Origin of the sequence: Streptomyces sp. L-9-10 (assembly GCF_004151105.1) — a bacterium.
Lineage (GTDB): Bacteria > Actinomycetota > Actinomycetes > Streptomycetales > Streptomycetaceae > Streptomyces.
On record NZ_PHRF01000048.1, the window covers coordinates 1 to 57,671 of the forward strand.

A 57,671-nucleotide genomic window follows, 5' to 3' on the forward strand; every position below is an offset into this window, starting at 1 on the left:
AGCCCTGTTCGACGATCGCGCCGTTCTCCATCACCAGGATCACGTCCGCGTCCCGGATCGTGGAGAGCCGGTGCGCGATCACAAAGCTCGTACGGCCGTGGGCCAGCCGCGCCATCGCCTTCTGGATCAGCACCTCGGTCCGGGTGTCCACCGAACTGGTCGCCTCGTCCAGCACCAGGATCACCGGATCGGACAGGAACGCCCGCGCGATGGTGATCAGTTGCTTCTCACCGGCGCTGACCCCCGACCCCTCGTCGTCGATCACGGTGTCGTACCCGTCGGGGAGCGTACGGACGAACCGGTCGGCGTGGGCCGCCCGCGCCGCCTCCTCGATCTCCTCCCGGGTGATCTCGCGCGACGCGCCGTACGCGATGTTGTCCGCGATCGTGCCGCCGAAGAGCCACGTGTCCTGGAGGACCATGCCTATCCCGGACCGCAGTTCCGCACGGGACATCCGCGCCACGTCCGTGCCGTCCAGCGTGATCCGGCCGCCCGTGACCTCGTAGAACCGCATCAGCAGATTGACCAGCGTGGTCTTGCCCGCGCCCGTCGGCCCGACGATCGCGACCGTCTGCCCCGGCTCCACCGAGAGCGACAGATCGTCGATCAGCGGCTTGTCGGGCTCGTACCGGAACGACACGTGTTCCAGCGCGACCCGGCCCCGCGGCTCGTGCAGCCGCTCCACCGCGGGCGCGTCGGCCTCCTGCTCCTCCGCGTCCAGCAGTTCGAAGATCCGCTCGGCGGAGGCGACACCCGACTGAACCAGGTTGGCCATCGACGCGACCTGCGTCAGCGGCATCGAGAACTGCCGCGAGTACTGGATGAACGCCTGCACATCACCGATCGACAGCGAGCCCGAGGCCACCCGCAGTCCGCCGACGACCGCCACCAGCACATAGTTCAGGTTGGAGACGAAGAGCATCAGCGGCTGCATGATCCCGCTGTTGAACTGCGCCTTGAAACCCGCCTCGTAGAGCTGGTCGTTCTGCTCGCGGAACGCCTCGGCCGACTCGTCCTGCCGCCCGAAGACCTTCACCAGCGCGTGCCCGGTGTACATCTCCTCGATATGCGCGTTCAGCGTGCCGGTGACCTTCCACTGCTGGACGAACTGCGGCTGCGACCGCTTGCCGACCTTCGCCGCCACCAGCACCGACAGCGGCACCGTCACCAGCGCGACCAGCGCCAGCAGCGGCGAGATCCAGAACATCATCACCAGCACACCGATGATCGTCAGCAGCGAGTTGATCAGCTGCCCCATCGTCTGCTGCATGGTCTGCGAGATGTTGTCGATGTCGTTCGTCGCCCGGCTCAGCACCTCACCGCGCGGCTGCTGGTCGAAGTACGACAGCGGCAGCCGCGACAGCTTCGCCTGGATCTCCTCCCGCATCCGGTACACCGTGTGGTTGATGACCCGGATGGAGAGCCGCGTCGACACCAGCATCAGCAGCCCGGCGGCGACATAGACCACCAGCACGATCAGCAGGACCTCGCCCACCGCGCCGAAGTCGATGCCCTGGCCCGGAGTGAAGTCCACTCCGGAGAGGAGATCGGCCGCGCCGTTGTCGCCCCTGGCCCGCAGCCCCTCGACGGTCTCCGCCTTGGAGACACCGCCCTGGGTCTGCCGGCCGATGACCCCCGCGAAGATGAGGTCCGTCGCCTGTCCGAGGATCTTCGGACCCACGACCGACAACGCGACGCTCACCACGCCGGCGGCGAACATCCACCAGAGGGTCGTCCGCTCCACGGCCAGCAGCTTCAGCAGCCGCTTGCCCGAGCCCTTGAAGTCCATGGACCGCTGTGTGGGGCCCGCCATCATCATGCGTCCGCCAGGACCGCTCATCAGGCAGCCTCCGCCTCGGTCAGCTGGGAGAGCACGATCTCCCGGTATGTCTCGTTCTCCGCCATCAGTTCGTGATGGCGGCCCGACCCCACGATCCGCCCCTCGTCGAGCACCACTATGCGGTCGGCGTCACGGATGGTGGAGACGCGCTGGGCGACGATCACGACGGTCGCCTCCGCGGTCTCCCGCGCCAGCGCGCCGCGCAGCGCCGCGTCCGTGGCGTAGTCCAGCGCCGAGAACGAGTCGTCGAACAGATAGATCTCCGGCCGCTGGACCAGCGTCCGCGCGATCGCGAGCCGCTGCCGCTGCCCGCCGGAGACATTCGTACCGCCCTGTGCGATCGGCGCGTTCAGCCCGCCCTCTAGGGCGGCGACGAACTCCCTGGCCTGAGCGACCCCCAGCGCGTGCCACAGCTCCTCGTCGGTCGCGTCCGGATTGCCGTACCGCAGATTCGTCGCCACCGTCCCGGAGAACAGATACGGCTTCTGCGGTACGAGACTCACGGTCTTGGCCAGCAGCACCGGATCCAGCTCGCGCACGTCCTGCCCGTCGACCAGCACCTCCCCGCCGGTCGCGTCGAACAGCCGCGGTACGAGACCGAGCAGCGTCGACTTCCCGCTGCCCGTCGACCCGATGACCGCGGTCGTCTCACCGGGCCGCGCGACCAGCGACACCTCGCGCAGGACGGGCTCCTCGGCACCGGGGAAGCGGAACTCCGCGCCCCGCACCTCCAGATGCCCGTGCCGGCGCAGCTCCCGCACCGGGTTCCGCGGCGGCACGACACTGGAACGGGTGTCGAGCACCTCTTCTATTCGCTCGGCGCACACCTCGGCGCGCGGCACCATCATGAACATGAAGGTGGCCATCATCACGGCCATCACGATCTGCATCAGATACGCGAGGAACGCGGTCAGCGCACCGATCTCCATCCCGCCGCTGTCGATCCGGTGCGCGCCGAACCAGACGACGGCGACCGACGACAGGTTCACGACCGTCATCACGGTCGGGAACATCAGCGCCATCAGCCGGCCGGTCGACAGCGCGACATCGGTCAGCTCGGTGTTGGCGCCCCGGAAGCGCTCCTTCTCGTAGTCGTCCCGTACGAAGGCCCTGATCACGCGGTTGCCGGTGATCTGCTCGCGCAGCACCCGGTTCACCGTGTCCAGCCGGGTCTGCATCGTACGGAACAGCGGCCGCATCTTCCTGACGATGAGGCTCACGGATATCCCGAGCAGCGGCACGACGGCCAGCAGCACCGACGACAGCGGGATGTCCTGGCCGAGCGCCAGCACGATGCCACCGACGCACATGATCGGCGCGGACACCATCAGCGTGAACGACATCAGGACCAGCATCTGGACCTGCTGGACGTCATTGGTGGTGCGGGTGATCAGCGAGGGTGCGCCGAAGTGACCCACCTCACGGGCGGAGAAGCTCTGCACCCGTCCGAAAACGGCGGCCCGCACATCCCGGCCGAGGGCGGAGGCGGTCCGCGCGCCGTAGTACACGGCGCCGATGTTGCAGATCACCTGGACGACACTGACGGCGATCATGATGCCGCCGAACTCCAGGATGTAGCCCGAGTCCCCCTTCACGACACCGTTGTCGATGATGTCGGCGTTGAGGGTGGGCAGGTAGAGGGTGGCGCATGTCTGCAACAGCTGGAGCGCCACCAGCAGGGCTATCGGTCTCTTGTACGGGGCGAGATGGGCTCGCAGAAGTCTCAGCAGCACGCGCAGTCTCTCGGGGTCGGCTCGGGGTGAAGATCGCGAGAACGGGGATCAGCCCCCATTTTGCGGTACCGCCCCCGCTGAGCCCCAAGGGTTTATGGCCAAGGACGGGTCAAGAACGGGAGCGCGCTCAGGCCGTCCCGAAGGCGCGCGGACGTCTCACCGACGGCTCACCCCGGCGCTGCGCCCCCCCGTGCGCTCCGCCGGCGCCGACCCGGCCGCCCGCCCCGCTCAGCCCCCGCTCACCGTCCCACCGGCCCGCCCGCTCAGCTCCCGTGCCCGTGCCCGAACGCCCCGGGGTGGATCTGCTCCCGCGTCGCCGTGTACTGCTGCCGTACCGCCGTGCCCACCGCCGCGTCGTCGCCCGGCTCGAACACCTGGGCCGCCGCGCCCTGCCAGGCCGGCGGCGTGTGCGGGGAGAGCGACCCCTGCGAGACCCCGAGCGCCCAGGCCGCCTGCCGCGCCGCGCCGATCGCGGTGTAGTCGGCGGGCTGCGGTACGACGACCTGCGCCCCGAAGATCGCCGGAGCCAGGGCCTGGACGGCGGGCAGCTCGGCGGCGCCGCCCAGCAGGAACACCCGCCGCACCTCCACCCCCCGTCCGCGCAGCACGTCCATCGCGTCGGCGAGCGAGCAGAGCATCCCCTCGAACGCGGCCCGCGCCAGATGCTCCGGCTTCATCGACTCGCGCCGCAGTCCGGTCAGCGTGCCCGCCGTGTGCGGCAGCTGCGGGGTCCGCTCGCCTTCCAAATACGGCAGGAACACCAGCCCCGAGGAGCCCGGCGTGGACTTGAGCGCCAGCTCCGACAACTCGGTCAGCTCCGCCGTACCCAGCAGCTCCGCCGTACCGCGCAGCGCCCTGACGGCGTTCAGCGTGTGGACGACGGGCAGATGCATCCCGGTCGCGTCCGCGAAGGAAGTGATCATTCCGGACGGGTCGGCCGCCGCCTCGTGATGGACGGCCATCACCGAACCCGACGCCCCCAGCGACACCACGGCGTCCCCGACCGCGACACCGAGCCCGAACGCGGCGGCCATCGTCTCACCGGTCCCCGCCGAGATCAGCAGCCCCTCAGGGGTGGTCCCGGCGGCGTCCGCCGGGCCGAGCACCTCCGGCAGCGCGGCCTGGTGCCCGAGCGCCAGCTCCACCAGATCCGGCCGGTACGCACCGGTACGCGCGGACCAGTAGCCGGTCCCGGAGGCCCCGCCCCGGTCGGTCGTCCTGCGCGCCGGCCGCCCCAGCAGCTGCCAGACCAGCCAGTCGTGCGGCTGGAGCACCAGCGCGGTGCGCTGCGCCGCCTCGGGCTCGGTCCGCGCCAGCCAGCGCAGCTTGGCCACGAGCTGACTCGACTGCGGTACGGACCCGACGGCCTCGGCCCAGGCATGCCGTCCGCCCAGCGCGTCGACCAGATCGGCGGCGGCGACCTGCGCCCGTTTGTCGTTGCCGACCAGCGCGGGCCGTACGGGGTTGCCCTGCCGGTCCAGCGCCACCATGCCGTGCTGCTGCGCCGCGACCCCGATGGCCTGCACGCCCTCGAGCAGCCCGCCGGACGCGGCCTCCCCGAGGGAGAGCAGCCAGGCCTGCGGATCGACCTCGGTGGCTTTGGGCTCGACCGGATGGGCCGCGTACCCCTGCCGCAGCACGGCACCTGTGTCCGCGTCGCAGACGACGACGCGTGTGAACCCGGACGAACTGTCCAACCCGGCGACTATTCCCATGACACCCGATTCTGCCGCACGCGCGGCACGAGGGGCGCTGCCGGGACGCCCGGGTGTCCGGATCCTGGTCAGGTATTGCTCGTACCCCAGTCGTCCTGGCCGTTCTGGCTCCGCTCGCGCAGGGAGCGCACGCGCTGGGCGACGGAGTCCGGCAGCTTGTCGCCGACCACGCTGTTCACCGAGTGGTACGCCTTGCCGGCGACCTCGCGGCCGGTCTGCGCGGCGGACTCGGCCGCGTTGCGCACCGCCGGATTCTGCGACACCTGGCGGGCCGACTTCTTGAGCTGCTCGTAGCGCTCACGGCCGGCGCGGGTCCCCAGGACGTACCCGCAAGCCAGTCCCGCGATGAATGTGAGGCGGTACCGCATGGCTGCCACCCTTCCCTCTCGGCGTCGCAGTCCCCAGCGTCAGCGTCGGACCGTCGTTCTGTGCTCTCCGCCTACCCCGTCGGGGCCCGGGATCACCCGGCGTACCCCGGGTCGATACCGATTGGCAAAGCACCCCCCTGCTTGCGCTAATGTATGTGTCGCAGCGAACGCGCGCCGCCCGGGAGGACCGGGGTGGGTACGTTCGGTGCAGACGCAGCAATCCCCTGTAGCTCAATTGGCAGAGCAGCCGGCTGTTAACCGGCAGGTTACTGGTTCGAGTCCAGTCGGGGGAGCGCGATCCCCTGTAGCTCAATTGGCAGAGCATTCGGCTGTTAACCGGAGGGTTGCTGGTTCGAGTCCAGCCGGGGGAGCGGTCGTACGAAGAGGGCCCCTCGGGGCCCTCTTTCGTGTGTTCATGATCACCCGCCGACGCTCCGCCAACTGGGCCTCGCGCCCCTTTTGGGTACCTCTTACGGATCTGGTCCGCGGTTCCTGGAACCGAGCGGCGCACGGCGAAGTCCTCATGGTCAGAGGATGCCGACCATCCGAGGCAGGAGATCGTATGAGCGGCTATGCTGCGGCAGACGGCGCGCACAAATGTGCGCGACGCGCCGTTAGGGGCGGTAGCTCAGCCGGTTAGAGCAGCGGACTCATAATCCGTCGGCCGTGGGTTCGAGTCCCACCCGCCCCACGCATGCTTCTCCCAGGAGAACCGTTTCTACACTGGGGAAACGGGTGAAGGTAGGTCGCCACTCCCGCGCGGCGACCCCCGTTCATTCGTTCAGACCAAGATCCAGTGGACACGCAGTGGACGCGGGGACGACTCAGTGGACAGAAGCGCCCTTACGCAGCCTTCCGGCGGGTGTTCGGAGACTGCGGGAGGCTGCGGGCGGCAGGCCCGTGGGCAGCGCCCAGCCGTCCACACCCGGGGACTCCGAGCGGGCGACCGTGAAGCGCGTGAGCGAGAAGTCCGGCCGCTGCTCCTCCGGATAGCGGTCGTTGAAGTTCTCCACCCGTACCAGTTCCAGGTCGTTGGTGGTGCAGTGATCCCGTAGCCACTTCACGGCCGCGTTGGCGGCGTCATCCTGGCCCCGCCCGGCCAGGTTGATCATGCCGAGGAGAGCAGAGTCGGGCTGGGCCTGTGCTCCGACGGCCCAGGTGTTACCTGACTGTCGTGCCCCGTGGGCGAAGAAGACGGCGATGTCGTTCCGCCAGGCTGTCTCGGGGATCGACAGCGGGGTGCGCACGATGAAGGGGATGTCGCGGGGAACGACGGCCATAACCGACTCGGCCTCGGCCCGCATCATCTCGGGCAGCACGCTGGTGTAGGTGTCGGAGGTGATCTGGCGCGAGGAGTGCCCCAGCTTCTCCTGGACCACCTTGATGTCGTGGCCCGCGAGCAGGGACAGGGTGGCGGCGAGGTGTCGCAGGTCGTGCAGGCGGACCGGAGGTAGGCCGGACAGCTCCACGAGGCGGGTGAAGCGTCGGGATATCCAGTCGGGGTGCAGCTCCTCGCCGTTCTCGTGCGTCCACACCCGGCCGCTTTCGACGTAGGCCGTGCCCCACTCCTGGCGCTTCTGGTCCTGCTTAGCGCGGAAGCTGACGAGGTTGTCGCCGGACTCCAGGCTGAGAGACAGGGTGCGGACACTGTCGGCCTTTGGCGCTTCGCCGTACAGCTGGTAGGCGACCTCCACGATCTGTTGGGAGATCCGCAGCCAGAGGGCGTCCGTGCTGACCTCGGTCCAGGGCAGCGCGGCCATCTCGCCGCGGCGGGGGCCAAGGAAGATGAAGCTGTGCCACAGCTCGTAAAGCCAGTCCTCCATGACGAAGTCCAGGAACTCGCCGGTGAGCTGCGGTGTCCAGACCATGACCGGGCCGGGCTTCTCGCCGGTGCGCTTCCAGTGCTCGACGCGCTCGGGCGTCCACACCAGCGGCTTCGGCCGTGTGACCGGAGGCAGCTCAACGAGCTGTGCCCAGTTCCTGCTGAAAGCTTGCTCGCGCTTGATCCCCCAGGACAGAGCTGAGCTGAGGGTGTCGTTGATGCGGTGCATGGTGGCGGCGGAGGTGGTCTTCCGCAGCCCCTTTCTGCCCTCGCGGAGTGCAGCGTTCGAGTCGAGGAAGGCTCGACGGGCGGTGCGGCGCTCCTCCTTCTTGGCGTAACCCGCCGTCCTCACCCAGGCTTGGTGTGCCTCGTCGCGGTCCTTCTGGAGCTGATCGACGCGGAGGCGGTGGAGAATCCGCTCGGCGTTCTCCTTCTCGATCGCGTCGTACAGCTTGTCGAGGTGACGCACCTTGAGGTCGCGTCGCTTGATGTGCCCGAGGTGAGGGAGCAGGTAGTTGTTGATGTGCTCCTCGTAGCCGTGGCGGGTTGTGCGGGCCAGCGACTTCTTCGCCTTGATCCACCGGCGGAAGAAGTCTCCGCACTTCTCGTCGGACAGTACGTCGGTGCCGGCCGAGGCGGCGTCGTACAGCTCCTTCGCCTTCTTCTTGGCATCGTCCAGCTTGGTGAAGCCGCCACGGCGCACGCGTGCGCGCTTGCCGCCCTCGCCGGGTTCGGCCTCGAAGTAGAAGGCCCAGGTGCCGTGTCCCTTGCCCAGCTTGGGGCACGTCGTCTCGATAGAGCCGATCTTCGGATTGCCGTCGGCGTCGAGGACCGGCTTGCCCTCCTTGTCCTTCAGCGGCCCCTTGCACTGGCATCGCCGGTAGTAGCTCGGCTCGAACATTTGACCCCCTGGTCTGTCGCTTTGCTCACAGCCAGTCATTGGTGCTGTGCGTATCCGTACGTGTCTGGCGTGATCTCCTTCGATCTTGCTGGGGCTGTCGGACACTGCTGTAAAGTCGTTTCCGAGTTGGCGTGGGGGAGGATGCGACCAACGACATGACTGCTCAGGAAGCGGCTGGGGAAGCTTCGGGTACGGCCGGAGCGATGGGGCTGGAAGAGCTGTTGGCTCTCCCGGCCACTGTGAATGTTGCAACTGCCGCTCGGGCCTTGGGTATCGGCCGGGACAAGGCGTACCAGCTCATCAAGGCAGACGAGTTCCCTGTGGCGACGTTGCCCTTGGGGAGCACGGTGCGAGTGCCGACAGTCGGCCTGTGGAAGGTGCTTGGTGTCGACAAGGCCGATAGGAGTGGAGCGTAGAAGGTGTGTTTGTGCGCCCCTGAGGTGTCTGTGATTGCTTCAGCAATGTGACCTATCTTGGATAGAATTGCTGTTGTCAAGGGGTTGGTTCGAGAAGAGGGAGACAGTCGAGTGCCACGGCTCTTCGGGTTCGAGGACATGGCCCATAGGCGGCTGCGCGAGACGGAGGCGGCTGCCATACGCCAGGCGGCCAGCCGCTTTCTCGTCCGGCAGTCGTATCCCGGCATTACTGAGTGGCTGAACGACGAAGGGCACCGCACCACCCGCGGGGGAAAGTTCCGTCCGGCCACGGTGGCGGGGATCCTGGACAACCCGGCGATTGCCGGTCTGGCTGAGGACGAGCAAGGCAACCTGTACGAGACGGGCGGCCCGCAGATCATCACGCCCGACGAGTTCAAGCAGATCCGCGCCATGCGAAAGGCCAAGCAGGAAGGCCGCAGCAGGCAAGAGCAGCGCGACCACCTCTTCACAGGCACAGACGCGGCGGACTGCGGCCTCTGCGGGATTCTTCTCACGGCGGCTCCGTCGAACAGTGGGAGCCGGGGCTACCGCTGCGCCAAGCACACGGCTCAGCACCCTGGGGGGTGCGGCAAGATCCGGATCAACGCCGATGCGCTTGAGGCATACGTTGGCGAACACGTCCTGGCGGAGTTGGCCAAGCCGGAGGTCAAGGCGCAGCTCCTCGTGGCGCGGGAGCAGATGCTGTCGGAAGCGGCGGAGCTGCGGAAGCAAGCCACGGAGGACCGGAAGAAACAGCAGGAGCTGGGCGAGCAGTACGCCGAGTCCTCGGGTATGTCGTTGGCGGCTTTCAAGAGTGCCGACAAGAACCTGTCGAAGCGCATTCGTGAAACCTCGGCGGAGGCACGGCGCCTGGAACAGGTCCGGCACGCTCCCCTCGGGGGCGTGTCGGACCTGGTGAAGTGGTGGAAGCACGCCCCTCTGGCAGGGCAACGGGGAGTCGTGGTCCTCCTGCTGGAGAAGGTGACGGTGTACCCGGCGGCGTCCCGAGGCTCGCGCACCGTGGACAGCGCCCGGGTCTCCCTCAGCTGGAAGAAGTGGGGATCGTTGCCGACGGCTGAGAAGGCCGTTTGACGCCCTGCCGCGAGGCCGACGGGGCCAGCGTGACAGGCAGTTCCCTGAGCGCGTGAGACCGCCAGGACGAGCGCCAGCGAAGCTGTTCCACGTCGACCGTGAGACCGAGGCGAGGGAAGCGCCGGACCAGGGTCTCGATGGCTATACGGATCTGAAGGCGTGCCAGAGGAGCACCAAGGCAGTAGTGCACCCCCTGTCCGAGGGCGAGATGCGCTGTGTCCTTGCGGTGAATGTCGAACTGGTCCGGATCGGGGTAGCGGTCGGGGTCCCGGTTCGCTGAGGCCAGGCAGAGCATGACCGTATCGCCAGAGGGAATGGCGATACCGCTGAACTCGACAGGTTCGGTGGGAAACCGGCGGATGGCCATCTGGTTGGGATGTACGTAGCGCAACAGCTCCTCGACTGCGGTGGGGAAGAGCGAGGAGTCTTCTCGCACGGCAGTGAGCTGCTTCGGGTGGCAAAGCAGGGTGAGTACCCCACTGGTGATGAGGTGCTGGACGTTCTCGCTGCCCGCCATGAGGATGAGGAACGCCAGCGACACGAGTTCGTTCTCGGTGAGCTTGTCTCCGTCGTCGCGGGCCACGATCAGGGCAGACAGCAGATCTTCACCTGGGGTCGAGCGGCGCGCCGAGATGAGATCAAGAAGGTAGACGTGGATGGCGTCTATCGCTTGAGCGATCTGGCCCGAGTGTCCCGCGGCGAACATGGTGGATGCCCAGCGAGCGAAAGGGGCGCGGTCGGGTTCCGGTACGGCGAAAAGATCGCCGATGACCGTGATCGGAAGACGGCCCGCGAAGTCGGCGGCGAGGTCGGCTTCCCCTTGTTCAGACAGGCTGTCGAGGAGCTGATCGACTGCGGCATGCACTCGGTGCCGCAAGGTTTCTACATGGCGGGCGGTGAACGCTTTGGAGACCAGGCGGCGCAGGCGCAGGTGGTCATCCGCATCGATGTTCAGGAGATTGGCGTCCAGGGCCGGCGGAAGCGAGAAGCCCTTGTATCCCGTGCCGGAGGCCGCCTTGTTCACTGACAGCCGGGGGTCAGCGAGCCCGGCTCGTACATCGGCTTCCCGCAAGACGAGCCATACAGGCGAGCCGTCCGGGAGCGCGATCCGATGGACTGGTGCCTCGTTCCGTAGCCGTGCATACACCGGGTACGGATTGGTGGCCGACTCGGCGTCAAAGGGCTGAGCGAGGAGCTCGGCCGAGGACTGTGCGGTCATGCGATTTCCTTTGAACTGGGCCGGACGAAGCCGCTGGCGGCGAGGACTTCCCTCACGATCGGAGATCGGTAGTAGGCGCGCGCCAGCCTGCGTTGGAAGTCCAGCTCTGCGGTGAGATCTTGCGGCTCTTCGGCAAGGGGCGAGGGAGAGCTCTGAGGTAGCCGTTGCCCTCCGGCCCTGGCGCGGAGAGCGACTTTCAGCTGTGACGCCTCGATGGTGGCGCTTAGGTCGGAGCCTTCCAGCCCGGCTGTTCTGGCGAGCCTCTCCGCGCGCTCAGCGATATGAGGGTGCATGGACTTACGGAGCACCCATTGCGCGTCACGAATCTCAACCATCAGGCGGTACAGGCGGGTACGTACGTCGGCTTCCGGCCCGAGTTCCAAGACCATGCAATCGGTCTGCGCAGTCACCTCCGGGTGCAGCGGCTTCAGCTGCCGGATGGCGATCTCGTGCTGCACGCGTAGCCAGATACGGCTTAGGTGATGGCCCCAGTCGGGCAGGGTCCAGCCGATCGTCTTCGTGATTGCCGCGATGGACACGGAAATTTGAGCTACAGGCTCCCAAGCCTGGCCACTCGTACCCAGACGTCCGGCGACGATGTCGGCGACGCGGCACAGGCTGTAGATCATCGCAAAGGGCATAGTTGCCGCGATCATGACAAGTCCGCGACGGAGCCAGGGTGTGGGCGCGACCTTCGCGTAACGCCAGCCGAGAATCCCGACGTCAATTTGGTTCACGCTATAGCCGAGGAGGTACACGCCGAGATAAGCCGGGTAATACTGGGCATGGTTGACGGCGAAGTCATCGGGGTTCTCGTGATGGCTCGTCGCTGCGGAGAAGAGAATGACCATAGTGGCCAGGATCAGGGCGAGTGCCGCGATGCGCGGCATCGCTTTACGCCAGGCTGCGCGGCGGTCATGTGACAAGTGAAGGAGGATCAACTGCTGAGTGGCGGCGGAAAGGATCACTGTGCTCTGTGAGAGGAGCCCAGAGAGGTTCACGATCCCCGCTTCTGCGCTGACAGCCACCCACACCGTCGGCGTGGAGATGGTGAACGTCACGAACAGAAAGAAGAAGTTGCCGATCAGGGCGATCTGGGTTGGAGACCGGTCGCTGCGTAGAATTCGAATCTTGTAGACCAGGGCGAGCAGGCTTACTAACGCGCACACCGGGTACAGAACGCTATTCATTGGAGCCTCTACGTGTGGGGTGTTCGAGTGCGGACAGGCGTTCCGCAAGGTCCCGGGCCTCTGGCGGTACTGACCAAGTGCGGGGCTCTGTCCACGCGCTGATCCGCTGGCCGATGATCGAGCCCACGTATTCGGCCTCTTGCTCGGCCTGTGACTGGGAGTGATCTCTGCCCAGGACGCGGTGGACAAGGGCCGGATCGAGTCCGGGGAGCAGCATTCTTGAAGCTTCCGGGCTCATGACCGGCGCCGCCTCGTGATCACAGATGAAGTGGCCCACCTCGTGAAGCGCGACTTGCCGCTTGTGCACAGGAGCCAAACGCTGTTCCAGGACGATGAAGTCATGATCCTCCGCCGATACGAGCAGGCCGTCAGGGCTTCGGCTGGCTCGCGGACTCCTTGGACGACGGTGTCGGTACGGTCGCGGCGATGATGCTTGGCACCCGGTTCCTTGCCAGCGTGGGGCGCGAAGGGCTGTGGCACGAGAGGGTGGTGCACTCCTACCGGGAGCAGTGGAAGGCCAAGCACGCGGAGACGGTCGAGCGGCTGTCCGGCTCGGACGTCGAACTGGCCTCGTACCAGGTGGAGGACGTGCGCTCCTGGCTCCAGAAGGTCCCTGGCGATGCTCCGGTGTGCTCCTTCCCTCCCTTCTACGGCGGCGGCTACGAGAAGCTGTACGAGCCGCTGGAGGCACACTTCACCTGGGATGCGCCGCAGTACGAGCCGTTGTCCGACGACGACGTGGTCAGCGTGCTCGGTGCGATCACGGACCGGCCGTACTGGCTGACGGCCTCCAACCACCACGTCCCCGAGCTGAGCCAGTACCTGCGGGGGGTGATCAAGGCGACCCCGCGGGCTGCTCCCTTCTACGTGTACGCCAGCGAGGCCCGGACGAGGATCGTGGCCCCGCGCCAGGCGATCGAGCCGGTGAAGGCTCCCCGTCTGCGCCAGGGTGACGAACTGGTGAGCCCGCTCAGGCTGTCGCTGCTGAAGCCGGGACAGTTCAACGCGCTCAGGAGCCGCTACCTGAACCCGAAGATCGCACCGGGCGCGGCGAATTTGGCGGTGGCGGTGAAGGACGGCGGTGGGCGGGTGCTCGGCGTGTTCGCCATGGCTCCGAGCACGTTCACGCCGGACGAGGTCTACGTGCTCAGTGACTTCGCGGTCGCGCCGACCGATTACCCGAGGTTGTCGAAGCTCATCTTGCTCGCGGCCATGAGCACCGAGGCGCAGTTGCTGTGTCAGCGGTCGTTCTCGCGGCGTATCCGGCGGGTGGCGACGACGGCGTTCAGCAACAACCCGGTGTCGATGAAGTACCGCGGGCTGCTGCGGCTGAACAAGCGCAGTCCGTCGAACGACGAGGGCTGGCGGTACCAGCTCCAGTACCAGGGGGCCATGGGTCAGCACACACTGGCCGAGGCTCTGAAGATGTGGGTGAAGCGGTGGGGCGCCCCGATGACGAAGACGGGAGTCTGACCATGGAGGAGACCACTCGGCTCGCCCCGCCGCAGATGGTGGAGGGCGATCCGCGCACGCTGGCGCTGCTGGATGTGAACGCGCGGTTCCTGCCGCACGAGCAGTTCCGGCAGCTCGTGTCGAACATCGAGCGGGACGGGCATCTGACCTCGACGCCGCTGGTGTGGAACGACCGGGAGTCGGGGCGGCTAGTCGTTCTGTCTGGGAATCACCGCACGCTCGCCGCGATTGAGGCCGGCCTGCCGACGATCTGGTGGATGCAGATAGACGAGCCGCTGCCCCGCCAGCGGCAGATCGCGCTTCAGCTCTCGCACAACGCCATTGCGGGCCACGACGATCCGGCGATCCTGAAGGAGCTGTACGACGAGCTGGAGAACGTGGAATGGCGGCAGTACACGGGTCTGGACGATAAGGCCCTGGATCTGCTGGAGAAGGTGGACGTGGCTTCGCTGGGTGAGGCGAACCTCGACTTCGCGTCTGTGCAGTTCATGTTCCTGCCCGATGAGCTGGAGCGGGCCGAGGCCGCGTTCGACGCGGCGCGTTCGGCGGCAACGGCAGATGAGCGGTGGGTGGCCGGGCTGGAGCAGTACGAGCCCGTACTCGATGCGCTGGAGTCGTCCCGGGCCGCGTACAAGATCGGCAACAGCGCGACGGCGCTCGGCGTGATCCTGACGGTGTTCGAGCGGCATCTGTCCGAGCTGGCCGAGGGCTGGTTCGACGCGGCGTCCGGTGACCCGATCCGGGCGGGGACGGCGCCGCTGGAGACGGTGTTCGGTGTGCGGGACGTGCCGGTGGAGACGGCGGCCGTCGTACGGGCGGCCATCGACCGGATGGTGCAGGACGGCACCGTGCCGGAAGACGCGCCCTGGCGTGCCCTGGATGTTCTCGCTGGCGCAATACCGTAAAGGGGCTCGTCGGCCAAGATGGACGGGTTCGCCGTGTGTCGTCTACCGGCGGGCCCCGGGACCGCCGTGCTGGGTGCGGGCGCCACCAATGTGAGCGGTGCGGGGCTTCCCGCATGGGAGGACGGGGCCTGGCTGCCGGGCAGGTGGCCGGGGAACCACTGGGATCGCGTGGTTGTCTCGTGTCATGCTGGTCGATCTTGTTGACTCGGCTCGATTGTGCGTTATATGGGGGCTGTTGCGTCATGGGTTACACCATTCCTGAGGGCGTCGACACCATGCTTGATGTCGTCGGTGTGGGATGGCCGAACGTTGATGAGGACGCCTACCGGGACATGGCGGACGCGCTGCGGGAGTTCGCGGACGATGCGGACGACGACGGGCACGCCGCTCATCAGCACATTCAGCGACTGCTTTCGAGCGGGCAAAGCGAGTCGCTGACGGCGCTCGACCTCCACTGGGCGAAGGTTCAGGGCAAGCACAAGGACTTGGCGGCGGCGGCCCGGATCGTCGGGGGTGCGCTGGACCGGGTGGCGGACATCATCGTGGCGCGGAAGATCGCCGCGGTAGGTGAGCTCGCGGAACTGTGCGCGACGGTGGGAGTCACGCTGGCGTTCGCCCCGTTGACAGCCGGCCTTTCGACGCTGCTGGCAGGGGCCAAGATCGCCGCCACCCGGATCGCGTTCAAGCGGATCCTGAAGGAGATGGCGGAGGAGGCCGTGGCGGAGATCGTCGCGACGCTCACGCAGCCGGCGGTCGCCGCGTTGGAGAACATCGTGGCGGATCTGGCGATCCAGACCGCGCTGAATGTCACGGGCGTACAGGAGGGCTACCACGCCGACCAGGCCGCGCAGGCAGGCAAGGACGGACTGCGACTCGCTTCCGCCGACGGGGCGGGCGGCCTTGGGCCCGGCGGCGGTCCGGAGATCGACCACGATGCGCACGGCCGGACGGGAACGAAGCTTGCTGGTGTGCAGATCTCCATGCGGGACAAGGCGGGGAGCAAGCTCAGTAAGGCCAAGGGGCACCACGGGCGGGCCAAGGGCAAGGATGCCCTGACTGCCGTCCTCGATTCCACCATCGAGAAGATGACGGAGAAGCTCGGTAAGGGACTAAATGACCTGGGCGAGCACGTCGGCACGACCTTGCCCAAGGCCATCACGAAGAGTTCGGCCACGCACAGGGAGACGGACCAGGACATCCGCGAAAGGATCAAGAAGATCACGTCCGATGACAGCAAGGACGGCAGCGAGGGCGGCGGGCGTCGTGGCGGCGCGGACGGCGGGCAGCGGAGCCGTCCCGCATCGATGCGGGAAGCGCCGGACAGTTCCCGCGCGTTGGCGGTCTCTCTTCGCAAACGCCGCTGCGAGACCGACCCCGTTGATGTCGCGAGCGGGGACATGGTGCTCCCTCAGACGGATCTGGACCTACCCGGGGTCCTGCCGTTGGTCCTGCGGCGCACGCACATATCCGGCTACCGCTACGGCCACTGCTTCGGGGCCAGTTGGGCGTCCACGCTCGATGAGCGGCTGGAACTGCTCGGCAGCGGCGCGGCGTGGGCACGAGCGGACGGCTCGGTGCTCATTTTCCCCACCCTGCCCGGTGATGAGGGCGAGGAGATCTGGCCTCTCGACGGCGACAGCCTGCCGCTCACCTACGTGGAGACCAGTGCGCTGGGGGACATCACCTACGCCGTGAGGGACCCTCGTACGGCCCTGACCCGGCGATTCACGGGTAACCCCTACAAGTCGGGCAGCCTGTACTGGCTGCGCGAGACAGAAGACCGCAACGGCAACGTCATACGGATCGGGCGTACCGGGGACGGTCTGCCGACCACGGTGGTCCATGGGGGCAGCTACCGCGTTCTGGTCTCGTGCGACCCGGAACGCGGCCGCGTCACCGCACTGGCGCTGCAGACCCCGGACGGTCCCGTCCAGGTGCGGTCCTTCGGCTACGACGGCGACGGCAATCTGGAAGCCGTCACCAACTCCTCCGGCTTGCCAATGCTGTTCACCTACGACGCGGAAGGCCGGATCACCTCCTGGACCGACCGTAACGACTCCATCTACCAGTACGTGTACGACAGCCCCGGCCGCGTCATCCGTACGGTCGGCCCCGACGGATTCCTCTCTTCCGAGTTCACCTACGAGGTCCACAGCGAGACCGGCCACGGCGTCACCCGCTACACCGATTCCACCGGCGCCACCACGGTCTTCCATGTCAACGAGGCCTTTCAGGTGGTCGCCGAGACCGACCCCCTGGGACATACGGCCCACTTCGAGTTCGACGCCCAGGACCAGTTGCTGGCGCAGACCAATGTCCTGGGTCACACCACCCGCTTCGAACGCGACGCCCATGGCAGCCTCGTCGGCCTTGTCGCCCCCGACGGTGTGCGCACCACCGCCGTGTACAACGAGATGCGGCAACCCGTCGAGGTCACCGAGCGCGGCGGTATCCGGCGTTCCTACGCGTACGACCAGCAGGGCAACCTCACCGCCGTGATCGAGCCCACCGGCGCCCGCACGGAGTATGAGTTCAACGACCGCGGTCATGTGACCAGCGTCCGCGACGCGGTTGGCGACGTCACGCGAATAACCTCCGACGCGGCCGGTCTGCCGCTGCGGATCTCCGCGCCCGACGGTGCGAGTACCGTCTGCGCTCGGGATGCCTTCGGCCGCGTCACTACCGTCACCGACGCCCTGGGTGGCACGCTCCGCCAGGGCTGGACAGTCGAGGGAAAGCCCGCGTGGCGTGAGCTGCCCGACGGCACCCGGGAGGAATGGACCTGGGACGCCGAGGGCAATCTGATGGGCCACACCGACCGTATGGGCCGCACCACTTCCTCCACGGCTACCCACTTCGACCTGCCCGCCACCACCCGCACTGCGGAGGGAGGCGGCTACCGCTTCACCCACGACACGGAACTGCGGCTCACCAAAGTCACCAACGCCCAGGGCCTGGAATGGCATTACACCTACGACGCGGCCAGCCGGCTCGTGTCCGAGACCGACTTCGACGGCCGCACCCTGTCCTACGAGCACGACGCCCTCGGACGTCTGATACGCCGCACCAACGCCGCCGGCCAGAGCCTGACGTTCGAACGCGACGTTCTCGGCCGCGTCACCCAGCTGCACCACGACGACGGTTCCGTAGGCGTTTTCACCCGCGGAGAGACCGGCCACGTTTCACGAATAACCAACGCCCACGCCCGCATCGACCTCCAGCGGGATGCCGCGGGACGAGTCATCTCCGAGACCGTCAACGGGCGCACCCTGGCCTTCGCCTACGACGCTCTCGGCCGGCGCACCCACCGGCGCACCCCGTCCGGCGCCGGCAGCGACCTCGCCTACACCTGGGAGGGACTGGCCACCTACACGGCCGGAGACCACACCTTCCGCTTCGACCGCGACGCACTCGGACGCGAAACCGCACGCACCCTTGAGAACACGCTCACGTTCCGCCAGGACTGGGACGAAGTGGGCCGCCTTACCCGTCAGTCTCTCAACACGCCGCACACCGACGTCCTGGAACGGACCTTCCACTACCAGGCCGACGGCTCCCCCCTCAGCATCGATGACAGCCACACCGGCCGCCGCACCTACACCCTCGACGCGGCGAGCCGGATCACCGCCGTCCAGGCTCGCGGGTGGAATGAGCAGTACGCCTACAACACCGACGGCGACCAGACCCACACCGCCCTTCCCGCCCAGGCACCTGGCCAGGACACCACCGGCGCACGCGGCTACAACGGCACCCGCATCACACATGCCGGACGAAGGCGGTACCACTACGACGCCCAGGGCCGCATCACCCTGCGGCAGACCACCACCCTCAGCGGGAAGACCCTCACGTGGCGCTTCACCTGGGACGCCGAAGACCGTCTCACCCACGTCCAGGCCCCCGACGGAGCACGGTGGCGCTACTTCTACGATGCGCTCGGCCGCCGGATCGCCAAACAGCGCCTGGACTCCGAGAGCCACGTCGTTGAAGCCACCTCCTACTGCTGGGACGGGGCGCAGCTGGCCGAGCAGTACACCGAGGGCACGACGCTGGTGTGGGACTACGCGGGGCTGCGCCCGCTGGCGCAGCGCGAGTTCAAGACCGACAGCGCCCAGCAGGAGATCGACCGGCGGTTCTTCGCGATCGTCACCGACCTGTCCGGCAGTCCCAGCGAACTCGTCGCAGGCGACGGGTCGCTCGCGTGGCGGGCCCGCAGCACCGCATGGGGCGCCACCCAGTGGAACCGTGACAGCACCGCCTACACCCCGCTGCGCTACCCGGGCCAGTACTTCGACCCGGAAACCGGCCTCCACTACAACGTCAACCGCTACTACGACCCCGACCTGGGCCGGTACATCACCCCCGACCCGCTCGGCCTCGCCCCCGCCGTCAATCACTACGCCTATGTACCCAACCCCTTCACCCTGGCCGACCCGCTGGGCCTTGCGGGCTGCGAGGCCGACCCCACCTGGGGAGGGCGGGTCACCTTCACCCAGGACGAACACGGCCGTCCGTACGAGATGAACGCGACCATCACGAGAGACATGCTCGACGAAGGCACGGACGCGCGGAACTCGCTGAAACCCCCAGGGTTCATACACGGCACCGACTACAACCAGGCGCGAGGACACATGCTGGCGAATATGCTCGGCGGCTCCGGAGACACTCTGGACAATCTTTTCACCATTACACAAAACCCCACAAACAGCCCGCATATGAGGGACCTGGAGCAGTCGATCTACAACGCCGTCGCGGTGGACGGAGAGACCGTCACCTATAACGTCTACCTCGAATACACGGACGACAAGAAGGATTCTGTCCCGAAGTGGATTCAGATGGAGGCCCACGGAAGCGGCGACTTCCATCTTGACGCGCAGTTCGAAAACCCCGACCACGCCGCACAGCAACAGCGACGCCTCCGAGGAGCCCCGTGACCGCCATCGCCGCACTCACCCAGCTCTGCCCGCCCCCTCCGAGTCCACCTCCTGCCATCGACTGGAATGGGGTCGAGGCCGGCCTCGGCATGCGACTGCCCGAGGACTACAAGCAGCTCGCGGCCACCTACGGTCCCGGGGTCTTCTCCGGCTACATCCACATCTACCACCCCCATGGCGCCACCGAATGGGTCGATCTCACCGGCCCCATGCCCGCCAGAATCCGCGCGCAGTTGCAACTTGATTACGACCGCGGCACCCACCCCGTCCCGTACGATCCGCAACACCTCTTCGCCATCGGCGGCACCGACAACGGCGAATACCTCTTCTGGATCACCGACCCGCAAGGTGCCCCTGACACCTGGCGCATTGCCGTGAACGAGGCCCGTGGGCCACGCTGGTTCACCTTCGACGGCACCCTCACCGAGTTCCTCACCTCCGTCCTGAGCGGAGAGACAGCCGTCCCCCAGTTTCCCAAGGACCTCCTCGAACAGGCGACAAACTTCGCCCCCTCAGAACCCACCCTCTGGAGCCCAGCACAGGCCCCGACCAGGCCACCCGTCGACACCAACATCATCCGGGAATGGGCACGCGCCAACGGGTACGAAGTGGCCGACCGCGGCCGTATCACCGCCGAGATCCGCGAAGCATGGGAGCGGGCCACCAGCAGCTGAGCTTGTTCCTCAGCTTGCCCGCTCTCCTCCATCCCGGGTTCTGGCGGAGCGAGGGCCCGAGGGCCGGATTTGTTTTCCCGGAAGGGCCGAGAAGGAGAACGCTGTTGTCGGCAGTGATGCTCAAAAGCCGCTAAATCGTTCTTGGTGTCCGTCTTGCTCTGGCCTCGGTAGCCGCCGATGCATGGCGAACGGCGTGCGTTGACGGAGATGCGTGCGGCTCGCCCCGCGGGCGCGGAGGGAAGACTCAACTGTTCCTGCTGCTGGCCATGATGCTGCCGTCCGTGCCCGGTGGCGAGCACCTGGGAGTGGGGCATCAGTCGCCGGTCGACGAGCGTAGTCAAAGCGGCCTGGAATGGTGACTACCCCCGATCCGGCATTCTCTCGACTGGCCAGCACGCCGGCCGCTGCCGGGGATCTTGCTGACCGTGTCGGCACGACCCAGACTCGTCTGCCGCTTTCTGGGCGAACGGTGGCGGTTGGTGAAGTTCGGGACCGTGGGGTGCGCGGGTAGTGGTCTCCAGGGTGTCAACGCCATCCCGACGGAGTTGCGCGCCGCTGGCTCGGTTGCGTCGCGCCCGTCGGCCTCTCTGCGTGACCTCCGCTGTTATGGCTGGCCTGCGTCGAGCTCGGTCCCTACCCGCAGGACAGTGCGAAGCCGAGGGCGGTCAGTACGGCCACCGTCCCGCTGGTGGCCACGGTCAGAGGCACCGCCAGTGAGGGGTGCAGATAGGTCACGTACGTAAGCCCGGTGAAGATCAGGGCGAGTACTGCGGCCAGGAGTAGCCACAGGAGCCTCTGATTCTGGTCCGGGGAGCCGGGTGAATTCATCGTTGCGTCCACCGATTTGGGAGCTTGGGGCTCTGTCCCTGACATCGGGACCGGAGGTCTGAGGTGATATGACGATCAGTCATCGGCGGTCGTCTCTGACGAGACGGACCCCATGATCTGAACTATTTGGTTGGTAGTAACCCCGGAAATGCATACGCGCAGGGTAGTTCCTGAGAGGGCCTCGGGTCGGTTTCAAAGCTGAATCCAGCAGGGTTCATCCCTTCGGCGTAGCACGTCTCCTCGCGTTCTTGGGCGTCGGTGGTCCGTGACCTGCCATCATGAATCCGATGATGTTCCCTTGCGGTTCGAGGGATGGCCCCTTTTTGGTTGGTAGTCATATGTGCTCCCCGCGCATGCGGGGTCACTATCGCCGGTGTTGAGAGTGCTATTGAATGTCTGAATGCTGGCACCAGCGGAAGAGTTCCCGAAGGGCGATCGAAGAGACGATCACCCGGGCGGGGTCATGTTCGACTCGGCGGGACCATCCCCGCGGGTGCGGGAAGCGGAACGACAACGACGCCCTCACGGTGATGGACTGGAGACCATCCCCGCAGGTGCGGGGAGCAGTTGGCGAAGTACGCGGCGAGCCGGGCGGGCGTGGGACCATCCCCGCGGGTGCGGGGAGCAGCGGATGTGTCGGTGTGGTCGGACGGGCTGCTCGGGACCATCCCCGCGGCTGCGGGGAGCAGTGGGTTCGTAGAGCGGCATCCCGCAGACTGGCGGGACCATCCCCGCGGGTGCGGGGAGCAGTCCTGACCTGCTCTTTCGCGGGCCGGTCGGGTGGGACCATCCCCGCGGGTGCGGGGAGCAGCCGGAACTTCCCGCTATACATGTCAGCGAACAGGGACTATCCCCGCGGGTGCGGGGAGCAGTCCGATCCGCCCGCACCGCGGCCGCGCGGGCCGGGACCATCCCCGCGGGTGCGGGGAGCAGCGCCGGCGTCGTCGAAGTCCTCGGCCCGGACGGGAACCATCCCCGCGGGTGCGGGGAGCAGAGCGCATGCCGCCGCTCGTCCTGGCCGGGCTCGGGACCATCCCCGCGGGTGCGGGGAGCAGTGAAGGCCAGGGCGGAGCACACCTGGAGGGGTGGGACCATCCCCGCGGGTGCGGGGAGCAGGAGGCGTCGTACGGGCTGGGTGTCTCCGGCGCGGGACCATCCCCGCGGGTGCGGGGAGCAGAACGGCATCCCCAGTACCGGATCGTGAACTGGGGACCATCCCCGCGGGTGCGGGGAGCAGTACCCGCGGTTGCGGTGCTGCGGCGCGAGCTCGGGACCATCCCCGCGGGTGCGGGGAGCAGCGTAGCCGGGAACCGATGACGCCCGCCGGGGCGGGACCATCCCCGCGGGTGCGGGGAGCAGTTCGGCTTCGAGCTGTTCGTGCATCGCCTGGCGGGACCATCCCCGCGGGTGCGGGGAGCAGTGGCGTTTTCGTGGCTGGTGGGGCTGATGTGAGGGACCATCCCCGCGGGTGCGGGGAGCAGGTCTTCGGCTCGTACCAGGCGGTCACGGTGTCGGGACCATCCCCGCGGGTGCGGGGAGCAGCTTGGCACTGGAAAGCCCTCTACGCCGGGCACGGGACCATCCCCGCGGGTGCGGGGAGCAGCCGTCGGCGTTCATGCTGATGCCCCAGCCGTTGGGACCATCCCCGCGGGTGCGGGGAGCAGGACGGCGACCACTACCACGCCTACAGCCGTACGGGACCATCCCCGCGGGTGCGGGGAGCAGCTCCAAACGGGCCGACGGATTATCGCTCACACGGGACCATCCCCGCGGGTGCGGGGAGCAGCCGGCCTGGACCGCCGCTTCCTGGACGACAGGGGGACCATCCCCGCGGGTGCGGGGAGCAGTCCTGCACCCCTTGCGGGGCCTGGTGTGCGGGGGGACCATCCCCGCGGGTGCGGGGAGCAGCAGACGGAAGACCTCGCCACCAGGCTCCAGGAGGGACCATCCCCGCGGGTGCGGGGAGCAGCCTCCGTGACCTGCTGCGTTACTCACGGCGGGCGTGGTTTCCGAGCAGTTCCATCAATTTCGGCAAAAAGTGCATAGGGGTCAATTTGCGGGACTCTGTGCTTGCATGCGACGGTCCGTTGGGTGAAGGCAACCGCAGATGGTAGGAGGTTGCCCTGAACCATCGCGGGGATTTTATCCGGGACAGCGTCGTGTGCGGATGTTTTTCATATATGGCCGTCTTGGTTGCTGGTTTGCCTGTATTCATCTGCCATGACGGTTGAGAGGGAGGAGCCTCGTGAGGGGCTTGGGGGCCGGCTCGCGGGACCGGTGCGGTCTGTGTGGGCCAAGCATGATCGGGACACTGAGGGGTGGCTGCCGTTGTGGCGGCATATGGCGGACAGCGCGGCGGTGGCCGGGCTGCTGTGGGACAACTGGCTGCCCGAGAACGTGCGGGCTCTGATCGCCGAGGTGTTACCCAGCGGGGCGCGCGACGCCCGGCTGCTGTGCGTGTGGCTGGCCGCTGTGCACGACATCGGGAAGGCGACGCCGGCTTTCGCCTGTCAGGTCGACCAGCTCGCCGATCGTATGCGGGCGGAGGGCCTGGAGATGAAGACCCGGCGCCAGTTCGGGGAGGACCGCAGGATTGCTCCGCATGGTCTGGCCGGGCAGGTGTTGTTGGGGGAGTGGCTGGAGGAGCGGCACGGCTGGACGGCCAGGCGGTCCGGGCAGTTCGCTGTCGTTGCGGGGGGCCACCACGGGGTGCCGCCGGAACATGGTCAGCTCAACGATGTGTACGACCGGCCGCATCTGCTGCGTACGCCGGGGCCGAGCGGGACGTTGTGGCGACGGGTGCAGGAGGAGTTGCTCGACGCGTGCTCCGAGGAGTACCAGGTGGGGGAACGCCTCGGCGCGTGGCGGGTGGTCGCGCTGCCGCAGCCGGTGCAGGTGCTGCTCACGGCTGTGGTGATCGTCGCCGACTGGATCGCAAGTAACCCGGATCTGTTCCCGTATTTTCCGCAGGAGACCCGCGGTGGTGAGGAGCGGGTGGCGGCGGCCTGGCGTGGGCTGCGGCTGCCGTCGCCGTGGCGGGCCGAGGAGCCGGTCGGGGACGCGCAGGAGCTGTTCGCTTCGCGTTTCGATCTGCCGCCGGGGGCGAAGGTCAGGCCGGTGCAGGAAGCCGCGGTCCGGCTGGCGCGTGAGATGCCGGTACCCGGTCTCATGATCATCGAGGCGCCGATGGGCGAGGGGAAGACGGAGGCGGCGCTCGCTGTCGCCGAGATCTTCGCGGCCCGCTCTGGTGCGGGCGGGGTGTTCTTCGCGCTGCCCACCATGGCCACCGGCAACGCGATGTTTCCGCGTCTGCTGGACTGGCTGGACCGGTTACCGGCTCAGGAGGGCGCCAGGCGTTCGGTGCTGCTCGCGCACTCCAAGGCTGCTCTCAATGACGAGTTCGCTGATTTGCTGCGTGCCGGCCGGCAGGCGATCGTCGCTGTCGACGTGGACGCCGAGGCAGTGCGGTGGCGGCCGTCGGACGAGAAGCGGTCTGCCCCTGCCGAGTTGATCGCCCATGCTTGGCTGCGCGGGCGGAAGAAGGCGATGTTGTCGTCGTTCGTGGCCGGCACCGTGGACCAGCTGCTGTTCGCCGGGCTGAAGAGCCGTCACCTGGCGCTGCGTCACCTCGCGATCGCGGGCAAGGTCGTCGTGATCGACGAGGCGCACGCCTACGACACGTACATGAGCGTCTACCTGGACCGGGTTCTGTCGTGGCTGGGTGCTTACCGGGTGCCGGTGGTGGTGCTGTCCGCGACGCTTCCCGCGGCCCGGCGCCAGCAGCTCGCGCAGGCTTACGCCGGTGCGGGCGGCGACGCCGCCGACTTCGACACGGTGGACCAGTCCGTCACGTATCCGCTGCTGACCACCGTGACGCCCGGTCAGGCCCCGGTTGTGGAAGGTCCCGGGGCATCGTCCCGGGGCGGGGAGGTCCGTCTGGAACGGCTCGACGACGGCCCGATGGTCCTGGCGGACCGCCTGGCGGTCGAACTCGATGGCGGTGGCTGCGCCCTGGTCGTAAGGAATACCGTCCGGCGGGTCCTGGAGACCGCCCGCGTGCTGCGTGAACGCTTCGGTGACGAAGCCGTGACCGTTGCCCACTCGTGTTTCATCGACGTGGACCGCGCGGCGAAGGACGCGGACTTGCTTGCTCGTTTCGGGCCGCCGGAGAAGGCTGATGGCCGGCGCCCAGTCGGGCCGCACATCGTGGTCGCCAGCCAGGTTGCCGAACAGTCCCTTGATGTCGACTTCGACCTGCTTGTCACCGACCTGTGCCCGGTCGACCTGATGCTTCAGCGGATGGGACGCCTGCACCGCCACTGGCGGGGCGAGGGCCAGGCGGAGCGCCCCGCGCGGCTGCGTACGGCGCGCTGTCTGGTCACCGGCGTTGACTGGAGCGGGGAGGTGCCCGCTCCAGTCAGGGGGGCGGTCGCTGTGTACGGGGCATACGCGCTGCTGCGCTCCGTCGCTGTCCTGCTGCCGCACCTGGACGGCCCGAAGCGGCCCGTGCGGCTGCCCGACGACATCAGCTCCTTGGTCCAGGGCGCGTACGCGGACGTGTCGGCTGGCCCCGAGGAATGGTCCGGGGCGATGGCCGCGGCACGGGAGCGTCACGAGAAGCATCGCGCGGACCAGGCCGAACGGGCGGAGGTGTTCCGTCTCGACGCGGTGGGTCGACCGGGTCGGCCGCTTATCGGCTGGATCGCGGCGGGCGCGGGCGACGCGGACGACACCCGGGCCGGACGGGCGCAGGTCCGCGACAGCAAGGAGAGCCTGGAGGTGATCGTCGTGCAGCGGCGCGCTGACGGGTCGCTGGCCACTGTGCCCTGGCTCGCCCGGGGCCGGGGCGGGCTGGAGCTGCCCCAGGACCGGCCTCCGGCGTCGGCTGCGGCGCGGGCCGCGGCCAGCTGTGGGCTGCGGCTACCTATCCAGTTCTCGCACGCGGAGGTCATGGACCGGGCCATCGCCGAACTTGAGGAACTGTACATACCGGCCTGGCAGGTGAAGGACAGCCATTGGCTGGCCGGCCAGCTCATTCTGGCGCTCGACGGCGACTGTCAGACCCGGCTGGCAGGCTTCTTACTCCGCTACAGCGAGACCGACGGCCTTGAGGTGACTGGTGACTGACTCCGGCGAACGATCTGCGAGGGGCGACGTGTTGTCGTTCGACCTGACGTCCCGCCCGTGGATCCCCGTGCTGTGGAGGGACGGAACCCAGAGCGAGGTGTCGCTGCGTGACGTCTTCGCGCGGGCGGACGAGGTGCGCCGTGTCGTGGGCGACCTGCCCACACAGGAGTTCGCTCTCACCCGTCTGCTTCTCGCGTTGGCTCACGACGCGCTGGACGGCCCGAGCGACACCGAGCACTGGGCGCGTCTGTGGGCCGACCAGGACTGCTTCGCGCCGCTGGCGGGCTATCTCGACGAGCATCGTGAACGGTTCGACCTGCTGCACCCGCACACGCCGTTCTTCCAGGTGGCGACGTTACGTACCGCGCGCGACGAGGTCTTCTCCCTCAACCGGATCGTGGCCGACGTGCCCAACGGTGAGCCGTTCTTCAGCTCCCGGATGCCGGCCGTCGGCCGTCTCGGCTTCGCCGAGGCAGCCCGCTGGGTCGTGCACGCGCACGCCTACGACACTTCCGGCATCAAAACCGGGATCGACGGTGACGAGCGGGTCAAGGGCGGCAGGGTGTATCCGCTCGGGGTCGGCTGGGCCGGCACTCTCGGCGGAGTCTTCGCCGAGGGCGAGACGCTGCGCCAGACCCTGCTGCTCAACCTGGTCGCCGCCGACACCAGCGGTGTGCGGTTTCGCGATGACGACCGTCCGGCCTGGCGGCGTGAGCCGTGCGGCCCCGGCCCGGCGGGCCGGAAGCGCCCGTCGGGCGTGCGCGACCTGTACACCTGGCAGAGCCGCCGGCTGCGCCTGCACTTCGACGCGGACGGTGTGCACGGTGTCGTTCTCGGCTACGGCGATCCACTGGCTCCGCACAATATGCACACCGACGAGCCGATGACCGCGTGGCGCAGGAGCCCCGCCCAGGAGAAGAAACGCGGCGAGTCGCTCGTCTACCTGCCGCGCGAGCACGATCCGGCGCGCTCGGCCTGGCGCGGACTTGAATCCCTCGTCGTAGGTCGGGCCGAGGCCGGAGGGGGCGCCGAAGCCGCCAAGGCACTGCGGCCGGGCATCCTGGAATGGATCGCCAGGCTGGTGACGGACGGCGAGCTGCCGCGCGGTTTCCTCATCCGGGCGCGCGTCATCGGCGCGGTCTACGGCACCCAGCAGTCCGTGATCGACGACGTGGTCGACGACCGCCTCGCCATGGCCGTGGTTCTGCTGCACCAGCAGGACCGGGCGTATGCCCGGCAGGCCATCGACGCGGTGTCCGATGCGGAGAGCGCGGTCACCGCCCTCGGTGATCTCGCCACGGATCTCGCCCGCGCGGCGGGCAGCGAGACCGAAGGACGTCGCTCGGCCACCCGTGACCTGGGCTTCGCCACCCTGGACGGCCCCTACCGCACCTGGCTGCGGGACCTGACAGCGGCCGAGGACCCCGGAGCGCATCGCACCCGCTGGCAGCAGGATGCGTACCGGCATGTGCGGCGACTCGGTGACCGGCTCATGAGCGAGGCGGGCGACGCCGCGTGGGAGGGCCGGGTGGTGACGACGAAGAAGGGACCCGAGTGGCTCAACTCGGCCCTCGCCGACAAATGGTTCTGCTTCCGCCTCGGCAAGGCCCTCAGCGATCCGTTCCCCTCCGACTCCTCCCCGAAGGTGCCCGCATGACCACCGTCACCGTGCCCACGAGCACCCAACGCGTCGGACAGCTCACCGGCGAGGTCATTCGCCCGCTGCAACGGGACTACCTGGTCGACCAGTCCTATGCCGTGGCGGCGCTGGCCCGGCTGCGTCGCGGAGCGGGCAAGGAGTTCTCCCAGGTGCCGGACCTGTGGGGGCTGGTCGACACCGGAGCCCTTCACGACCAGCCGAAGGACGGCGGGCGGCCGCTGAGCGAGTACGAGCTGACCCGCGCCGAGGACGCCGTGCACGTGGCGCTGACGCTGTGGGCGCTGCACCAGCAGTCACGCGGCACGGCCATGCACCGGCCCGATCGCCGGTCCGCGCCCGGGGGACTCGGCGCCGCCGTGCGGCGGCTGATGCCGCCCGGCGAGATTACGGAGCCCGTCCGCAAGCGTTTCGTCCGCGCCGGCACCGCACCCGACCTGCCTGCCCTGGCCCAGCGTCTGCGGGACATCGTCGTGCTGCTGCGGGGCGCCGACATCCCCGTCGACTACGCCCTCCTGGCCGAGCAGCTCTACCGCTGGCAAGAGCCGGCCGGCCGCGACACCGTACGGCGTGCCTGGGGACGGTCGTTCCACTCCTACCGCGCGCCCCAGGAGAACGCCGCCGACGCTCCGGCCCCATCCGACGACGACACCACCGACCTCACGGACAAGGACGCCTCGTGAACCGCATCTTCCTCGACGTGCACGCGCTTCAGACCGTGCCGCCCAGCAATCTCAACCGGGACGACACGGGTGCCCCGAAGTCCGCCGTGTACGGAGGTGTGCCCCGCGCCCGCGTGTCCAGCCAGGCATGGAAGCGAGCCACCCGCACCTACTTCAGCGATGAGAACCTCCTCGACCCGAGCGAGCTGGGCGTACGGACAAAGAAGGTCGCCGAAGTCCTCGCCGCCCGCATCACCGACATGGATCCCGCACTGAACGGGGCCGAAGCCCTTCGGCTCGCGGCCGAAGTGATCCACGGAGCCACCGGCTCCAAGATCGAGGTGCCCAAACGGAAGACCGACGCTGCCAAGACCGACGCTGCCAAGACCGACGCTGCCAAGACCGACGCTGCCAAGACCGACGCTGCCAAGGCCGACGCCGTCAGGGACGGCGCGGACGAGCCGGCACCGGAGTCCAAGTACCTGATGTTCCTCAGCGCCCGGCAGCTCGACGGTCTCGCCGCGCTGGCCGTCAAGGGCGCCGACGACATCAAGGCCTACCTCAAGGACAAGGACAACAAGGCGCACGCCCGCGAGGTCGCCGACACCCGGCACTCCGTCGACATCGCGCTGTTCGGCCGCATGGTCGCCGACTCCGCCGACTTCAACGTCGACGCCGCTGTCCAGGTCGCCCACGCCATCAGCGTGCACCGCGTCGACAACGAGTCCGACTACTACACCGCCGTGGACGACGAGAACACCGACGCGGAGTCGGGAGCCGGAATGATCGGCACCGTCGACTTCAACTCCGCCACCCTCTACCGCTACGCGGCCCTCGGCGTTCACCAACTCGCCAAGAACCTGGGAGAGGGACTACGCGAGGAAGAACCACGCACGGCGCCGGTGCGGCGCGCGGTCGAAGCATTCGTACGGAGCTTCCTCGAATCCCTGCCGACGGGCAAGATCAACACGTTCGGGCACCACACCCTCCCCGACGCCGTGGTGGTGAAACTGCGCACCACGCGGCCCATTAGCTTCGTCGCCGCGTTCGAGGACCCCGTCACCGGTGCGAGCGGTCACCTCCGCGAGGCCGTGGCCCGACTCGCGGAGTACATCCCGGAGGTGGAGCGTGCGTACGGCGACGAGGAGTCCACCCTCTCCTGGGTACTGCGGGTCGGACCGAACACCGAGAAGCTCTCCGGCCTCGGCACCGAGACGCAGCGCCTGAGCGACCTGGTGCAGTCCGTCGGCCAGGCCGTCGCGGAACGCCTGGACAAGCGCGCATGAGCGTGCTGCTGCTCCGGCTGGCCGGCCCCCTGCAAGCCTGGGGGGCATCGGCCCGCTTCGTCCGCCGTACCACCGAGTCCGCCCCCACCAAGAGCGGCGTCATCGGCATGCTCGCCGCCGCCCTGGGCCTCGACCGCGGTGACGACAGCGGCCTGGCCCGGCTCGCCGCCCTGCGTTTCGGCGTCCGAATCGACCAGCCAGGCACGCGTGTAAGGGACTTCCAGACCGCCCACCATGCCGTCACCGGAAAATCCATGCCACTGTCCGAACGCTTCTACCTCGCCGACGCCGTCTTCGTCGCCGCTGTGGAAGGAGACCTCACTCTCCTGAACGAACTGCACGAAGCCCTGCGCACCCCGGCCCACCCGCTCTTCCTCGGCCGCCGCTCCTGCCCCCCGGCGCTCCCGCTGGAGCTCGGCATCCGCGACACCTGTCTCCAGCGGACCCTGCGCGACGAGCCCTGGCAGGCCTCCCCTTGGTACCAGAAGCTCCGCCGCACCGATCCCACCGTGCCCCTGGTCGTCCTGAGGGAAGCCGCCCCCGACGAGCAGCACGGGGATGAGCAGCGTGACCAGCCCCTCAGCTTCGCCGCCGAGCACCGGCGGCACGCGCTGCGCTCCGTGGTCAGCACCAGCGTGGACGTGTCCAACCCGCGCGCCGTGGCGGCCCGCGTGCCGGCCACAGTCCGCCCGGCACGACGGCACGAACCGTTCGACGCCCTGGAGGAAGAAAACCCCTGATGTATCTGACCCGCTTCCGTGTGAACACCGCGCGCCCCGGAGCCCGTCGCCTGCTCTCCTCACCCCAGTCGCTGCACGCGGCCGTCATGGCATCATTTCCGGCCCTGCTCCCGACCAGCACGAGCACCGGCGGCCCCCGGGTGCTGTGGCGTCTCGACCACAACGCCAAGGCCGAGGTCTTCCTCTACATCGTGAGCCCCGGCACACCGGACCTGACCCACCTCGTCGAACAGGCCGGCTGGCCTGCCGCAGCCGCCAGTCCGGACACTCCTGGCTGGCAAAGCCGCCCGTACGCCCCCTTCCTCGACCGCCTCACCACCGGCGGCCTCTGGGAGTTCCGGCTCACCGCCAACCCCGTCCACCACATCCGGCGCAAGGACGGCGAACCGACCAAACGCACGGCTCACCTGACGCCCGTCCACCAGAAGGGCTGGCTCCTCGATCCCGTCCGTCAGCAACGCGCCGGATTCCGCGTCGTCGAGAAGCCGCACGACAAACGGCTGCTTCCCGGCGGCACCACCGACAAGAAGTACGAACACCACGGAGACCGGTACGAACTGACCGTCCGTGACGAGCGCGCCCTGTCCTTCGCCAAATCGCGCGAAGACAGGTCACAGGCCCACCGGGTAAAAGTCGTGACGGTCACCTTCGACGGACGCCTCGAAGTCACCGACGCCGACGCACTGCGCCGCACGCTCGCCCAAGGGCTCGGCCGCGCCAAGGCATACGGCTGCGGACTGATGACCCTCGCCCCGGTCCCGAGCCCCCCGAAGCCGGAGGGGTGAGACGGTGACAACAGTCGGCAAGCGTCCCGCGCTCACCCCCCGCCACCTCACCCGCACCGGTGAACGCGTCTCCTTCATCTACCTGGAACGCTGCACCATCCACCGGGACTCCAACGCGATCACCGCCGAGGACGCCGACGGCACCACACACATCCCATCCGCCACCATCGGCACCCTCCTCCTGGGCCCCGGCACCCGCATCACCCACCAGGCAATGAGCCTCCTCGGTGAAACCGGCGCCTGCGTCGCCTGGGTGGGGGAACACGGCGTCCGCTACTACGCCGGCGGCCGGGCGCTGAGCCGCTCGGCCGCGCTCGTCGAGGCACAGGCCACCCGATGGACCAACATGCGCAGCCGGCTCGCCGTCGCCCGTGCCATGTACCGTCTGCGCTTCCCCGACGAGAATCCTGACGGACTCACCCGACATCAACTCCTCGGCCGAGAAGGCGACCGTGTCAAAGACTGCTACCGCGCCCAGGCCGCCCGGACCGGCGTCCCCTGGCGTGGCAGGAAATACACTCCGGGCGACTTCTCCAGCGGCGATGCCGTCAACCAGGGCATCACCGCCGCCGCCCAATGCATGTACGGCATCGCCCACGCTGTCATCGCCTCTCTCGGATGCAGCCCCGGACTCGGCTTCGTGCACTCCGGCCACGAACTCTCCTTCGTCCTGGACATCGCCGACCTCTACAAAACCGAGATCGGCATCCCCCTCGCCTTCGATATCGCGGCCGAATCAGAACAAGACGTCGGCCCCCGCACCCGCCGAGGCCTGCGTGACCACATCAACAAGAGCGGACTGCTGAACCGCTGCGTCGGCGACATCAAGCACCTCTTGCTGCCGAACGGCGCGAACACGGGGGACACGCATGCCGCAGGAGAAGAAGACCGCGTCAGGCTCCAGAGCGACGGCGGCCACGAAGTAGCCGCAGGGCGCAATTACGGAGACGCCGACGAGGCGGTCATCTGGTGACCGTGATCGTCCTCACGAACTGTTCCGCCGGCCTACGGGGGTTCCTCACCCGCTGGCTCCTGGAAATCTCCGCCGGTGTTTTCATCGGCAACCCCTCAGCAAGAATCCGCGACCTCCTCTGGGAGGAGGTCGAGCAGTACGCGGGCCAAGGCCGCGCCTTACTTGCCCATACCACCAACAACGAACAGGGTTTCACCTTCCGTACCCACGATCACGCCTGGCAACCCGCCGACCATGAAGGCATCACCTTGATCCGACGCCCGGACGCCAACACCCGCCCGGTAACCGCCGAACCGCAATCCGGCTGGAGCAAAGCGGCCAAACGCCGCCGATTCGGAAGAGGCTGACCCGATCCGACGTCACCTTTGAGGGAAATGTCGAATTTGATGAAAGTGCATCAGAACTGGTTTCCTCTGTGCTGAAACCCCAGGTCACGGAGTCTGCTCCCCGCGCCCGCGGGGATGGTCCCTCCGGCGCGAACGACTCGCTGCCATCGTCGAGTTCTGCTCCCCGCGCCCGCGGGGATGGTCCCACCAGGTCGTCGGGGTACAGCTCGGCAGGATGCCTGCTCCCCGCGCCCGCGGGGATGGTCCCTGGTGGAGGTCGGGCCGATGACCTGCTGCGGACTGCTCCCCGCGCCCGCGGGGATGGTCCCGTTCGCGGTGGGGGTGGCGATGGTGAAGGTGTCTGCTCCCCGCGCCCGCGGGGATGGTCCCTCGACCGAAAGGAACCCGAAATGACCGACATACTGCTCCCCGCGCCCGCGGGGATGGTCCCCGACCGGATGCCTGGTCTGTTTCCGTGAGCCACTGCTCCCCGCGCCCGCGGGGATGGTCCCATCGGTGCCCCTGCCATCCACGCACCGTTGTACTGCTCCCCGCGCCCGCGGGGATGGTCCTCTGACCGCGACCCGCATTTCGATCATTGGAGGCTGCTCCCCGCGCCCGCGGGGATGGTCCCGTAGCTACGAGGCCGACGAGCTCCGCGACGCGCTGCTCCCCGCGCCCGCGGGGATGGTCCCACGATCGGCTGGGGCCCGCCGCCCGCGTGGCCCTGCTCCCCGCGCCCGCGGGGATGGTCCCCAGGCCCTCGACGACGCGGCCCGCATCCTCGCCTGCTCCCCGCACCCGCGGGGATGGTCCCGGCCCGACTTCCCTGGTGCGGTTGCGCGGGTCCTGCTCCCCGCGCCCGTGAGGATGGTCCTGCGCTGGACGCGCTCCGCATCGAGGCGTCGGCCTGCCGCTCCGCGCCCGCAGGGATGGTTGTCGGCGTCTGTCGTCGAACGTCTTCAGCCGTCGACGACATCTCCGGGCGGCAGCAGCGCATCGGGCACGACGACTATTGGCCGCTGCTGGCAGCCCTGATGTGTTCCCGACGATCGGCGTGCCAGTGGGATCCGGAGATGAGGCGTCGCCGAGCCCGTTCGTGATGTAACCGCGCATCCGGCCAGTGCCAGCCCGAGAGACGAACAGCCTCTCCACGCCGCACACGTCACCTGACATGCCGCGCAATAGTCGTGATTCCGCTCGTGCATCATTGAGGTGCGCAGTGCGGGGGAGGAAGAAGGCTTCCGGTGAGAGACCGGACCGCTGTTGAGCCCTGGGAGCGGCAGAACGGTGAGTCCCCCCAGGCGTTCGAGGCGTTCGCTGTGTATCGCGATCTGGGCCCGGCGCGGAGTGTCACGAAGGTGGCACGTGAGTTGGATAAATCCCGGGCGTTGGTGGGCCGGTGGTCGCGGCAGTTCGCATGGGTGATGCGGGCGACGGCTTACGACCGTGAGCAGGACCGGCTGTTCCTCGCTGAGCAGGCGCAGGCGCGGCGGGATATCGCCCGCAGGCACGCGAAGTTGGCGCAGGCGGTGCAGAGCAAGGCCGTGGCCAGGCTTCAGGCGCTGGACCCGCGGGAGCTGTCGCCGTCGGAGCTGCTGCGGTACATCCAGGTCGCGGCGGAGATCGAGCGGCGTGCGGTGGGCGAGGCACCTGTGGCCGGGTCGGTCGAGGACCGGGACCAGGGCGCGGACGTGGCTTCGCTGTCGGACGAGGAGCGGCGGGCCCGGATGGACCAGCTGCGTCGGGAGCTGGAGCGCCGGTTGTCGGAGGGCGTGCAGTGAGCCGGGGGCGGGCTAAGCGCCGGATGGTCGAGCTGTTCGCGGACCCGTCGGTGATGAGCGAGGAGCAGCTGAAGGCCGAGGTTGCGGCCCTGGTCCGGGCCGATGAGCTGTCGGCGCGGCGGTGGGCGTGCGAGGTCCCGGAGTGCGATGGACTGCCTCATGCGGGGTGGCGGCACCATCATGCCCGTGCGGCGCAGCGGCGGCCCCTGTGGCTGTGGACGGTGTGGATGCTGCTCACCGGCCGTGGGTGGGGGAAGTCGCGTACGGCGGCGGAGGCGGTGTGGGAGTGGGCGAAGACGCCGGGGTCGCAGATTGCGGTAGTGGCGAGGAACGCAACCCTGGTGCGGGACATCTGCTTCGACTCCCCGAAGTCTGGTCTGCTGTCGGTGATCCCACCGGAGGAGGTCGTGAAGTACAAGTCGTCGTTGGGGGAGACGACGCTGCTGTTGAAGAACGGGACGTTGATCCGTGGGTTTGGTGCGGAGACGCCGGACAACCTGCGTGGCTGGGCGTTCGACAAGGCGTGGCTGGACGAGTATGCGGCCTGGTCGCGGCACACCGCGCAAGAGGTCTACGACATGGTCTGGTTCTGTCTGCGTGAGGCGGAGTTGCCGCAGGTCGTGATCTCGACGACGCCGAAGCCGTTGCCGCACGTGAAGCGGCTGGTCGAGCGTGGCCGTGCGCAGGAGAAGCGGCATCGGGAGGGTGGGGAACCGCCGCGGGTGGTGTTGACGCGTGGGCACATGCGGGAGAACGACGCGAACCTGTCGGCGGCGGCGCGGGCGGAGCTGGAAGAGGACTACGCCGGCACCCGTTTGGGGCGGCAGGAGTTGTCGGGTGAACTGCTGGAGGACGTGGAGGGCGCGCTGTGGAAGGGCTGGATGCTGGAGGTCGAGGGATTCCGGCCTCGGCCCGAGCACTTGCCGGACTTGCAGCGTGTGGTGGTGGCTGTGGACCCGGCGACCAAGAGCCACGAGAACGCTGACATGACTGCGTTCACCATTGCCGGGCGCGGGTTCCCGGTGGAGAGCATGTTCGGTGACGACCGCCCCCGCGGGTATCTGTTGCATGCGGAGCAGGACCGGTATACGCCCACGCAGTCGATGAAGCGGGCCGCGACGCTCTACCACGAGCATCGTGCGGACTGCGTGGTCATCGAGGCGAACAACGGCGGAGACTACTTGCCCGCGTTGCTGGAGCAGGTCGACCCGACGGTGAACTGGCGAATCGTTCATGCCACGCGTGGGAAGCGGGCGCGGGCGGCCCCGGCGGCGCAGCTGTACGAGCAGGTACGGGTGTCGCACGTCGGTCCGGCGCGGGTGTTCGCGGAGCTGGAGGAGCAGATGACGACGTTCGTCGGCCAGGGCGAGACGGAGGATTCTCCGGACCTGCTGGACTCGGCGGTGTGGGCGCTGTGGGACCTGTTCCTCGACCCGATGATGCCGCCCCCACGTGGGGGCGATGATCAACGTCTGAATGGGCGTCGTTGAGAGGGAAAGTATTCCTATCTGAAGTTCCTAGAATGTAGGGTGCGGCGATTCGTAGGGGTGCGTGATTGTCGAGAATTCCCATGTCGATTGCGTGGAATTTTGGGGATGCGCGGCTAGCATCTATGTCCATGACTGCAAGGGTTTCGCCAGTACGCGACCGCATCAGGAAGACTCTCAAGGCCGCTAGGACTTCTGAGCCCTACCCTGTGTGGATGACTTGGCGGTCGCTCGCCGTTAGGGTTTATGGGCACGGGCATCACACAAAAAGTGATGTTCAGAACATTCGCAGAGCGGCGGAGCAGATGTCCGACGTTGAGATGCTCCGCTTCAGGGATACCGACAAGCATGCTGGTGCTCGGATTTGTCCCACCCGAGAGGAGAGGTGGCTTCTGGGGTACGTGATTGATGTGTACTCGGACACGATGAATGGATTTGACTACACTTCCTATAAGCCTCCGACATCCGATCATATTCTTGAGGCATTCAGAAATGGATGTCATCAGGAAAGGCCGATCAAAATCGACCTGCGACGTGTTGTCGCGCTCGTCAACAAGAGCTGCGGGACGGGAATCGACCCTTCGGAGCTGATGTGGTGGCGAGTTGGTTTGGAGGAGCGGAGGCAGCACGAACGCCGAGTGCTACTCCGTACGATGCATCGAGCTCTTGAAGGCTTCTGCGCTGAGAAGGAGCGACGAGAGTGGGAAGCGCGGCAGATCAACTTCGGGCCTGTTCGGGTGGATCCGTTGACAGTGACGGAGTGTCCTACGTGTCAGCGAAGCGTTGAGCCGGGCCACTTTCCGGTGCAGCGGTCCGGTGCGCAGTCTTCAGTCGCGTCGGGCGAGGCATCGCTGTCGGAAACATTGAGCTCCAGCACAGTCCTCTAGACGACCACGATTCACACGAGATGTGTGCTGGTGATTCCAAGGGACAGGGTGAGCGTAGGCCGGTGACAGAGCGGACTATAGGCTGATCGATGGCGCGGGGCCGACGTCCGGAGGAGACCGTGAGCCTGCGCCAATTCGTGATCGACGCCTGGTCGTGGTTGAACTACAAGCCGGTGATGGCCGATGCCGGCCGCCCCGGCAGCCGCGCGTTCCCGGAGCTGGCCAAGACGTGGATGCCGCCGCATGAGTTGCGACGGCTAGCCGCTTACAAGGTGCTGGCGTCGTACGACAATAACCAGGCCGGACAGCTCGCGGCGGCCGGGGGTGACGCGGGTGCGCTGGAGCGTCGAGAGCTGGGCGACGCGGCGAACCTGGTGGACACCGCGCTCGGCTACCTGCTGGGCTCGGAGCAGAAGGTCGCGGTCGAGGGGGCGGAGCACGCCGACGAGGAGACGCCGACGCCCGGTGCCGCGGAAGCCGCCGCCGTGCAGGAACGGCTGCGGAAGTGGGCGGACAAGGAGCTGCTGACGTTCCGGGTCCAGCAGGCCGAGCGGGCGGCGGTGTTGCTCGGGGACAGCGTGATGGTCCTGGCGTGGAATCCGGAGAAGCAGCGGCCCACGCTCCGGGTCTACGATCCGGGTTTCTTCTTTCCGCAGTGGGACGACGTCGAGGACGAGGACTTCCCGGCCAAGGTGCACTTGGCGTGGGAGCTGCCGGCGGACGACGATGCCGGGTTGAAGGCTCGGGTGCGCCGGGTCACGTACGAGCTCGGGCCGATCTCCGTGAGCGGCGAGGACGATGCGGATCGCGACGGCTCGAAAGGGGCGCGGACGTATCCGTGGGAGCCGGGCCGGGCGTCCAACACAACGTGCTACCTCACGGACGGCGAGTGGCTGCTGGAAGACCTGAAGAACGGCGAGACGCTGGACCGGCTGCCGATGAACAAGGCGAGTTTCCGGGTACGGCGGGACGGTACGGAGCTGAACCGGCTGGACCTGATGATCGACTTCCTGCCGGTGGTGCACATCGCGAACACGATCCCGGACGGCGGTGAGTACTGGGGCCGGTCGGTGCTCGCGCGGGTTTTGCAGGCGCTCGACGAACTCGCGGCTACAGACTCCGACGGTTCGGCGGCGTCCGCGACGACGGGCACGCCGATCATCGGGCTCGCGGGGGCGCGACTGCCGGTGGACCGCGCGACGGGCAAGCCGCAGGAGCTCCAGGTGAAGGCCGGGGCGGTGTGGCAACTCGGTGAGACAGGGCGGATGGACGCGTTGGACACGTCGCCGCAGTTGGCCGAGCTGCGCGCCCGGGTCGATCACCTGCTGGAACGGATCGCGGCGAACAGCCGAGTGACGGCGGCTGGACTGGGGACGCTGGACGCCACGGAGGTGCCGTCCGGGTACGCGCTGAAGCTGGCGCTGGGGCCGCTGGATGCGTTGATCGGCATGATGCGGCTCGCCAGGGAGCACAAGTACCGGCTGCTGTTCAAGATGGTGCAGCGGCTCTACCAGGCCGGCCGTGCGGAGGGCTGGACGGCAGGGGAGACGCTGCCCGCGCGACTGTCGTGGGCGCCGCACACGCCGACGGACCGGGGCGCGGTACTGGAGGAGGTCGTGAAGGCGTACGGAGCCGGGGTCCTGAGCTTGGAGACGGCCATTGCGATGCTGCTGGAGGCCGGGTATCCGATCAAGGACGCGTCGCAGGAGGTGGAGCGGATCCGGGCGAAGGCGGAGCAGGAGGCCGCCGCGCGGATGGCGGAGGCCGCTGCTCGGCAGGGGCGCGACGAGAACGACGAGGACCAGGAGGACGGGCCGGGTGCGGTCGGTGCGAAGAAGCCGGTGGGGAAGGAGCACGAGCGAGAGCCGGTGGCGGCGGGCCGGTGACGCGGCCCCCGGGGTGCTCTCCGGGACGAGTCCGACGGCGGTATACGGGTTGATGGTCATGGGGTGACCTCTCCTTGTTCGACGGCATCTTGTGGGGGCAGTCGGACAGGTCCTGCGGTCGTGTCGGCGAGGGTGGCTACACTGATCGGCAGCGCGGGGGCGCGCACTGGAGGAATGTATGGTCCCGCCCCTGCCCTCTCGCCGTCCTGTCGGTTCCCGCCGTGACCGGCGGCCGATCTTCCCGATTCTCGGCGCCTCGTCTGAGGACGAGACGAACGACCAGCTCGATGACGCCACCGAGAGCGATGGACAGGATCAGCAGGTCACAGTCACCCAGGACCGGTTGGGGAAGATGCTCACCCGGGAGAAGGCGCAGGGCGAACGAGCTGCGATCAAGCGGCTGTTGTCCACGCTCGGGTTCGACAATCCGAAGGCGCTGACGGAGTTCGTCTCCAGTCAGCGGGAGGCCGAGCAGGCCGCGCTGTCAGAGGTGGAGCGCCGTGAGCAGGTAGCCCAAGAGCGGGAGTTGCAGGCGGCGCGCCGGGAGGAGCTGGCTGCCGAACGTGAGCGGGCTGCGCTCCGGCGGGCCGCGCTCGTGGCGCTCGGTGCCGAGGGTGACGAACTGGTGGACGCGGAACGTCTGCTGGCCGTTGATGACGAGGACGCGGACGAGGCGCAGATCCAGTCGGCGGCCGAGTCCCTGCGCGCAAGGCGTCCGGAGCTGTTCGGTGAGGTGCGAACCCCGGTGCCGTCGGCACCTGCGGGCGCACCGGCCGGGCGCGGCCCCACCCGTACGGCCCCGGTATCCAAGCCGGGCTCGGCCGGGCTGGAGATGGCCAAGCGTCGGGGCCTGATCCCGCAGTTCAGCGATACAGCAGCTCAGTAATCCGGGCCCAGACCTTGGGGGACCACGCCCCCTCAACGTCGTGGACGGCATCGCCTCAGTGGGCGGTGTGCGGACTATGACCGCAGCGTCCATGGAGGCACCGACATGTCCATCCAGCCCGTTTCCAAGTCCGAGTACACGACCGCCAACCGCGAGTGGCTGGCGTCCCTGCACGGCACCGACTCCGTCGACACGATCACCCTCGACCTGAACCTGTTCTGCGAGGGCACGCACTACGTGTGCGGCGATGGCTGCGAGCCGTATGGCCGGGTGCACTCCGGTGTGCCGGTCGGCAGGGTCGCAGAGTCCGGCCTGTACGGGCCGTACGACCCGGAGGCCCACTGCGGGCGTCAGATTCTGCGCGGGGTCGTGATCGCGGAGGCTCCGTTCGCGCCGGGGCAGACGCGGGTTCCGGCCGCGCTGTTGTGGCACGGCGCGGTGAAGGCGTCGAAGGTGCCGGGCGGCATCGACGTGTCCCATCTCGTGTGGCACCCCCGTGCCGCGCAGATCCGCTTCGTCTGAGCGCGGGTCTGAGCTGTGACGATTCAGGACCTGCTGAAGGACGTCTCGGTCATGGACCTGACGACGTTCGCCAGGGCGATCCCGTCCCCGAAGGACTTCCTCCTCACCCAGACGATCTTCCCGACCGTCGAGATGCGGGAAGTGAAGTGGCGTACGAAGGACTCCGGCCGGTACGTCAACGTCGCCAAGTACCGCGCCTTCAACGCGAGCGTGCCGTTCGCGACCCGTGAGGCGTGGCAGACCTCCCGCGAAGGCGTACTGCCCCCGCTGGGGCAGAAGCTCATCGTCTCCGAGCAGGAACAGATCCTGCTGGAGGCGTCGCACGGCAGTGATCAAGACCGGCTGATCGATCTGCTGTACGACGATGTGGAACGTCACGTCGAGGCCATCCGGTCCCGGCTGGAGATGGCCGCCGGCGACGTGCTCAGCGACGGCAAGTTCACGCTGGAGCAGGAGAACGGGCTGACGCTGGAGGTGGATTGGAACGTCCCGGTCGAGAACCGGCCGGTCGCCCCGCGGCCGTGGTCGGACTCGGCCTCCGATCCCATCGCGGACGAACAGCGGTGGATCCAGCAACTGGACGACATCGGCGCTCCGGAACCGGAACTGGTGATCACCAGCCGCAAGGCGTTCTCGTACCTGGCGGCGAACAACGCCTACAGGGCGGCGTACTACGGATCGGTGAGCCCGTCGACCACGCCGACGGCGACGCTTACCCCGCAGCAGATCAACGTGGTGCGCGGCAACTACTCACTGCCGCCGATCCAGTTCTACAAGGCCCAGGTGCGGGTGGACGGCAAGCCTCGCAAGGTGCTGCCGGAGGACCTGTGGATACTGGTGCCGCCGGAGCGGGAAAAGTGGGCACAGACCATGTACGGGGTCACGGCAGAGGCCCTGGTGCTGGCGCGCGGGACGAATCCGGAGATCATCCGCGAGGACGCCCCCGGCCTGATCATCACCCGCGGTGTCCAGGATGACCCCGTGAAGATCTACATCAAGGGCGCCGCAGTCGGCATGCCGGTCATGCACACCCCGGACGCGCACATCGTCGCGAAGGTGCTGTGATGCCGGCGCCTCGTCTGATCGCTGCCGTGTATGTACAGCGCCCATCCACACGGGAGGAACTGATCCTCCTGCCCGGCGAGTGCCCTGATCCGGAAGTCGCCGCGTTGGTGACGAACCCGGATGCCTGGGAGGTGCCGCCCAAGGACTGCGAGGCGGGCCCCGAGCCGGACGCGGTGGGGCCCGCTGCGGGAGAGGGCGAGCAGGATCCCGAGCAGAAGGAGGCCGACGGAAGGAGCGGTGCGAGGAAGCCGCCGCGGCGGGCTCGCACGCCTGCTCCGTCGTGATCGCGCGTCTGGCCCGGCGCCAGGGAGACCCCCCCGGCGCCTGGGTGAATCTCGTGTGGAGAAGGAGTGCCTGGTGAACGAGTTTCAACGGTCGTGGCTGCTGGCGCAGCTTGGCCCGGACACAGACCCGGCTGACCTGGAACGCCGATTCTTCCGGCTGCGGTCGGTGCGGGCAGTCGCCCTGGAAGTGCTGGGCGAGCGTCGCGCGAAGTTGCTCGCCGACCCCCTCAAGGTCACAGTGGATGGCGTCGTGACCATGGACCTACAGGAGAACCTGCGCGGCATCGAGCGCCAGATCGACGGCGTACGGCAAGGCCCGGCCCCGGATGATCCCGGAGACGTGGACGAAGGAGGCGAGGAGCTCGCAACAACCGGGATGGTAGCGGCACGCTGCTACCGGTAGGCCATGAGTGCCCAATCCACGACCTGGCGAAGGCCCGAGCTCAGCTACGGGGACGACACTACGTCGGCGTTGGCCCCGCTGGCTGATTATGCGCGAGGCTGTTGAGGCAGAAATGACGGAACGGGCCCCGCCTCTCTACGGGTGAGGAGGGGCCCGTCCGGCTCGTGCTGATCAGGTGGTGGCGACCGAGGTCACGAACGAGGCCCAGGCGGTCGCGGGGACCACAAGGGCGGGGCCGGTCATGTTCTTTGAGTCGCGGATGCCGACCTCGGCGTCAAGGTCCGCGATTTCGACACAGTTGTTGCCGGCGCCGTCGGAGTACGACGACTTGCGCCAAGAGGCGCCGGCCTCAGTGAGTTCGGATGCTGGGTAGGTGCCAGTGGTCATTGCTTCAACTCTCGGATCAGAGATTCCAGAAATGATGGTGTGTCCTCCGGCGCGAGCGCCGAAGCTGTGATGGCGTTGAACTTGCGCGTGAAGCGCCCAACCTCACGAGGCTTGTCCGATACCGACGTGGCGCTCCACGCGTTGTCAACCTGCACCGAGGTCGGCAGAGCCCCGTTTAGATGCAGAACGCTGAAGTCGTGGACAGGCAGATACCCGCGGATTTTCGGCGGGAGTATCGGCAGCACCTGAATCGTGACGGTCGGCAGGGCGGTTAGTTTGATGATCTCTTCGTACTGCTCGCACATCACCTCGGGGCTCCCGATGAGGTAGCGGAGTGCGGGCTCCCACAGTACGGCGCGCAGGATGAGCGGATCTTCGGAGCGTACAAGGGCTTCTTTTCGCCGCATGCGTACTTCGACGTTCCGCTGAATGAACTCCGTAGTGGTTTCCTCGATCGGCTGAGAGAGCTCGTAAAGCGTGCGCGTGTACTTCTCTGTCTGCAACAGCCCGAGCACCAGAGCCGGATGGAACGCCCACGTCTCCCGCGCCGCGCTCTCAACCCCCATGAAGCGCGGCATGCCCGAGGGCATCGCCGACCGATATGGGGTCCACCAGTCCTGGCTGGCACTCTGGCGCTGGATCTCCAGCAGCTGATCCACGTCGTGGTCGTCAGTCACTCCGTACAGCCCAAGGAGCGCGCGGAGAGCGCCCGCCGTGACGAGATCTTGAAGGCCCGTCTCCACGCGTTGCAGTTTGGCGAAGTACAGGCCGCTCACGGCCTTTGACTCAACCACCTCTTCGAGCGTCATCCCCGCCCGCTCGCGCAACGCCCTCAGCTCGTAGCCGAGTTCGATGCGACGCACCGTCGGTCTGGGCTTCTGCGCCATGCGGTACCCCTCCCCATCCCATGCCCTTGTCGAACGCGCCCATGTCATCGCTGATCCCGCCGATGCACGCGGCCCGGCACGCCATGCCATCGCAGAATCAGACGATGCCCTGGCCTCAGCATATTCCGTTTTCTACTCCGGAGAATATTCTCCGGAGTATCCGTTGCTGCATAACTGTCCCATGAGGCACGGTGGTTGAGCCACAGCAGAGCGTAAGCGCGAGGTCGCTTAACGCCGCTGTTTCGCATGCCTAACAGCTCGTGCACCTGCGGAGGAGATGTCAGATGTCCCTCATTGACCACTACGACGACCACCTGCGGCAGCAGGCGGCACGGGTCACGGTGCTGCGCGGGTGCGAGCTGCTCTACAGAACGGCGCGTCAGGGGCGCGGAATCACGGCGGAGGATGCTCGCCAGCCTCGCGACGCGCGGCAGACATGCACGCAGACGGCCATCCAGTGGGGACTGTCACATCTGGAGGAAAGCGTCGGCCTCTTGGTCAGCGAGCTGATGACGAACGCCTTCGCCCACGGAGTGAGCCCGTACGTCCGGCTGCGGATATGGCTTACGGACGACTATCTGTGGCTGGAGGTCTGGGCCGGCTCCTCGGCATCGCTCCAGCAACACGACCCCGGCGGGTACGCCACGGGCGGGCGCGGACTCGGGATCGTGGACTGGGTCGTCGGCGAGTGCTGCGGTGCGTGGGGCAGGACCGAGGACAAGAAGGCGACGTGGTGTCAGATCCCCGTCCGGCCCGAATTGGTGGCCGCGTGATGCCGTCCGTGGTCCTCGGCCCCCCTGCTTCTCGCGCATGCGGTACGGATGCCTGGTCGCCTCCGCCGACTAGCGCCATGTCCGCCGACGCGGAGATGCTCAGGCGCCTTCTGGTCGCTCTCCGCGCGGACTTGCTCGACAGTGAACCGGAGCCGCCGACCGTCGCGGCGGTCAGGAACACCACGCAGTTCGTGCTGTCCGGCCGCGCTTTTCTCGCCCGGGACGGAGAAGAGGCGGAAACGCTGTGCCTGACCCTGTGTCGCTACGTGACGTGCCTGATTCCCTACGTCCAATCACCTCATGTTACGGGGTGGGCGTCGGCCTACGAACTCGTCCACGGCGCAGGGGGCTTGCTCGGCGAGTACGACCGTGATGGGGCGAGCTTCCGCATGGCCGTGAGGCTCGCCGGGGCGTGCCACGATCTGCTCGGGCCAGTGAGCGAGCTGGTGGGGGATCGGCTCTGATGACTGTCGTCGCCGATGCCCTGCCGCGGCGGGCAGCGCCCGACCGGGCGGGGAACAAGGTGCTTACCCACTGGCAGGACCGTTCAGCCCTTGCATGGTCCACCACCCGGTGGGAGTGGGACTGGTACGAACTGCCCTTCGCTCTGGGCGTGGCCTACGAAGATCTTGAAGCCGTACTCGGTGAGCACGCTGTTCTCCGCACCTGGGACCTGGGGCCGTTGGCCCGCCGCCTCACGGGACTGCTGAGTCGTCTCGTTGTCATCGCGGTCCGCCAGGGCTACGTAGCAGCAGCGCCCGTGACCCGGAGCCGACGCCTCTGTACGAGTACGGAGCCCGACTGCTTCATCCAGGCACAGGCTCGGGTGCGCCTACTGGCCCTGGCCACCTCTGACCTCCTGGATCTGCTCCTGGAGGACCCGCCGTGAACGCGCTCGCGGCGCCCTCCCTTGATCTCCGTGCCCGCCTGTGGGATGCCGTCCCACACTCCCGCGGGTGGGCACGGTTCCAGGACTCGGCGCAACCCGCGTCCAGTCCATCTCTTCTGAGGAGTCTGATGACAATGCAATTCACTGAACAGTCCGTCGTGTCGCCCGTGTCGCCCCTCCCGTTCGCTCTGAGCCTCTTCACCAGCCCGACGCCCATAGCCCCCGCACCGGAGATTCACATGGGCTACGACCCGGAGCAGCAGATCACTGTCCGCCCCGAGGGGCGCGCCTTGCCCACCACGCTGAGCCACCTCGACCGTGCCCCGAACGAGAAGGACGACTGGGTCGCGGCCCTGTGGTAGCCGCGCTGTACACCCCAGCGCACACCACTGACCAGATCACACCACAGCGACAGCTGTTACCCGGAGACCACATGCTCACAGCGACCGAGCACACACGGTCCGAAAGTTCAGGCCCCGTCTGCGTCGTCACCACTCGCGGTGATGTCACAGCGGACCTGGTCATCCCCGAGATCAGGAGTCTCGGCGTCCCCGTCCTCCGTCTGGACCTGGCCGACTTTCCCCAGAACATGCGCCTGAGCGCGACCGGCCCGAAGTGGTCCGGCACGATCGGCGGGTCGAGCCGCCAGGTGCGGCTGGAGGACATCACAGCCGTGTGGTGGTGGCACCCGGAACCTGCCCGCATTTCTCCGGGCGTCGGCATGAGCGTGGAGGAGGCGGATTGGGCAAGTCGCGAAACGAACGCCGCGGTAGCAGGCGTTCTTGCGGCCCTGCCCGACTGCCTGCACGTAAACCACCCGGTCGCGAGCTACGCGGCCCAGTCCAAGGCCGACGTCCTGATCCAGGCTCCCCTGCACGGTCTGGAGATGCCGGCCACGTGGATCGGCAACGCACCGCCAGGGGCAAAGGAGTTCGCGTCCGGCGGGCCGAAGCTGATATGCAAATCGCTCTCCGGCCCGACAATCCGATACGGAGACACGCACGCTACGTTCTTCACCACCCCCGTGGTACCCGCACAGCTCGATGACCGAATAGCGGCTGGCGCGCACCAGCTCCAGCACGCCGTCGACAAGCTGTTCGAAGTGCGTCTCGTCGTGGTCGGCGACCAGCAGTTCGCTGCCCGCATCGACGCCGGATCCGCCCCGGCCCGCGCCGACTACCGCGCTGACTACGACGCCCTCAGCTACTCGACGGTCTCCGTGCCGAATTCCGTCCGGGACGGCGTCAGACGTCTTATGGCGCACTACAACCTGAGCTATGCCGCACTCGACCTGCTGGTCGATGCGGACGGACGCTGGCTGCTCGTCGACCTCAATCCCTCTGGCCAGTACGGATGGATCGAACAGGCGCTGCCGGAGCTCCGGATTTCCGCCGCCCTGGCCGCACTGCTGGGCACCGCGGCGTGAGTGAGCCCGACGACGACACCGCAACGCCTGGCCATCGCCCGCGACTGACTCGCGCCCGATCCGCCGGACGATGCAAGACCCCCCGCCCGGAAGGCGGGTGTACACACTCCTGACCAGAGAGGAAACCTCCCTATGTCCCATAGCGAAGAATACTTTCAGAACCCGCCACGACGTCGGATCGGCGTGCTGGCGCTGATACGGGAGCCGAGCGGCGGCGTGCTCGTGGTGAATAAGTCGTACAGGCAGGATCGGGCCCCGCTTTCCTGGGGGCTCGTGGGAGGGTCGGCAGAGGCGGACGAGCTGCCGATGGTGGCGTGGCGGCGCGAGGTCGTCAGGGGAGCCGGGCTGCATCTGAACCCGGTACGTCTGCTGGCTGTCGACTACGTCCCCGCGACCGAAACCACCGCTGAGGGGTTCAACTACCTCTACGACGGGGGCACGATCGCGCCGGACACCGAGATCGTCCTGCCGGACGAGCTGCTGGAATACCGGTTTGTCCTTCCAGAGGCGCTGGACGTCCACCTGACAGCCCACAGCGCGCGCCGCCAGCGCCGCGCTGGCGGCGCTGGCGGCCGGCACCACCGCGGACCTCGTGCTCGGGGATCCGGCACATGAACACAGGCCCTAGGCCAGACCACGGTCACCTCTTCCCCTATAAGGGGTGACCCTCCCCGGGCCTCCGGTCGGAACGGCCGCGCGGGTCGCCGAGCGGCGTTCTGCCCCCGGGCCGGAGGCCGGCGCCTGCTGACGGTATGACGGCGTGGCAGGTGCCCCGGCCGCCGCCGCGAGCCCTCGCGCGCGGCGGCCGGACCCGACTTCTCCCACACCGAACCTCAGAAGGGGGGCTCATGAAACACACGATGGAGACCGACCTTGCGACGATGCGCGAATGGCTGGCGGATCCCGGCCTCCTGGACTCCGCGCTCGTCGTTCCGGATACCTCGACCTCGCCGACTATGCGGAGGCGCTCGCCGCGCTGTCGGCGCTGGACGGCAGGCCCGGGTTTCCCCACGTACGGCTGCGAGAATCCGTGACTCCTCGCGACTCGCGCCGAACGATTATGTGGGGCGAAGACCCGTCCGACTCCGGTGCAGTGGCCCGGTGGCGGTTCTACGGCTATTCCGACGAGGCAATCGCCCGGGTACGGGATGACAACACCGGAGGGCGAGCAGGCCAGCGGTCACCCGCTCGCGGTCCTCAACATGAACTGACCGACCCGTGAAGCGTGTTGTGTGATTTCCGCGATAGCGAGCCAGGCGACCTGCACCGCAGTGGGAATGACAGCTCGCTTTCTGCGGAGGAGAACCAACCGAAAGCTGACCGCGCCCCGGCCGGCGCTCTGTGGGGGAGCAAGCGGCCGGCCCCGGGACTCCTGTCCGCGGGATGGAACGCCCGACAGAGCTAGGGCTCATGGGTGTTCCACAGGAGGTGCCCACCACGGGACACGGCTGAGTCCCATAGCGGGCGGTCTGGCCGACGCCACCATGTGGCGTCGGCCGGATCCCAATTTGCCCTGCTGATCACATCTGACGACGGAAGAGATGACCCATGCACGGACAACCGCAGTTCTCGATGCGACCCGCCACTGTGAACGACAACGGTCGGCTGGGGCTCTTCATCCAGCAGCGGGAAGCGTGGATGCGGAATGCCGGAATTCCTGTGCAACCTGGCGTGCTCCGAGTGCTGTCGTACGTGGAGGCGGCCGGCACAAAGGTCATGGTCCTGGAGGAACTCGGGGACGAGCCGGGGCGGGAGGCCGAGCTACTGGGATGCACAGTGCTGAAACACAAGGTCAGCAAGGCCGGGTGGATGTCGGCCGAGCGCCGAGAGCGCGCCATGGCCATGGAGTGGACCTACAGCCATCCCGCGCCCCAGTACCGTCAGGATCGCCTGGGGCAGCTGATGACGTGGTGGGTGGCCGATTACGTGGCGCGCCGGCACGCGGATGTCGAGTGGATACGCAGCACCGTACGCAGCCCCTCGCTGGGGAAGCTTGCCCGTGAGCGAGACGGCTGGCAGAAAGTGCGGGAAGCCGACGACGAGACCTTTGCATGGGTCCATCTGATCCAGCGGGAACCGAGGCAGCTGGACGCGCTGCGGACGTTGGTCGCCACTCCGACGGGATTGTTCGGGGACAGCACGGGTGCCCGGCGCGTGTAGGACCGGCTACGAGTTCTCGTGCCGCAGCGAGGCCATGGCCGTGTGCAGCATCTGCTTGTACGGGGCTGGTTTGCCAGCCTGGAGGGTGACTTGGCGGGCGGCCTGGTGCACGAGCATCGGGAGCCCGCCCACGACCGTGGTGCCTCCGGCGCGTGCGGTTCGGGCCAGTGTGCTGGGCCAGGGGCGGTAGGTGACGTCCATCAGCGTGCCACCGGTGCCGGGTGTCCAGTGTGGTGCGAGGGTGTCGGCGGCGTGGGGAGGGAGCGCGGAGACGACGAGTTCGGCGGACAGGTGGCTGGCGGCTTCGGCCCAGGGCCTGATGTCGAGTCCGATACCGATCCTGCGTGCTGGTGCGGTGAGGTGGTCCGTGGCATGTCCGGTGTTCCGTGCGATGACGGTGGCGTGGCGACAGCCCAGGTGGTGGGCTGCTGCCAGGGTGGTGCACGCGGTCGCGCCTGCCCCGAGCACCGTGAGCGTGGACACGCCTGTGACTCCCGTGTCGCGGAGGGCCTGGAGCATTCCGTGGAGGTCGGTGTTGTCGCCGGTCAGCCGCCCGTCCTGCACGGTGATGGTGTTGGCGGCGCCGGTCCGTACGACGGTTTCTGACACTTCGTCGAGCAGCGGTATCACCGCCCGTTTCAGCGGCATGGTTAGGGAGAATCCGGCCCAGCTCTCGTCCAGGGATGTCAGGAACGGGTGCAGGTCCTCGGGCCGGCAGTCGATGGCCTGGTAATCCCAATTCAGGCCCATCGCCTCGTAGGCCGCGCGGTGCAGGGCCGGTGAGAGTGCCGAGGCGACGGGTGAGCCGAGGAGCGCGAGCCGCCGTTTCACGGCCGGTGCCCGCGGTGCAGCATGGCTGTCACCCCGGCATCGTCCGACTCGTACTCCAGTCCCCGCAGCAGTGCTACGGGTACGCCGCGCCCGCGCTGTCCGAGGATCAGCCCGGCCGCCGCGGCGACCAGATCGGTGAATGTCTCCTCCTGACGCTTCCCGGTGTATGTGGTGATCCGCAGCGGTGCGATGCCTGCGGCGCCGATGCTGATGACGGTGGCCCCGGCCCGGTCCGCGCGGCCGTCGCTGTCGCAGATCACCACGGCCACGGTGACGCCGGTCGCCGTGGTGATCGCGTCGCGCAACGCTCGTGCGGAGGCGTCCGGGTCTTCGGGCAGCAACCAGGCGCCCCCTGTTCCGGCTCGGTCGACGCCGGCCGAGGTGAGCTGGAGGCCGAGGCGGTGTGTCGCAATGATCGGCCCCCGGTCTCCGGCCACGAAGTGCTCGGTCGACTCGTCCAGGATCAACTGGACGATCGGTGCGGGCTTTCCGGTGCGCGCGGACAGCGCGAGTGCCTCGGGCCCGGGGATCACGCTGCTTAGGTCGACGTAACGCTTTTCCGCCGTCGACACGATTTTCGAGGCGACCGCCAGGACGTCGCCGGGCTGGAGGGTCAGGTTTCCGGCGGTGAGCGCGCTCATGATGGCGGCGGGGATGTCGTCGCCAGGGGCGATAGTGGGGAAAGGCTCCAGGCCGAACGCGGAGAACTGGGTGGTCGGTGTGGTCATGAGGTCAGGCTCCGTGCGGGGTGGTCGGTGGTGAGGGCGGTGATCAGCCGGCTCTGGGTGTCGGCGAGCTCGGCGGCCCGCTGGGCGGGCCGGCACCCGGAGGTCAGCCAGGTACGGACGCGGTGGATGTAGTGAGGCCACAGGGTGCGCGCGGCGTCGTGCGGCAGCGTGCCGTTTCTGACGGTGTGCCACGCGTCGGCGAGAGCCAGTGGCCATGGATGGGCATCGTAGCGGGGCAGCGCGGGGGCGAAGCAGTCGAGCCGCCCCAGCATGAAGGCCAGGCGGCCCTGTTCGAGGTCGCGGCGGGCTGGCCGGTACTCCGGTGCCCGCGGTGTGATCCGGGATGCGGGGGTGTGGGTGGTGAGGGCCAGGAGGACGGGCACGGCCTGGTCGTAGATCTGCTGGAGGTGGGGGAACGACGCGGGCAGGCAGAGGCAGACCGTCCGCCCCTGGACGGTGACGGCGGGGTCGGCGGCGGTGTGCTGCACCGCGCAGCGCGGACGTGAGCGTGGAGACGCGCTGCTGGTGCTCGGCCGCGGCCTGGGCCGCCTTCTGCTGCCGTGCGGCGAGGAGTCCCAGGCCCACCGACACGCCGGCCGGAAGCGGAAACAGGCTGGGGTGGACAGCACGCCCGCCGGCGGTCCAGCGGCCAGACCGGTCCGTAGGGGGTGCCGTTGGGGCCGGCGAGCGGGGTAGGGAGGCCGGAGATGTACCGGGCGAGGGCCTCAGGCCGGCATGGCCCACTCGGACGACAACGACCTTCCCCACGCCCGACGCCTCTGGTCCTACCTCGCCCGGAACTGCGCCGAGCCGTTCACAAAGGAGGCCGCCCCCATCTTGACGCTGTACGCCTTCGTCGCCTGGCGGCAAGGCGACCTCATCGCGGCCCGCCTCGCCCTGCGCGATGCCATCATCACCGACCCCGACTACGAACTGGCCGTCGGCATACACCTCGCCACGATCGACGGCGAAGACCCCCGAGAACACCTCGCCGCCGCCCGCGAGCGCCAAGCCGAGTGCATGGCGCACCTCCAGCACGCTGTCCAGGTTGCCAGCGAGTACACCCCCACCGACACCAACGCGGCGCGCTACCGCGAAGCCCTCGACTCAGTCACCGTCAGCAACGTCCCCCAGACCTTCACCGACGAACAGTTGATCCTCGCCCGCCACAGCACCGTCGACATCATCAATGGAGCCTTGGCCGACATCCGCAACGGACGTCCTCAACTCATGGACGAAGTCGCCGTCCGCATCATCCTCGGCCTGCAAGACCGGGAAGCCCGCGACGCCGCGCTGTCCAGCGGCGAGGAGAGCAACCTCCCCTACGAACGTCAGCTCTGGGGCAACCTCGCCCGGCGCTGCGTACCGCCGCACACCGGCAAGGCTGCACCGCTCCTCACCCTCCTCGGCTGGGTCGCATGGCGGCAGAACGACACCGTCACCGCCGCCCACGCCCTGTCGGACGCCGTAGACATCGACCCCCACTACGGGCTCGCCACGATCCTCCTCGACGGCATCCGCACCGAGGCCGACCCGGCCCCGCTACTGAAGAAAATCCGCGAGGTCGTAGCGCAATTCGCAGCGAGCCGCGCGGATCTCGACACCCTCTGACCACCACGGTGGCCCCGGCAACCTCGCCGGGGCCACCCCAGCCCGGAGACCACCCCCATGCCCCCCCCCCCGGTGACGAACCCCGCGGTGCCGTCGCCCGTCACACCGCCTACCTGCCCCAGCTCTGGGACAAGAACCACCCTCGTCGTAGCGGTTGCCGACGTGCTGCCGCTCCCCGACCTCGGCGGCACGAAGGCAGCGTGAACGGGGCGACTCGCGCTACGCTGAGAAATGGAGGCTGACCTGCAAGAAGCCGTTCCACTCCACCCCCGGGTACAGGGGGCGAGAGCCCGCTACGCCGGTAAGGCACTCCGCTGCGCCGGAGTTCAACTCCCCTCCCACTCGCAGACCTTGACCTGCGCAGACGGCTGAACGCGCCGAGCCTGCGGTGTGTGAGGACGGGCACGAGCGTCCCCGCAGTGGACATGCAGTGGACGGAAGGACCCGTAAGGATCAGGAAGCCGGCGGAGGAAGGCGGAGACCATCAATGCTCTGACCTGCGATTATGGGACGATCAAGGCAAGATTAGGGAGAGATCGGAAGATCCCATAAGGACTCATAATCCGTCGGCCGTGGGTTCGAGTCCCACCCGCCCCACAGGGACACCTGTTTGATGAATCGTTCCCACCTGGCATCCGAGCGCCCCACGTGGTCTGGACCACATGGGGCGCTCAGTCGTTTACAGGGTCTTGCGTGAGCGGCGCGCGAGCGGGCGGGCCGGACGGCCGGGCACGGCGGGCGCGTGGGGCGACGGCTTCGGCATTCCCCGCTCCTTCCTTGTCGGCTTGTCGGCCTGGGGCAAAAGTCTGGTGTACGTGTCGGACGCTAGCTCAATAGTTCCGTGTCGCGGCGTTTCCTTGATCGTATGGCGGCCACCTCCACCCGCATGGATCAAGGTTGCAGCCACATGGCGCAGATTCCGGACGCCGATCGGCGGCAGGCCCGCCTCGCGGACGAGCTGACGGGACGACGCCTGACGCCTTCTCAGGGTGGGGCCGGGATCCGTCCTCCTGTACGAATACCTTGCCCTTCCCGTGACGCGGCGGCCTCCGCCCGAGCCGTTCCTGACGGTCGTCCAGCTCCCGGAGGGCGATCCGTCGGCCGAACTGCGCCCGTCGTCAACGGAGTTGACCGACCCGTGCGGTCGGCGGCCGCGCCTCCGCTCTCCCGTGGAAGGGCAAAGGCGCTTTCGTGTGCCTGCGGAGCCGATCACGGGCGGAGGGCGGAAAGCAGATCGCCGCCTTGAATTGAATTATCTTTTTACCATGTCGTCAACTTCCATGTTTTCCCGTCGGTCATTGAACCGTGGAATTCTTCAAGTCGTCGATTTGGCTGAGTGTCGCCAATTGTAATATTCCAGCCCGGCGTGCGCCGGTGTTCTCGGGATGTACGAGCGCCCTATTTTTCCGTGCTGCCGACCCGTACGAGTGACAGAATTACATTGCTCTAGCCACCTCCGCGACGTGAGTGTCATAAAGGTGAAGGAGCTTCTCTTGCTCCTCTACCCGCACTCAAGAAAGAGGAATGCATGTCCATTAGAGCGAAGGCTGTAGCGGCACTCGCGGCACTCTCGATTGCCGGCGTTGGGATCGTGGCGGCAACCTCCGCGACGGCGGTCAACTCGACGGCTGCCGCCCCGGGCGCCAAGGCGGTTTCGAAGGTCAGGATCGTTGAGGGCGACGCTCTGCTCTTCAGGGGCGGGGAAAATGAATGGGGCGAGGTCTGGGGGCCGCATTACCAGGGCACCGGGGAGCGGACCGCGCGGATCGACTGCCAGTATCGTACGGGAAGCGGTGCCGAACGCAGTAGGTGGTACCACCTCAATGGGCAAGACTACGTAGGCGCCGGGGCGGTCTACATTTCCGACTCGAAAGTCTCCCCCAAGCCGAATCTCCCCACCTGTTCGAACCATCCGTAAGTAATGGGACCGCGGGCCGCGCGCTTCATGTGTCGCCGCCTGATTTCGCGGCGTGCTCCATTTCGTAGCGGATCAGTACACGCCTGTTCGGGCTGATCCTGCCGGAGAGCCGGTGAAAACCGACGGCCCCCTGCTACTCCTCCGGGAGGGGCAGGGGGCTTTCGCCGTGTCGGCGGCGGGTTGGTCATAGGACCGGATATGGACCGTCAAACGGTCGGGGCGCGTTGACAGATCCTGTGACCCGTGGCTGTAATGGTCCGCGTGTCGCGTGGTACCGGCCGAAGAGCAGTGGGCGGGCCGATCGCCATGGAGGCACCTTCACCGAGGGACGATGCCATGAGTTCTCACTCAGCACTCCGCGCCTGACGCATCCGACGCAGCGCTTCCGCGCGTCGTCCCTTGTCCTTCGCGGTGCCGGGCACCGCCGTACGACATCGATGTTCTTCTCCGGACGAGGGTCCGCGTGCGGTCACGCGCGCCGTGCGCCGTATCAGCGCGCACATCACGGTCATCCACCATCACCGCGTCCACCGCGGACCGCACACTTCTCTGGAGAGACGACACCGTATGCCCGCATCCTTCAACCAGGCGATCATCGACGAGTTCCGGGCCAACGGAGGCAAGGTCGGCGGCCCCTTCGAGGGCGGCGATCTCCTCCTGCTCACCACCACCGGCGCCAAGTCGGGGGCGGAGCACACCGTTCCGCTCGGTTATGTCCGCGACGGCGAGCTGCTGCTGATCGTCGGATCCGCGGGAGGCGCTCCGCGTCATCCCGCCTGGTACCACAATGTGCTGGCCCATCCCCAGGTACGGGTGGAGATCGGTACCGAGACGCTCGAACTGATCGCCGTCCCCGCCGAGGGGGCGTGGCGCGACCGGCTGTTCGAGCGGGTCGTGGGCGTGGCGCCCGGATACGCCGACTACCAGTCCGGAACCAGCAGGATCCTGCCCGTCGTGGTGCTCGAACCCTCGGGGGCCGAGGCGGCGGAGGGGCCGGCCGAGATCGGCAACCTCGCCGACAAGCTGGTGCAGGTCCATGGCTGGCTGCGCGCGCAACTGCGCCACATACGGACCGAGACCGACGCGCACCTCGCCGCGCGGGCGGCGGACGGAGGCTCCGGTGAACCGCCGGCGCCGGGCATCGGTCTCCAGATCAGGCAGCACTGTCTGGCGTTCTGCCAGTTCCTGACGTTCCACCACACCAGCGAGGACGCGCACTCCTTCACCGTGCTGGCGAACCATCACCCGCATCTGCGCGAGGCCATCGACCGGCTCGGCGAGGAGCACCGGACGCTCGCGCGTATCAAGGACGCCCTGCTGGCTCTGCTCGCCGACATCACCGCCGCCGACCCCGAACGCTTCCGTGCCGAGCTGGCCCGGTTGTCGGCGGAACTGGTGGCGCATCTCGACTACGAGGAGGAGGAACTGCTCCCCGTCCTGAGCGAGATCCCGTGGCCGCCGGGTCCGCCGGTGCCCGAACCGGCCGGGGGCGAAGTGAGCTGACGGATGGTCGGGAGATCCTCCCCGGCCTCGTCGACGTGGTCCTGACGCGCCGCCACTTCCTGGGGCGGGCGGTCCGGGAGCCGGCGGCGGAGCGTGGGATCCGTCGAGGCCGGGAACGGGCCGCTCAGAGGGCCCGCGGTGTTCCCCCGACGGGCCGCGGCGGACTCCGGTTGCACCCCCGTGCCATCCGTCCGCCGCACGCCGGGCGTCTCTGAGCGGCCTTGCTGCCCAGTTCACCAGACGGGCTGGGCAGCAACAGGGCGTGAACGGGGCGGATCACGGCAGCGGGCGACGTCTCCCCACGCCCCGGCTTCCGTCCCCGCTCCGGCTCGCGCCGCGGTCCACGCCCTCCACGCCGTCCGCGTTGCCGGCCCTTCCGTCCACGCTTCCGCCCGCGTACTCCGTCAGCATGCGGACCACGAGACCGGCCGGGGCCAGTCCTCGTACGACCAGATGGATGTCCCAGCCCGCGCCGCGCGCCAGCTCCGCGTCGACGGCCGCCCACACCGCGCGGACGCTCTCCTCGTACGGCAGCCCGCCCCGGCCGGAGCCGAGCAGCGGGAAGCACACGGACCGCAGCGGGGGATCGAACCGCTCGTGTTCCTCCGCGAGCAGCTCCAGGGTGTGGGCCACGGCGCGGGTGACATCGGCGGGCAGGACGTCGTAGTCGTTGGTCCCGGCCCGGGGCACGGCGACGGCCGCGTGGTAGACGCGGCGTACGCCCTGGCCGGCGAGGGCGCCCGAGCCGGTGACGGCCACCGTGCCGGGCAGCACAGGACGGCCCGAGGTACCCCGGGCGGCGGCCCACTCGCGCAGTTCCTCGTGGATCGGGTCGCCGAGCATCTCGCCCGTCAGCCCGCGCAGCGCGCCGGCCCGGCGCAGCGAGGCCGCCACCGAGGACTTGTACGCCTCGGGCAGCGCCAGATACGTGTTGACCGGGGACACCACCACATCCACGTCACGCAGCAGATCCACCGGATGGACATGGAGCGTCACCGGCACGGTCCTGCCGTGTGCCGGGACGGTGAGGAGCCGGTGGGTACGGGCGGTCACCGCCGGATCGTCATCGGCCGCCGGGGCGCCGGCCGCCGGATCCCGTCCGGCCGAGGGATGCCGCTCGGCGAGCGCCGCCCGCGCCAGTCCGCCCACCTGCTCGGCGACCTGGTCGAGCACCACCGCCTCCTGCTCCTTGCGGAAGCGCTCGATGCTCACCCCGTACAGCTCGGCCGCGCGCCGTCTGCGGTCGGCGCCCGGCCAGTCACGGGTGCCCGGTGTCAGACCCAGGGTGTATTCGGCGGCCTCCTGGAGGGTGCCGCCGCCGAGCCGTGACACCGCCAGCCGCAGCAGCCACTCCACCGACTGCGACTGGGACTGGGCGGGGACCGCGGCCGGGCCGTCTTCCGCGGGGGCGAGCGCGAAGGCGATCCGGGCCAGTGACGGCACCTCCAGCCGGCGCAGCCGTACGATCCCGCCGCGCCGAACTGTCTTTATCTCCTCAAGGATTGAGGCATGGTCAGGGACTGGCGTGAGCGGCATGGCCGCAACGATCGCACCGGGCGGCCCGTGCCCACAAGCGGCACACCGCGAGGAGCCCGCGGGCGCTCCGGAGACGGCGCGAACGGGATACTCGTATGATGCCGACCTCGTGGGCACCGCACAGGTGTATGGGCGGCCCCGGACCGATACCGACCAGCATCCGACCCGGATCCGACCAGTCAGGGAGCACCGTGTCCGTGCCCGCCACCACACCCCGCGTCCTCTATGTCACCGACCTCGCCTACGAGGCCAGGGGACGCAGATACTGCGACGAGGACATACGGCTGTCGTCCCGGCTGCGGCGGGACTTCGCCGTGGCGCTGAGCCATCCCCTCGACGCAGCGCGGCTGATGGGGTCCTTCGACGCGGTCGTGGTGCGCAACAGCGGACCCGTACTGCACTACCAGGAGCAGTACGACGCCTTCCGCGACCGGGCGCGGGCGTCCGGCGTCCGCGTCTACAACCCGCTGACCGGACGGGCCGACATGGCGGGCAAGCGGTATCTGGTGGAGCTGAGCGCGGCCGGGTATCCGGTCATCCCGACCGTGGACCGCGCCGAGGACCTCGGGCGGCTGCCGCCCGCCGGGACGTATGTCGTCAAGCCGAAGGCGGGCGCGGACTCGATCGGCATGGAGTTCGTCGGCGGGGGCCGGCTCGCGGACGTCTCCTTCGGCGAGGTGCTGGTGCAGCCGCGGATACCTTTCCGCTACGAGGTCTCGTTCTACTTCATCGACCACGACTTCCAGTACGCGCTGTACGCGCCGGACCCCGAGCGGCGCTGGGCGCTCACGCCGTACGAGGCCGGGCCCGCGGATCTGGCGTTCGCGCGGCGGTTCATCGAGTGGAACGGGCTGGAGCACGGGATCCAGCGCGTGGACGCCTGCCGCGCCCCGGACGGGGAGCTGCTGCTCGTCGAGCTGGAGGACCTCAACCCGTATCTGTCCCTGGACTCGGTCGACGACGCGACCCGGGAGGCCTTCGCGACGCGGCTGACGTCCTCGCTGCGGGAGATGCTGCGCTCCTCCGCGAGCGCGTGACCGGCGGGTGAGCCGGGCCGGATCCCCAGGGCGGCTCAGCGGGGTGCCTCCCAGGTCATCGTCGTCCCCCGGCCGCCGTCCTCGCGCAGACCGTCGTCCGTGACGATCAGCCGCACTC

General features: G+C 68.2%; 46 protein-coding genes, 3 tRNA genes, 2 pseudogenes and 2 CRISPR repeat arrays (1 of these 53 running past the window's edge). Of the genes and pseudogenes, 36 read left to right on the forward strand and 15 right to left on the reverse strand.

The annotated features are described in order from the left end of the window. The 4 genes from CU044_RS12590 to CU044_RS12605 all read right to left on the reverse strand — a co-directional run. Positions 1 to 1,840: ABC transporter ATP-binding protein (locus CU044_RS12590; RefSeq protein ID WP_129768634.1), on the reverse strand; the 1,840-nt coding region annotated here is incomplete at its 3' end. Then, the gene (locus CU044_RS12595) at positions 1,840 to 3,573 is read right to left on the reverse strand and encodes an ABC transporter ATP-binding protein (protein WP_129768635.1); all 1,734 of its coding nucleotides are present in this window, start codon (positions 3,571 to 3,573) and stop codon (positions 1,840 to 1,842) included. The genes CU044_RS12590 and CU044_RS12595, both read right to left, overlap by 1 nt. Positions 3,574 to 3,836: 263 nt before the next feature. Then, positions 3,837 to 5,288 (reverse strand): FGGY family carbohydrate kinase, encoded by a 1,452-nt coding sequence (locus CU044_RS12600; RefSeq protein ID WP_129768636.1) that lies wholly within the window; start codon positions 5,286 to 5,288, stop codon positions 3,837 to 3,839. 68 nt (positions 5,289 to 5,356) lie between these two features. Continuing rightward, positions 5,357 to 5,656 carry a YtxH domain-containing protein gene (locus CU044_RS12605; protein WP_129768637.1) on the reverse strand — a complete coding sequence of 100 codons (300 nt, stop codon included), beginning with the start codon at positions 5,654 to 5,656 and terminating at the stop codon, positions 5,357 to 5,359. A 220-nt stretch (positions 5,657 to 5,876) separates the two neighbouring features. On the opposite strand from CU044_RS12605, the gene CU044_RS12610 reads away from it, so the two are divergent. The 3 genes from CU044_RS12610 (at position 5,877) to CU044_RS12620 (ending at position 6,347) form a co-directional block, all read left to right on the forward strand. Continuing rightward, a tRNA-Asn gene (locus CU044_RS12610) sits at positions 5,877 to 5,949 on the forward strand. 5 nt (positions 5,950 to 5,954) lie between these two features. Beyond that, positions 5,955 to 6,027: transfer RNA gene (locus tag CU044_RS12615), tRNA-Asn, on the forward strand. Between the two features lie 246 nt (positions 6,028 to 6,273). Further along, a tRNA-Ile gene (locus CU044_RS12620) sits at positions 6,274 to 6,347 on the forward strand. 133 nt (positions 6,348 to 6,480) lie between these two features. On the opposite strand, the gene CU044_RS12625 is transcribed toward CU044_RS12620, so the two are convergent. Next, on the reverse strand, positions 6,481 to 8,379 hold the full coding sequence (locus tag CU044_RS12625; protein WP_165371874.1) for a tyrosine-type recombinase/integrase: 1,899 nt from the start codon (positions 8,377 to 8,379) through the stop codon (positions 6,481 to 6,483). Positions 8,380 to 8,906: 527 nt separating this feature from the next. Between CU044_RS12625 and CU044_RS12635 the strand changes: the two genes are divergently transcribed. Beyond that, entirely contained in the window at positions 8,907 to 9,887 is a 981-nt protein-coding gene (locus CU044_RS12635; protein WP_129768639.1) for a recombinase family protein, read from the forward strand. On the opposite strand, the gene CU044_RS12640 is transcribed toward CU044_RS12635, so the two are convergent. Next, positions 9,838 to 11,106, reverse strand: coding sequence for a cytochrome P450 (locus CU044_RS12640; protein ID WP_129768640.1), 1,269 nt, complete (start codon positions 11,104 to 11,106; stop codon positions 9,838 to 9,840). The two genes, CU044_RS12635 and CU044_RS12640, sit on opposite strands and share 50 nt — an antisense overlap. After that, positions 11,103 to 12,296: an MAB_1171c family putative transporter gene (locus CU044_RS12645; RefSeq protein WP_240045532.1), complete on the reverse strand. Its 1,194-nt coding sequence runs from the start codon at positions 12,294 to 12,296 to the stop codon at positions 11,103 to 11,105. Before CU044_RS12645 ends, CU044_RS12640 begins: the two co-directional genes overlap by 4 nt. A gap of 426 nt (positions 12,297 to 12,722) precedes the next feature. On the opposite strand from CU044_RS12645, the gene CU044_RS12655 reads away from it, so the two are divergent. From CU044_RS12655 to CU044_RS40185, 5 genes and pseudogenes are all read left to right on the forward strand, one after another. After that, on the forward strand, positions 12,723 to 13,769 hold the full coding sequence (locus tag CU044_RS12655; RefSeq protein ID WP_165371876.1) for a hypothetical protein: 1,047 nt from the start codon (positions 12,723 to 12,725) through the stop codon (positions 13,767 to 13,769). 2 nt (positions 13,770 to 13,771) lie between these two features. Next, positions 13,772 to 14,674, forward strand: coding sequence for a ParB N-terminal domain-containing protein (locus CU044_RS12660; RefSeq protein ID WP_129768643.1), 903 nt, complete (start codon positions 13,772 to 13,774; stop codon positions 14,672 to 14,674). A 242-nt stretch (positions 14,675 to 14,916) separates the two neighbouring features. Next, on the forward strand, positions 14,917 to 19,605 hold the full coding sequence (locus CU044_RS12665) for an RHS repeat-associated core domain-containing protein (RefSeq protein WP_129768644.1): 4,689 nt from the start codon (positions 14,917 to 14,919) through the stop codon (positions 19,603 to 19,605). Then, positions 19,602 to 19,943 (forward strand): annotated as a pseudogene (locus CU044_RS40180) (SMI1/KNR4 family protein); the annotation flags it as partial. The gene CU044_RS12665 and the pseudogene CU044_RS40180, both read left to right, overlap by 4 nt. Positions 19,944 to 20,140: 197 nt before the next feature. After that, positions 20,141 to 20,279, forward strand: a pseudogene (locus CU044_RS40185) (histone-like nucleoid-structuring protein Lsr2); the annotation flags it as partial. Between the two features lie 633 nt (positions 20,280 to 20,912). Here the strand turns inward: CU044_RS40185 and CU044_RS12680 are convergent. Further along, entirely contained in the window at positions 20,913 to 21,107 is a 195-nt protein-coding gene (locus CU044_RS12680; RefSeq protein WP_129768646.1) for a hypothetical protein, read from the reverse strand. 477 nt (positions 21,108 to 21,584) lie between these two features. Then, a CRISPR array of direct repeats spans positions 21,585 to 23,076; the repeat unit is 29 nt; unit sequence GGGACCATCCCCGCGGGTGCGGGGAGCAG. 371 nt (positions 23,077 to 23,447) lie between these two features. On the opposite strand from CU044_RS12680, the gene cas3 reads away from it, so the two are divergent. The 17 genes from cas3 (at position 23,448) to CU044_RS12760 (ending at position 41,867) form a co-directional block, all read left to right on the forward strand. Then, positions 23,448 to 26,234 carry a CRISPR-associated helicase Cas3' gene (gene cas3 / locus CU044_RS38545; protein WP_240045558.1) on the forward strand — a complete coding sequence of 929 codons (2,787 nt, stop codon included), beginning with the start codon at positions 23,448 to 23,450 and terminating at the stop codon, positions 26,232 to 26,234. Between the two features lie 28 nt (positions 26,235 to 26,262). Further along, positions 26,263 to 27,891: a type I-E CRISPR-associated protein Cse1/CasA gene (casA, locus tag CU044_RS38550; RefSeq protein ID WP_240045533.1), complete on the forward strand. Its 1,629-nt coding sequence runs from the start codon at positions 26,263 to 26,265 to the stop codon at positions 27,889 to 27,891. Further along, complete coding sequence (gene casB / locus CU044_RS12690) at positions 27,888 to 28,574, forward strand: type I-E CRISPR-associated protein Cse2/CasB (RefSeq protein ID WP_129768647.1); 687 nt, start codon at positions 27,888 to 27,890, stop codon at positions 28,572 to 28,574. The genes casA and casB overlap by 4 nt, the downstream gene beginning before the upstream one ends. Then, complete coding sequence (cas7e, locus tag CU044_RS12695) at positions 28,571 to 29,839, forward strand: type I-E CRISPR-associated protein Cas7/Cse4/CasC (protein WP_129768648.1); 1,269 nt, start codon at positions 28,571 to 28,573, stop codon at positions 29,837 to 29,839. The genes casB and cas7e overlap by 4 nt, the downstream gene beginning before the upstream one ends. Continuing rightward, complete coding sequence (gene cas5e, locus CU044_RS12700) at positions 29,836 to 30,579, forward strand: type I-E CRISPR-associated protein Cas5/CasD (RefSeq protein ID WP_129768649.1); 744 nt, start codon at positions 29,836 to 29,838, stop codon at positions 30,577 to 30,579. Before cas7e ends, cas5e begins: the two co-directional genes overlap by 4 nt. Next, entirely contained in the window at positions 30,579 to 31,364 is a 786-nt protein-coding gene (gene cas6e, locus CU044_RS12705; RefSeq protein WP_129768650.1) for a type I-E CRISPR-associated protein Cas6/Cse3/CasE, read from the forward strand. Before cas5e ends, cas6e begins: the two co-directional genes overlap by 1 nt. 4 nt (positions 31,365 to 31,368) lie before the next feature. Beyond that, positions 31,369 to 32,337 carry a type I-E CRISPR-associated endonuclease Cas1e gene (cas1e, locus tag CU044_RS12710; protein ID WP_129768651.1) on the forward strand — a complete coding sequence of 323 codons (969 nt, stop codon included), beginning with the start codon at positions 31,369 to 31,371 and terminating at the stop codon, positions 32,335 to 32,337. Further along, complete coding sequence (gene cas2e / locus CU044_RS12715; RefSeq protein WP_129768652.1) at positions 32,334 to 32,684, forward strand: type I-E CRISPR-associated endoribonuclease Cas2e; 351 nt, start codon at positions 32,334 to 32,336, stop codon at positions 32,682 to 32,684. Before cas1e ends, cas2e begins: the two co-directional genes overlap by 4 nt. A gap of 93 nt (positions 32,685 to 32,777) precedes the next feature. Continuing rightward, positions 32,778 to 33,541: direct repeats of the CRISPR family, unit length 29 nt; unit sequence CTGCTCCCCGCGCCCGCGGGGATGGTCCC. A 369-nt stretch (positions 33,542 to 33,910) separates the two neighbouring features. Further along, entirely contained in the window at positions 33,911 to 34,447 is a 537-nt protein-coding gene (locus tag CU044_RS12720) for a hypothetical protein (protein WP_129768653.1), read from the forward strand. A 23-nt stretch (positions 34,448 to 34,470) separates the two neighbouring features. After that, a complete protein-coding gene (locus CU044_RS12725) occupies positions 34,471 to 35,937 on the forward strand; it encodes a terminase family protein (RefSeq protein ID WP_129768654.1) in 1,467 nt (488 codons plus the stop codon). A gap of 128 nt (positions 35,938 to 36,065) precedes the next feature. Continuing rightward, positions 36,066 to 36,821: a hypothetical protein gene (locus CU044_RS12730; RefSeq protein ID WP_129768655.1), complete on the forward strand. Its 756-nt coding sequence runs from the start codon at positions 36,066 to 36,068 to the stop codon at positions 36,819 to 36,821. A gap of 119 nt (positions 36,822 to 36,940) precedes the next feature. Continuing rightward, the gene (locus CU044_RS12735) at positions 36,941 to 38,707 is read left to right on the forward strand and encodes a hypothetical protein (RefSeq protein WP_129768656.1); all 1,767 of its coding nucleotides are present in this window, start codon (positions 36,941 to 36,943) and stop codon (positions 38,705 to 38,707) included. Between the two features lie 178 nt (positions 38,708 to 38,885). Beyond that, positions 38,886 to 39,593: a hypothetical protein gene (locus tag CU044_RS12740; RefSeq protein WP_129768657.1), complete on the forward strand. Its 708-nt coding sequence runs from the start codon at positions 38,886 to 38,888 to the stop codon at positions 39,591 to 39,593. Between the two features lie 105 nt (positions 39,594 to 39,698). Beyond that, positions 39,699 to 40,115, forward strand: coding sequence for a head decoration protein (locus CU044_RS12745; RefSeq protein ID WP_129768658.1), 417 nt, complete (start codon positions 39,699 to 39,701; stop codon positions 40,113 to 40,115). Between the two features lie 15 nt (positions 40,116 to 40,130). Beyond that, entirely contained in the window at positions 40,131 to 41,180 is a 1,050-nt protein-coding gene (locus CU044_RS12750) for a major capsid protein (protein WP_129768659.1), read from the forward strand. Continuing rightward, a complete protein-coding gene (locus CU044_RS12755; RefSeq protein ID WP_129768660.1) occupies positions 41,180 to 41,464 on the forward strand; it encodes a hypothetical protein in 285 nt (94 codons plus the stop codon). Before CU044_RS12750 ends, CU044_RS12755 begins: the two co-directional genes overlap by 1 nt. Positions 41,465 to 41,537: 73 nt before the next feature. Beyond that, entirely contained in the window at positions 41,538 to 41,867 is a 330-nt protein-coding gene (locus CU044_RS12760) for a hypothetical protein (protein WP_129768661.1), read from the forward strand. A gap of 171 nt (positions 41,868 to 42,038) precedes the next feature. Here CU044_RS12760 and CU044_RS12765 read toward each other — a convergent pair whose 3' ends face one another. Next, entirely contained in the window at positions 42,039 to 42,254 is a 216-nt protein-coding gene (locus CU044_RS12765) for a DUF397 domain-containing protein (RefSeq protein ID WP_129768662.1), read from the reverse strand. Next, positions 42,251 to 43,141: a helix-turn-helix transcriptional regulator gene (locus CU044_RS12770; protein WP_129768663.1), complete on the reverse strand. Its 891-nt coding sequence runs from the start codon at positions 43,139 to 43,141 to the stop codon at positions 42,251 to 42,253. The genes CU044_RS12765 and CU044_RS12770 overlap by 4 nt, the downstream gene beginning before the upstream one ends. A 284-nt stretch (positions 43,142 to 43,425) precedes the next feature. On the opposite strand from CU044_RS12770, the gene CU044_RS12775 reads away from it, so the two are divergent. From CU044_RS12775 to CU044_RS12805, 7 genes are all read left to right on the forward strand, one after another. Then, entirely contained in the window at positions 43,426 to 43,914 is a 489-nt protein-coding gene (locus CU044_RS12775; RefSeq protein WP_129768664.1) for an ATP-binding protein, read from the forward strand. A gap of 77 nt (positions 43,915 to 43,991) precedes the next feature. Continuing rightward, positions 43,992 to 44,378, forward strand: a complete 387-nt coding sequence (locus CU044_RS12780) for a hypothetical protein (RefSeq protein WP_129768665.1) — start codon at positions 43,992 to 43,994, stop codon at positions 44,376 to 44,378. After that, the gene (locus tag CU044_RS12785; RefSeq protein WP_129768666.1) at positions 44,378 to 44,803 is read left to right on the forward strand and encodes a DUF6415 family natural product biosynthesis protein; all 426 of its coding nucleotides are present in this window, start codon (positions 44,378 to 44,380) and stop codon (positions 44,801 to 44,803) included. Before CU044_RS12780 ends, CU044_RS12785 begins: the two co-directional genes overlap by 1 nt. A gap of 134 nt (positions 44,804 to 44,937) precedes the next feature. Then, positions 44,938 to 45,165, forward strand: coding sequence for a putative ATP-grasp-modified RiPP (gene tgmA / locus CU044_RS12790; RefSeq protein WP_129768667.1), 228 nt, complete (start codon positions 44,938 to 44,940; stop codon positions 45,163 to 45,165). A gap of 71 nt (positions 45,166 to 45,236) precedes the next feature. Beyond that, positions 45,237 to 46,229 carry an MvdC/MvdD family ATP grasp protein gene (locus CU044_RS12795; RefSeq protein ID WP_129768668.1) on the forward strand — a complete coding sequence of 331 codons (993 nt, stop codon included), beginning with the start codon at positions 45,237 to 45,239 and terminating at the stop codon, positions 46,227 to 46,229. 132 nt (positions 46,230 to 46,361) lie between these two features. Then, positions 46,362 to 46,844 (forward strand): NUDIX domain-containing protein, encoded by a 483-nt coding sequence (locus CU044_RS12800; protein WP_129768669.1) that lies wholly within the window; start codon positions 46,362 to 46,364, stop codon positions 46,842 to 46,844. Positions 46,845 to 47,900: 1,056 nt separating this feature from the next. Then, complete coding sequence (locus tag CU044_RS12805; RefSeq protein ID WP_129768670.1) at positions 47,901 to 48,389, forward strand: hypothetical protein; 489 nt, start codon at positions 47,901 to 47,903, stop codon at positions 48,387 to 48,389. Positions 48,390 to 48,395: 6 nt separating this feature from the next. Here the strand turns inward: CU044_RS12805 and CU044_RS12810 are convergent, their stop codons facing one another. From CU044_RS12810 to CU044_RS12820, 3 genes are read right to left on the reverse strand one after another with little or no spacing between them, the layout of a single operon-like run. Next, positions 48,396 to 49,220 (reverse strand): shikimate dehydrogenase, encoded by an 825-nt coding sequence (locus CU044_RS12810; protein WP_129768671.1) that lies wholly within the window; start codon positions 49,218 to 49,220, stop codon positions 48,396 to 48,398. Continuing rightward, entirely contained in the window at positions 49,217 to 49,948 is a 732-nt protein-coding gene (locus tag CU044_RS12815) for a coenzyme F420-0:L-glutamate ligase (protein WP_129768672.1), read from the reverse strand. The genes CU044_RS12810 and CU044_RS12815 overlap by 4 nt, the downstream gene beginning before the upstream one ends. Continuing rightward, the gene (locus tag CU044_RS12820) at positions 49,945 to 50,436 is read right to left on the reverse strand and encodes a hypothetical protein (RefSeq protein ID WP_129768673.1); all 492 of its coding nucleotides are present in this window, start codon (positions 50,434 to 50,436) and stop codon (positions 49,945 to 49,947) included. The genes CU044_RS12815 and CU044_RS12820 overlap by 4 nt, the downstream gene beginning before the upstream one ends. Positions 50,437 to 50,683: 247 nt before the next feature. On the opposite strand from CU044_RS12820, the gene CU044_RS12825 reads away from it, so the two are divergent. After that, positions 50,684 to 51,559, forward strand: coding sequence for a DUF4192 family protein (locus CU044_RS12825; RefSeq protein ID WP_129768674.1), 876 nt, complete (start codon positions 50,684 to 50,686; stop codon positions 51,557 to 51,559). A gap of 2,485 nt (positions 51,560 to 54,044) precedes the next feature. Beyond that, entirely contained in the window at positions 54,045 to 54,980 is a 936-nt protein-coding gene (locus CU044_RS12835; RefSeq protein ID WP_129768675.1) for a nitroreductase/quinone reductase family protein, read from the forward strand. 276 nt (positions 54,981 to 55,256) lie between these two features. Here the strand turns inward: CU044_RS12835 and CU044_RS12840 are convergent, their stop codons facing one another. After that, positions 55,257 to 56,516 (reverse strand): macro domain-containing protein, encoded by a 1,260-nt coding sequence (locus CU044_RS12840; protein ID WP_129768676.1) that lies wholly within the window; start codon positions 56,514 to 56,516, stop codon positions 55,257 to 55,259. Between the two features lie 197 nt (positions 56,517 to 56,713). On the opposite strand from CU044_RS12840, the gene CU044_RS12845 reads away from it, so the two are divergent. Continuing rightward, a complete protein-coding gene (locus CU044_RS12845; RefSeq protein ID WP_129768677.1) occupies positions 56,714 to 57,553 on the forward strand; it encodes a hypothetical protein in 840 nt (279 codons plus the stop codon). Between the two features lie 35 nt (positions 57,554 to 57,588). Here CU044_RS12845 and CU044_RS12850 read toward each other — a convergent pair whose 3' ends face one another. Next, positions 57,589 to 57,671, reverse strand: partial view of a GAF domain-containing protein gene (locus tag CU044_RS12850; protein ID WP_129768678.1) — the end only. 1,555 nt of this gene lie beyond the right edge of the window; 83 of the gene's 1,638 nt are visible here — the last part of the coding sequence; its start codon lies off the right edge, out of view; it ends in the stop codon at positions 57,589 to 57,591.

Bases quoted from the DNA above. Each gene is read 5' to 3' on its own strand.
- CU044_RS12680 (WP_129768646.1), bottom strand. From the start codon at position 21,107: ATGAATTCACCCGGCTCCCCGGACCAGAATCAGAGGCTCCTGTGGCTA.
- cas5e (WP_129768649.1), top strand. From the start codon at position 29,836: ATGAGCGTGCTGCTGCTCCGGCTGGCCGGCCCCCTGCAAGCCTGGGGG.
- CU044_RS12640 (WP_129768640.1), bottom strand. From the start codon at position 11,106: ATGACCGCACAGTCCTCGGCCGAGCTCCTCGCTCAGCCCTTTGACGCC.
- CU044_RS12730 (WP_129768655.1), top strand. From the start codon at position 36,066: ATGACTGCAAGGGTTTCGCCAGTACGCGACCGCATCAGGAAGACTCTC.
- CU044_RS12765 (WP_129768662.1), bottom strand. From the start codon at position 42,254: ATGACCACTGGCACCTACCCAGCATCCGAACTCACTGAGGCCGGCGCC.
- CU044_RS12785 (WP_129768666.1), top strand. From the start codon at position 44,378: ATGACTGTCGTCGCCGATGCCCTGCCGCGGCGGGCAGCGCCCGACCGG.
- tgmA (WP_129768667.1), top strand. From the start codon at position 44,938: ATGCAATTCACTGAACAGTCCGTCGTGTCGCCCGTGTCGCCCCTCCCG.
- CU044_RS12645 (WP_240045532.1), bottom strand. From the start codon at position 12,296: ATGAATAGCGTTCTGTACCCGGTGTGCGCGTTAGTAAGCCTGCTCGCC.
- CU044_RS12755 (WP_129768660.1), top strand. From the start codon at position 41,180: ATGCCGGCGCCTCGTCTGATCGCTGCCGTGTATGTACAGCGCCCATCC.
- cas3 (WP_240045558.1), top strand. From the start codon at position 23,448: ATGGCGGACAGCGCGGCGGTGGCCGGGCTGCTGTGGGACAACTGGCTG.
- CU044_RS12605 (WP_129768637.1), bottom strand. From the start codon at position 5,656: ATGCGGTACCGCCTCACATTCATCGCGGGACTGGCTTGCGGGTACGTC.
- CU044_RS12665 (WP_129768644.1), top strand. From the start codon at position 14,917: ATGGGTTACACCATTCCTGAGGGCGTCGACACCATGCTTGATGTCGTC.
- CU044_RS12815 (WP_129768672.1), bottom strand. From the start codon at position 49,948: ATGACCACACCGACCACCCAGTTCTCCGCGTTCGGCCTGGAGCCTTTC.
- cas6e (WP_129768650.1), top strand. From the start codon at position 30,579: ATGTATCTGACCCGCTTCCGTGTGAACACCGCGCGCCCCGGAGCCCGT.
- CU044_RS12825 (WP_129768674.1), top strand. From the start codon at position 50,684: ATGGCCCACTCGGACGACAACGACCTTCCCCACGCCCGACGCCTCTGG.
- CU044_RS12660 (WP_129768643.1), top strand. From the start codon at position 13,772: ATGGAGGAGACCACTCGGCTCGCCCCGCCGCAGATGGTGGAGGGCGAT.
- CU044_RS12740 (WP_129768657.1), top strand. From the start codon at position 38,886: ATGGTCCCGCCCCTGCCCTCTCGCCGTCCTGTCGGTTCCCGCCGTGAC.
- CU044_RS12775 (WP_129768664.1), top strand. From the start codon at position 43,426: ATGTCCCTCATTGACCACTACGACGACCACCTGCGGCAGCAGGCGGCA.
- CU044_RS12625 (WP_165371874.1), bottom strand. From the start codon at position 8,379: ATGTTCGAGCCGAGCTACTACCGGCGATGCCAGTGCAAGGGGCCGCTG.
- CU044_RS12655 (WP_165371876.1), top strand. From the start codon at position 12,723: ATGATGCTTGGCACCCGGTTCCTTGCCAGCGTGGGGCGCGAAGGGCTG.
- CU044_RS12745 (WP_129768658.1), top strand. From the start codon at position 39,699: ATGTCCATCCAGCCCGTTTCCAAGTCCGAGTACACGACCGCCAACCGC.
- CU044_RS12725 (WP_129768654.1), top strand. From the start codon at position 34,471: ATGGTCGAGCTGTTCGCGGACCCGTCGGTGATGAGCGAGGAGCAGCTG.
- CU044_RS12840 (WP_129768676.1), bottom strand. From the start codon at position 56,516: ATGCCGCTCACGCCAGTCCCTGACCATGCCTCAATCCTTGAGGAGATA.
- CU044_RS12795 (WP_129768668.1), top strand. From the start codon at position 45,237: ATGCTCACAGCGACCGAGCACACACGGTCCGAAAGTTCAGGCCCCGTC.
- CU044_RS12600 (WP_129768636.1), bottom strand. From the start codon at position 5,288: ATGGGAATAGTCGCCGGGTTGGACAGTTCGTCCGGGTTCACACGCGTC.
- CU044_RS12835 (WP_129768675.1), top strand. From the start codon at position 54,045: ATGCCCGCATCCTTCAACCAGGCGATCATCGACGAGTTCCGGGCCAAC.
- CU044_RS12800 (WP_129768669.1), top strand. From the start codon at position 46,362: ATGTCCCATAGCGAAGAATACTTTCAGAACCCGCCACGACGTCGGATC.
- CU044_RS12780 (WP_129768665.1), top strand. From the start codon at position 43,992: ATGTCCGCCGACGCGGAGATGCTCAGGCGCCTTCTGGTCGCTCTCCGC.
- casB (WP_129768647.1), top strand. From the start codon at position 27,888: ATGACCACCGTCACCGTGCCCACGAGCACCCAACGCGTCGGACAGCTC.
- CU044_RS12770 (WP_129768663.1), bottom strand. From the start codon at position 43,141: ATGGCGCAGAAGCCCAGACCGACGGTGCGTCGCATCGAACTCGGCTAC.